The 57172-nt window shown below is 61.7% G+C and carries 52 protein-coding genes (2 of these 52 cut by a window edge); 29 read left to right on the top strand and 23 right to left on the bottom strand.

The window, feature by feature from the left end; translation table 11 throughout:
• From AB5I84_RS08560 to AB5I84_RS08540, 5 genes are all read left to right on the top strand, one after another.
• Window positions 1-1108: the 3' portion of a tryptophan--tRNA ligase gene (locus AB5I84_RS08560; protein ID WP_369455436.1), read on the top strand. The gene continues 107 nt to the left of window position 1, outside the view; 1108 of the gene's 1215 nt are visible here — the last part of the coding sequence; its start codon lies beyond the left edge, outside the window; it ends in the stop codon at window positions 1106-1108.
• Window positions 1109-1116: 8 nt separating this feature from the next.
• Window positions 1117-2133: a segregation and condensation protein A gene (locus AB5I84_RS08555; protein ID WP_439650197.1), complete on the top strand. Its 1017-nt coding sequence runs from the start codon at window positions 1117-1119 to the stop codon at window positions 2131-2133.
• A gap of 32 nt (window positions 2134-2165) precedes the next feature.
• Window positions 2166-2993, top strand: a complete 828-nt coding sequence (gene scpB / locus AB5I84_RS08550) for an SMC-Scp complex subunit ScpB (RefSeq protein ID WP_369455435.1) — start codon at window positions 2166-2168, stop codon at window positions 2991-2993.
• On the top strand, window positions 2986-3828 hold the full coding sequence (gene rluB, locus AB5I84_RS08545; RefSeq protein ID WP_369455434.1) for a 23S rRNA pseudouridine(2605) synthase RluB: 843 nt from the start codon (window positions 2986-2988) through the stop codon (window positions 3826-3828). The genes scpB and rluB overlap by 8 nt, the downstream gene beginning before the upstream one ends.
• A gap of 118 nt (window positions 3829-3946) precedes the next feature.
• Complete coding sequence (locus tag AB5I84_RS08540; RefSeq protein ID WP_369455433.1) at window positions 3947-4957, top strand: amidohydrolase family protein; 1011 nt, start codon at window positions 3947-3949, stop codon at window positions 4955-4957.
• Here AB5I84_RS08540 and folE read toward each other — a convergent pair.
• Both folE and AB5I84_RS08530 read right to left on the bottom strand, forming a co-directional pair.
• Entirely contained in the window at window positions 4954-5505 is a 552-nt protein-coding gene (gene folE, locus AB5I84_RS08535; protein ID WP_369455432.1) for a GTP cyclohydrolase I FolE, read from the bottom strand. The genes AB5I84_RS08540 and folE overlap by 4 nt on opposite strands.
• Window positions 5506-5625: 120 nt before the next feature.
• Window positions 5626-6753: an acyl-CoA dehydrogenase family protein gene (locus AB5I84_RS08530; RefSeq protein ID WP_369455431.1), complete on the bottom strand. Its 1128-nt coding sequence runs from the start codon at window positions 6751-6753 to the stop codon at window positions 5626-5628.
• A gap of 219 nt (window positions 6754-6972) precedes the next feature.
• Here AB5I84_RS08530 and AB5I84_RS08525 point away from each other — a divergent pair, with 219 nt between their 5' ends.
• Genes AB5I84_RS08525 through tusA form a run of 3 tightly spaced genes read left to right on the top strand, consistent with a single transcriptional unit; the run spans window position 6973 to window position 9157 of the window.
• Window positions 6973-7986: an AraC family transcriptional regulator gene (locus tag AB5I84_RS08525; RefSeq protein WP_369455430.1), complete on the top strand. Its 1014-nt coding sequence runs from the start codon at window positions 6973-6975 to the stop codon at window positions 7984-7986.
• Entirely contained in the window at window positions 7976-8866 is an 891-nt protein-coding gene (gene purU / locus AB5I84_RS08520) for a formyltetrahydrofolate deformylase (protein ID WP_439650196.1), read from the top strand. The genes AB5I84_RS08525 and purU overlap by 11 nt, the downstream gene beginning before the upstream one ends.
• Before the next feature lie 39 nt (window positions 8867-8905).
• Window positions 8906-9157 carry a sulfurtransferase TusA gene (gene tusA / locus AB5I84_RS08515; protein ID WP_369455429.1) on the top strand — a complete coding sequence of 84 codons (252 nt, stop codon included), beginning with the start codon at window positions 8906-8908 and terminating at the stop codon, window positions 9155-9157.
• Window positions 9158-9386: 229 nt separating this feature from the next.
• On the opposite strand, the gene AB5I84_RS08510 is transcribed toward tusA, so the two are convergent.
• The 4 genes from AB5I84_RS08510 to AB5I84_RS08495 form a co-directional block, all read right to left on the bottom strand.
• Window positions 9387-10076, bottom strand: coding sequence for a hypothetical protein (locus AB5I84_RS08510; protein ID WP_369455428.1), 690 nt, complete (start codon window positions 10074-10076; stop codon window positions 9387-9389).
• Between the two features lie 149 nt (window positions 10077-10225).
• The gene (locus AB5I84_RS08505) at window positions 10226-11239 is read right to left on the bottom strand and encodes a putative solute-binding protein (RefSeq protein ID WP_369455427.1); all 1014 of its coding nucleotides are present in this window, start codon (window positions 11237-11239) and stop codon (window positions 10226-10228) included.
• 149 nt (window positions 11240-11388) lie between these two features.
• Window positions 11389-12141 (bottom strand): 2,3-diphosphoglycerate-dependent phosphoglycerate mutase, encoded by a 753-nt coding sequence (gene gpmA / locus AB5I84_RS08500; protein WP_369455426.1) that lies wholly within the window; start codon window positions 12139-12141, stop codon window positions 11389-11391.
• A gap of 69 nt (window positions 12142-12210) precedes the next feature.
• Window positions 12211-13287, bottom strand: coding sequence for an SMP-30/gluconolactonase/LRE family protein (locus tag AB5I84_RS08495; protein ID WP_369455425.1), 1077 nt, complete (start codon window positions 13285-13287; stop codon window positions 12211-12213).
• A gap of 128 nt (window positions 13288-13415) precedes the next feature.
• Between AB5I84_RS08495 and rnd the strand changes: the two genes are divergently transcribed.
• Genes rnd through AB5I84_RS08480 form a run of 3 tightly spaced genes read left to right on the top strand, consistent with a single transcriptional unit; the run spans window position 13416 to window position 15218 of the window.
• Entirely contained in the window at window positions 13416-14498 is a 1083-nt protein-coding gene (gene rnd, locus AB5I84_RS08490; protein ID WP_369455424.1) for a ribonuclease D, read from the top strand.
• On the top strand, window positions 14495-14788 hold the full coding sequence (locus tag AB5I84_RS08485) for a YcgL domain-containing protein (RefSeq protein WP_369455423.1): 294 nt from the start codon (window positions 14495-14497) through the stop codon (window positions 14786-14788). The genes rnd and AB5I84_RS08485 overlap by 4 nt, the downstream gene beginning before the upstream one ends.
• Window positions 14769-15218, top strand: a complete 450-nt coding sequence (locus tag AB5I84_RS08480) for a YcgN family cysteine cluster protein (RefSeq protein ID WP_369455422.1) — start codon at window positions 14769-14771, stop codon at window positions 15216-15218. The genes AB5I84_RS08485 and AB5I84_RS08480 overlap by 20 nt, the downstream gene beginning before the upstream one ends.
• Window positions 15219-15315: 97 nt before the next feature.
• Here AB5I84_RS08480 and AB5I84_RS08475 read toward each other — a convergent pair whose 3' ends face one another.
• The gene (locus tag AB5I84_RS08475) at window positions 15316-17373 is read right to left on the bottom strand and encodes a TonB-dependent receptor domain-containing protein (protein ID WP_369455421.1); all 2058 of its coding nucleotides are present in this window, start codon (window positions 17371-17373) and stop codon (window positions 15316-15318) included.
• Window positions 17374-17564: 191 nt separating this feature from the next.
• Here AB5I84_RS08475 and AB5I84_RS08470 point away from each other — a divergent pair, with 191 nt between their 5' ends.
• From AB5I84_RS08470 to AB5I84_RS08460, 3 genes are read left to right on the top strand one after another with little or no spacing between them, the layout of a single operon-like run.
• Complete coding sequence (locus tag AB5I84_RS08470; protein WP_369455420.1) at window positions 17565-17888, top strand: hypothetical protein; 324 nt, start codon at window positions 17565-17567, stop codon at window positions 17886-17888.
• The gene (locus AB5I84_RS08465; protein WP_369455419.1) at window positions 17885-18352 is read left to right on the top strand and encodes an HIT family protein; all 468 of its coding nucleotides are present in this window, start codon (window positions 17885-17887) and stop codon (window positions 18350-18352) included. Before AB5I84_RS08470 ends, AB5I84_RS08465 begins: the two co-directional genes overlap by 4 nt.
• Window positions 18349-18873 carry a GNAT family N-acetyltransferase gene (locus tag AB5I84_RS08460; protein WP_369455418.1) on the top strand — a complete coding sequence of 175 codons (525 nt, stop codon included), beginning with the start codon at window positions 18349-18351 and terminating at the stop codon, window positions 18871-18873. The genes AB5I84_RS08465 and AB5I84_RS08460 overlap by 4 nt, the downstream gene beginning before the upstream one ends.
• Here AB5I84_RS08460 and AB5I84_RS08455 read toward each other — a convergent pair.
• The 4 genes from AB5I84_RS08455 to AB5I84_RS08440 form a co-directional block, all read right to left on the bottom strand.
• On the bottom strand, window positions 18857-21013 hold the full coding sequence (locus AB5I84_RS08455; RefSeq protein WP_369455417.1) for a TRAP transporter large permease subunit: 2157 nt from the start codon (window positions 21011-21013) through the stop codon (window positions 18857-18859). The two genes, AB5I84_RS08460 and AB5I84_RS08455, sit on opposite strands and share 17 nt — an antisense overlap.
• Window positions 21014-21209: 196 nt before the next feature.
• Window positions 21210-23375: a TRAP transporter large permease subunit gene (locus tag AB5I84_RS08450; protein ID WP_369455416.1), complete on the bottom strand. Its 2166-nt coding sequence runs from the start codon at window positions 23373-23375 to the stop codon at window positions 21210-21212.
• Window positions 23376-23561: 186 nt separating this feature from the next.
• A complete protein-coding gene (locus AB5I84_RS08445) occupies window positions 23562-24578 on the bottom strand; it encodes a putative solute-binding protein (protein WP_369455415.1) in 1017 nt (338 codons plus the stop codon).
• Between the two features lie 70 nt (window positions 24579-24648).
• Entirely contained in the window at window positions 24649-25671 is a 1023-nt protein-coding gene (locus AB5I84_RS08440) for a hypothetical protein (protein WP_369455414.1), read from the bottom strand.
• A 204-nt stretch (window positions 25672-25875) separates the two neighbouring features.
• Here AB5I84_RS08440 and AB5I84_RS08435 point away from each other — a divergent pair, with 204 nt between their 5' ends.
• Window positions 25876-27222: an ABC1 kinase family protein gene (locus AB5I84_RS08435; RefSeq protein WP_369455413.1), complete on the top strand. Its 1347-nt coding sequence runs from the start codon at window positions 25876-25878 to the stop codon at window positions 27220-27222.
• Window positions 27223-27246: 24 nt separating this feature from the next.
• On the opposite strand, the gene AB5I84_RS08430 is transcribed toward AB5I84_RS08435, so the two are convergent.
• The 6 genes from AB5I84_RS08430 to AB5I84_RS08405 all read right to left on the bottom strand — a co-directional run bounded on the left by AB5I84_RS08430 (window position 27247) and on the right by AB5I84_RS08405 (window position 33241).
• The gene (locus AB5I84_RS08430; RefSeq protein WP_369455412.1) at window positions 27247-28377 is read right to left on the bottom strand and encodes a putative solute-binding protein; all 1131 of its coding nucleotides are present in this window, start codon (window positions 28375-28377) and stop codon (window positions 27247-27249) included.
• A 52-nt stretch (window positions 28378-28429) separates the two neighbouring features.
• A complete protein-coding gene (locus AB5I84_RS08425) occupies window positions 28430-29617 on the bottom strand; it encodes a putative solute-binding protein (RefSeq protein ID WP_369455411.1) in 1188 nt (395 codons plus the stop codon).
• Between the two features lie 109 nt (window positions 29618-29726).
• Window positions 29727-30521 carry a YciK family oxidoreductase gene (locus tag AB5I84_RS08420; protein WP_369455410.1) on the bottom strand — a complete coding sequence of 265 codons (795 nt, stop codon included), beginning with the start codon at window positions 30519-30521 and terminating at the stop codon, window positions 29727-29729.
• A 2-nt stretch (window positions 30522-30523) separates the two neighbouring features.
• The gene (locus AB5I84_RS08415; protein ID WP_369455409.1) at window positions 30524-31186 is read right to left on the bottom strand and encodes an HAD-IA family hydrolase; all 663 of its coding nucleotides are present in this window, start codon (window positions 31184-31186) and stop codon (window positions 30524-30526) included.
• A complete protein-coding gene (ubiG, locus tag AB5I84_RS08410; protein ID WP_369455408.1) occupies window positions 31183-31923 on the bottom strand; it encodes a bifunctional 2-polyprenyl-6-hydroxyphenol methylase/3-demethylubiquinol 3-O-methyltransferase UbiG in 741 nt (246 codons plus the stop codon). Before ubiG ends, AB5I84_RS08415 begins: the two co-directional genes overlap by 4 nt.
• The gene (locus tag AB5I84_RS08405) at window positions 31916-33241 is read right to left on the bottom strand and encodes a TRZ/ATZ family hydrolase (RefSeq protein WP_369455407.1); all 1326 of its coding nucleotides are present in this window, start codon (window positions 33239-33241) and stop codon (window positions 31916-31918) included. Before AB5I84_RS08405 ends, ubiG begins: the two co-directional genes overlap by 8 nt.
• Window positions 33242-33588: 347 nt before the next feature.
• On the opposite strand from AB5I84_RS08405, the gene gyrA reads away from it, so the two are divergent.
• From gyrA to AB5I84_RS08355, 10 genes are all read left to right on the top strand, one after another.
• On the top strand, window positions 33589-36378 hold the full coding sequence (gyrA, locus tag AB5I84_RS08400) for a DNA gyrase subunit A (protein WP_369455406.1): 2790 nt from the start codon (window positions 33589-33591) through the stop codon (window positions 36376-36378).
• Between the two features lie 67 nt (window positions 36379-36445).
• On the top strand, window positions 36446-37525 hold the full coding sequence (serC, locus tag AB5I84_RS08395; RefSeq protein ID WP_369455405.1) for a 3-phosphoserine/phosphohydroxythreonine transaminase: 1080 nt from the start codon (window positions 36446-36448) through the stop codon (window positions 37523-37525).
• The gene (gene pheA, locus AB5I84_RS08390) at window positions 37518-38603 is read left to right on the top strand and encodes a prephenate dehydratase (RefSeq protein WP_369455404.1); all 1086 of its coding nucleotides are present in this window, start codon (window positions 37518-37520) and stop codon (window positions 38601-38603) included. The genes serC and pheA overlap by 8 nt, the downstream gene beginning before the upstream one ends.
• Before the next feature lie 118 nt (window positions 38604-38721).
• On the top strand, window positions 38722-39825 hold the full coding sequence (gene hisC / locus AB5I84_RS08385; RefSeq protein WP_369455403.1) for a histidinol-phosphate transaminase: 1104 nt from the start codon (window positions 38722-38724) through the stop codon (window positions 39823-39825).
• Window positions 39825-42107, top strand: a complete 2283-nt coding sequence (locus AB5I84_RS08380) for a bifunctional prephenate dehydrogenase/3-phosphoshikimate 1-carboxyvinyltransferase (protein ID WP_369455402.1) — start codon at window positions 39825-39827, stop codon at window positions 42105-42107. The genes hisC and AB5I84_RS08380 overlap by 1 nt, the downstream gene beginning before the upstream one ends.
• Window positions 42104-42778, top strand: a complete 675-nt coding sequence (gene cmk, locus AB5I84_RS08375; RefSeq protein WP_369455401.1) for a (d)CMP kinase — start codon at window positions 42104-42106, stop codon at window positions 42776-42778. Before AB5I84_RS08380 ends, cmk begins: the two co-directional genes overlap by 4 nt.
• 142 nt (window positions 42779-42920) lie before the next feature.
• Complete coding sequence (rpsA, locus tag AB5I84_RS08370) at window positions 42921-44597, top strand: 30S ribosomal protein S1 (protein ID WP_369455400.1); 1677 nt, start codon at window positions 42921-42923, stop codon at window positions 44595-44597.
• 66 nt (window positions 44598-44663) lie between these two features.
• The gene (gene ihfB, locus AB5I84_RS08365; RefSeq protein ID WP_369455399.1) at window positions 44664-45044 is read left to right on the top strand and encodes an integration host factor subunit beta; all 381 of its coding nucleotides are present in this window, start codon (window positions 44664-44666) and stop codon (window positions 45042-45044) included.
• A gap of 80 nt (window positions 45045-45124) precedes the next feature.
• Window positions 45125-45823: an orotidine-5'-phosphate decarboxylase gene (gene pyrF / locus AB5I84_RS08360; RefSeq protein ID WP_369455398.1), complete on the top strand. Its 699-nt coding sequence runs from the start codon at window positions 45125-45127 to the stop codon at window positions 45821-45823.
• Window positions 45824-45937: 114 nt separating this feature from the next.
• Entirely contained in the window at window positions 45938-46228 is a 291-nt protein-coding gene (locus AB5I84_RS08355; protein ID WP_369455397.1) for a ComEA family DNA-binding protein, read from the top strand.
• 63 nt (window positions 46229-46291) lie between these two features.
• On the opposite strand, the gene AB5I84_RS08350 is transcribed toward AB5I84_RS08355, so the two are convergent.
• Both AB5I84_RS08350 and AB5I84_RS08345 read right to left on the bottom strand, forming a co-directional pair.
• Window positions 46292-47317, bottom strand: coding sequence for an OmpA family protein (locus AB5I84_RS08350; protein ID WP_369455396.1), 1026 nt, complete (start codon window positions 47315-47317; stop codon window positions 46292-46294).
• Window positions 47318-47507: 190 nt separating this feature from the next.
• A complete protein-coding gene (locus AB5I84_RS08345; RefSeq protein WP_369455395.1) occupies window positions 47508-48221 on the bottom strand; it encodes a 16S rRNA (uracil(1498)-N(3))-methyltransferase in 714 nt (237 codons plus the stop codon).
• A 138-nt stretch (window positions 48222-48359) separates the two neighbouring features.
• Here AB5I84_RS08345 and AB5I84_RS08340 point away from each other — a divergent pair, with 138 nt between their 5' ends.
• The 3 genes from AB5I84_RS08340 (at window position 48360) to AB5I84_RS08330 (ending at window position 50699) form a co-directional block, all read left to right on the top strand.
• Complete coding sequence (locus AB5I84_RS08340; protein ID WP_369455394.1) at window positions 48360-49202, top strand: AAA family ATPase; 843 nt, start codon at window positions 48360-48362, stop codon at window positions 49200-49202.
• A gap of 2 nt (window positions 49203-49204) precedes the next feature.
• Window positions 49205-50383 carry a vWA domain-containing protein gene (locus tag AB5I84_RS08335; protein WP_369455393.1) on the top strand — a complete coding sequence of 393 codons (1179 nt, stop codon included), beginning with the start codon at window positions 49205-49207 and terminating at the stop codon, window positions 50381-50383.
• A 106-nt stretch (window positions 50384-50489) separates the two neighbouring features.
• Window positions 50490-50699, top strand: coding sequence for a DUF1328 family protein (locus AB5I84_RS08330; RefSeq protein WP_369455392.1), 210 nt, complete (start codon window positions 50490-50492; stop codon window positions 50697-50699).
• A 59-nt stretch (window positions 50700-50758) separates the two neighbouring features.
• Here AB5I84_RS08330 and AB5I84_RS08325 read toward each other — a convergent pair whose 3' ends face one another.
• The 4 genes from AB5I84_RS08325 to AB5I84_RS08310 form a co-directional block, all read right to left on the bottom strand.
• A complete protein-coding gene (locus AB5I84_RS08325) occupies window positions 50759-52492 on the bottom strand; it encodes a DUF1302 domain-containing protein (RefSeq protein ID WP_369455391.1) in 1734 nt (577 codons plus the stop codon).
• A gap of 354 nt (window positions 52493-52846) precedes the next feature.
• A complete protein-coding gene (locus AB5I84_RS08320; RefSeq protein WP_369455390.1) occupies window positions 52847-54049 on the bottom strand; it encodes an acetyl-CoA C-acyltransferase in 1203 nt (400 codons plus the stop codon).
• A gap of 58 nt (window positions 54050-54107) precedes the next feature.
• Entirely contained in the window at window positions 54108-55205 is a 1098-nt protein-coding gene (locus AB5I84_RS08315; protein WP_369455389.1) for an acyl-CoA dehydrogenase family protein, read from the bottom strand.
• A gap of 10 nt (window positions 55206-55215) precedes the next feature.
• Entirely contained in the window at window positions 55216-56403 is a 1188-nt protein-coding gene (locus tag AB5I84_RS08310; RefSeq protein WP_369455388.1) for an acyl-CoA dehydrogenase family protein, read from the bottom strand.
• A 127-nt stretch (window positions 56404-56530) separates the two neighbouring features.
• Here AB5I84_RS08310 and AB5I84_RS08305 point away from each other — a divergent pair, with 127 nt between their 5' ends.
• A protein-coding gene (locus AB5I84_RS08305; protein ID WP_369455387.1) for a TetR/AcrR family transcriptional regulator crosses the window boundary here: on the top strand, window positions 56531-57172 show its 5' portion. 72 nt of this gene lie beyond the right edge of the window; 642 of the gene's 714 nt are visible here — the first part of the coding sequence; it begins with the start codon at window positions 56531-56533; its stop codon lies beyond the right edge, outside the window.

Genomic DNA, 57172 nt, shown 5'->3' with positions numbered 1-57172 from the left:
GCATGAGTACGAGTGCTTCTTCTTTGTCGCTGACTGGCATGCGCTGACCACCGATTATGAATCGCCGGAAAATATCCAGCGCAACGTCTGGGACATGGTGATTGATTGGCTGGCGGCCGGGGTGAACCCGAACGCGGCCACGCTGTTTGTGCAGTCGCAGGTGCCGGAACACGCGGAGCTGCATCTGCTGATGTCGATGATGACCCCGCTCGGCTGGCTGGAGCGGGTGCCGACCTACAAGGACCAGATCGAGAAGCTGCGCGAGAAGGACCTGTCCACTTACGGCTTCCTTGGCTATCCGCTGTTGATGGCGTCCGACATCCTGATCTACCGCGCCGGCTATGTGCCGGTGGGGGCGGACCAGACCTCGCACGTGGAGATCACCCGCGAGCTGGCGCGCCGCTTCAACCATCTGTACGGCCGTGAGCCGGGCTTCGAAGAAGCGGTGGCCGGGGCGCTGCGCAAGATGGGCAAGAAGCAGGCGCGCATCTACCAAGACAACCGCCGTAAATTCCTTGAGCAGGGCGATGAAGATGCGCTGGCGGTGGCCCAAGCGTTGGTGCGCGAACAGGCCAACATCACGCTTGGCGATCGCGAGCGACTGCTGGGCGACCTTGAGGGTGGCGGCAAAGTGATTTTGCCGGAGCCGCAGGCACTGTTCACGCCGGCATCGAAAATGCCAGGTCTGGACGGCCAGAAGATGTCGAAGTCTTACGGCAACTTCATCAGCTTGCGCGAAGAACCGGATTCGATTGCTGACAAGCTCAAGCGCATGCCCACCGACCCGGCGCGGGTGCGCCGTACCGATCCCGGCAATCCGGAGCGCTGCCCGGTGTATCAGCTGCACGAGGTGTACACCGACGACCAAACGCGCGCGTGGGTGCGTGAAGGATGTACCTCTGCCAGCATCGGCTGCCTGGATTGTAAGAAGCCGGTGATCGACGCAGTGCAGGCCGAACTGGAGCCGATTCGCCGCCGTGCCGAAGAACACGAGCGTGATCCGGACTTGGTGCGCAGCATCGTCAAGGCCGGCAGCGAAGACGCCCGCGAGGCGGCCCGTGCCACCCTGGTGGAGGTTCGCTCCGCCATGGGTCTGCAGTACCGCTGAGCCGTGCCGTGAGCGACCTTCCGCAGCAGGAACTGGACGCTCTCCCGGCCGCCGAAGCGGCGGTGGCTGAGGCGCCGCGCCAAGGTGAAATGCCGTTCGGGCTGGTCTATGGCCAGGCCATCACCAAGCTGCCAGACGATTTGTACATTCCGCCCGACGCGCTGGAGGTGTTTCTCGAGGCGTTTGAAGGGCCGCTGGATTTACTGCTGTACCTGATCAAGCGCCAGAATCTGGACATCCTCGATGTGCCGGTGGCGCAGATCACCACCCAGTACATGGAATACGTCGAGCTGATGAAGTCGATGAACTTCGAGCTGGCGGCCGAGTACTTGGTGATGGCCGCGCTGCTGGGCGAGATCAAGTCGCGGATGCTGCTGCCGCGACCGAAGGCCGATGAGGACGACGAAGGCGAAGACCCGCGCGCAGAATTGATTCGCCGGTTGCAAGAATACGAACGCTTCAAGAAGGCGGCGGAGAACATTGACGCCTTGCCGCGCTTAGAGCGGGATATTTTCATCGCCGACGCGCGCCGACCAGAGTACAGTCGCGCGCGGCCGGAGCCGGATGTGGACCTGCGCGAATTGCTGTTGGCGTTCAAAGACGTGCTGCATCGTGCGGACCTGTTCGAGAGTCACACCATCTCGCGTGAGAAGCTGTCTACCCGCGAGCGCATGGGCATCGTGCTCGATACCCTGCGTGATCGTGAGTTTATGCCGTTTGTGGCACTGTTTCCGTTTGAGGAAGGGCGCGCCGGCGTGGTGGTGACCTTCTTGGCGGTGCTGGAGTTGGTCAAAAGTGGGCTGATCGAACTGATCCAGCACGATGCTTACAGTCCGATTCACGTCAAGGCACGCACTGTGGTGCTGGAGCCGGGCGACGATCACGACGAGGCGGCAGAACAGGATACCGGCGAGAGCGTGTACGAACCGGAGCCGGAACCAGAACAAGCCCCGCTGCTCATTGACGAGGAGCTGGAGCAGGAATTGGAACAGGGCCTGTGGCCCGAGGATGACGGCCTGATTTAAGGCCGTTCGGTTACTCAGCGAGGGAGGCCGCGGTGGAAGCGGAGCAGATCAAGCGCATTATCGAAGCCGCCATTTTTGCTGCTGACGCGCCGTTGGATCGCGATGCGCTGCTGATCCTGTTCGATGAGGCCGAGCGGCCGGACCGCACCACGCTGAGCAAGGCGTTGGAAGCATTGGCTGAAGACTACGCCGAGCGTGGCGTGGAATTGCGTGAAGTCAGCTCCGGCTTCCGCTTCCAGGTGCGCAAGGAAATGGGCCCGTGGGTCAGCCGCCTGTGGCAGGAAAAAGCGCCGCGTTACAGTCGCGCGATCCTCGAAACTTTGGCGCTGATGGCCTATCGGCAACCGATCACACGCGGTGAAATTGAAGACATCCGCGGCGTGGCGGTGAGCACCCAGATCGTCAAGACCCTGCTGGAGCGGGGCTGGGCGCGGGTGGTGGGTCACCGTGATGTACCGGGACGGCCGGCGATGTATGCCACCACCCGGCAGTTTCTGGATTATTTTGATTTGAAAAGCCTCGAGGATCTACCGCCACTGGCGGAGATCAAGGATCTGGACAAGCTCAACCAAGAGCTGCCACTGGACGATCGCCCTGACGGGATCGGTTCTGCTGAGGGTCTCGACGGCAATGACGGCGCTGCAGGGGAATCAGGAGAAGGGCCACAGAGCCTGTCCGGTTTCCCGGAACTGGAAGACGATGTCGACATCGACGAGTCCGATTTGCTGGACATGGACAAGGTAGACGCGCTGCTGGCGGATTTCGACGCCCAGTACCGTCGCAAGCCTTCGTCGCCGGAGGAGGCCATTGAAGCGGCAGGCATACCGCCCACCGCTGGAGCCGATCAAGAGCATGAGTGAAAAACTGCAGAAAGTCCTGGCCCGTACTGGGTTGGGCTCCCGTCGTGAGCTGGAAACCTGGATCAGCGCAGGACGGGTTTCCGTCAATGGCAAGATCGCGACCCTGGGTGACCGGGTCGAAGCAGAGGATGTAATTCGCGTGGATGGGCATATTGTCCGCACCCAGGACGCTGAAGAAGTAGAGCGTCGGGTGATCATGTACCACAAGCCGGCCGGGGAGGTGTGCTCACGCAACGACCCGGAAGGCCGACCGACCGTGTTCGACAACCTGCCGCGCCTCAAGGGCACCCGTTGGGTGCAGGTTGGGCGGTTGGACATCAACACCTCCGGTCTGTTGCTGTTCACTACCGATGGCGAATTGGCACATCGGCTGATGCACCCGTCCAATGGTTTCGTGCGCGAGTACGCGGTGCGAGTCCATGGTGAACTGACCGATGCCAAGCGCCAGGCGATGCTGGATGGCGTGGCGCTGGAAGACGGTCCGTCGAAGTTCCAGAGCATCACCGATGCCGGTGGCGCTGAGGAAGGCAGCAACCGTTGGTACCGGGTCTCCCTGGTGGGTGGTAAGTACCGCGAAGTGCGGCGTCTGTTTGCCTCCCAGGAGCTGGAAGTGGCGCGTCTGATCCGTATCCGTTTCGGTGACCTGACGCTGCCGCCGCAGCTGCGCACCGGCCGATGGATGGACCTCACTGCTGAGGACATGCAGAAGCTGGCGGAGAAAGTGGACCTGAAGGGCAAGCAGTACACCGGGCTTTACGGCCGGGCACGGCTGCGCACCCGTCGCGCCGAGGCGGCACCGCCGCGCAAGGCACGACGCGGGCCTTACCGCCGCTGACTGTCCACATCCATGGCCCGGCTTTGCCGGGCCATGTCGCATTTGGGCGGAATTTAACAGCAGCGCCGGCGGCGATGCCCTAGGGTTCAGCGTCGACCTGCTGTTGAAGGAGGACGCCATGACTCGCCTGACGGCGCTGCTGTTGCTGCTGATTGCAATACCGCTGGCTGCTGCCCGCCCGACCATTGACGCTCATTTGCATCACGTTAACTTCCTGCATGACAGCGATGGTTTGGAGACGCTGCTCGACGCCATGGACGCGGCCGATATCGAAGCGGCGGTGGTACTCGGCCTGCCGGTCACCAAAAAGTGGGAAGAAGACGCCCCACGTGAGCCGCGCTATTACATGGGCGATGAAGCGCCGGTGTATTACTACAGCGCCGCTGATCCGCTACTAATCGCTGCGCTTGATGCGTTGCCTGCCGCCCAGCAGCGGCGGCTGTACCCCTTCATGTCCGGCTTCAATCCCACGGACTTGAATGCGGTGGAACATGTGCGGCGCATGATCGAGGCGTACCCGAACCGCTGGCAGGGGATCGGTGAGATCCTCACCCGCCACGATGACCTGACCGCGCTGACCGACGGCGAGACCGCCCGCGCCAACCATCCGGCGTTGATCGCGGTATACCGGCTAGCGGCGCAGCACGATCTGCCGGTGCTGCTGCATAGCAATCTGACGTCCAAGCGTGAGCGCAGTTTCATTTACCTGTCGGAGCTGGAAGAGGCGCTGGCGGCGGCGCCGGATACCCGATTCATCTGGGCCCATGCCGGCACCAGCGCCGAGATCCACCGCCACCAAGGAGCGCTGCCGAAGTTGGGTGAGACGGTGGAGCAGTTGCTCAAACGCTATCCGAACCTATACGTGGACCTGTCCTGGACAGTGCTGGAGCCCTATCTGCTGGATCAGGAAGGGCGACCCGACCCGGACTGGGTGGCGCTGGTCAGCCGCTGGCCGCAACGTTTCGTGATCGGTTCCGATGTGGTGGGGCGGTTCGGTAATCTGGGCAACATCATGCACAGCTTCGAGCCGTTCTTGGCGGCGCTCCCGTCGGCGGTGGCCGATCGGGTGGCGCGCAAGAATGTGCAGGCACTGCTGCCGGGGCAGGCCGCAATGCCGTTGGACGATTAGCGAATCAGCGACATGAATTCTGCGCGCGTGGCGCTGGATTCACGGAAGGTGCCGAGCATCACCGAGGTGGTGGTGGCGGAGCGCTGCTTCTCCACACCGCGCATCATCATGCACAGGTGCTGGGCTTCGATCACCACGCCAACGCCACGGGCGTCGGTGATGTCTTGGATGGCCTGCGCCACTTGCAGTGTGAGGTTTTCCTGAATCTGCAGGCGGCGGGCGTAGACGTCCAGCACGCGGGCGAATTTTGATAACCCCAGCACTTTGCCGCGTGGCAGATAGGCAATGTGGCAGGTGCCGAAGAACGGCAGCATGTGGTGTTCGCACAGCGAGTAGAACTCGATGTTCTTCACCAACACCATTTCGTCATTGTCGGAGCTGAACACGGCACCATTGACCACGTCTTCGACGCGTTGATGCTGTCCTTGGGTGAGAAACTGCATGGCTTTTGCCACCCGCTTAGGGGTGTCGAGCAGCCCCTCGCGGCCGGGGTCTTCGCCGAGTTGGCTGAGCACACTGCGGTAAAGATCGGAAAGCGGTTCGGTCATGGGGCCACCTTGTGTCGGAGAGATGAAAACAAGGCAGTCAATGATACGGGAATCGCCAACAAAAGGGCGCTAAAAATGACGGCGGCATGGCCGCCGGGCAGGGCGCCCGGCGGTCATTGCTTACAGGCCCATGGCGCGGCCGATCACTTCCTTCATGATCTCGTTGGTGCCGGCGAAGATGCGCGTAATGCGCGCATCCTGATAGGCGCGGCAGATCGGGTACTCATCCATAAAGCCGTAGCCCCCGTGTAGTTGCACGCCTTCGTCCACCACTCGGTTGAGCAGGTCAGTGGTCCAGTACTTGGCCATGCAAGCTTCGTCCGGGGTGATGTCGCCGTTCATTAGCTTTGCCGCCAGGCTGTCGACGAAGGTCTGACCGATGGTGATCTCGGTTTTCATCTCCGCCATCTTGAAGCGGGTGTTTTGGAATTTGCCAATCGGGCGCCCGAACGCGGTGCGTTCTTGCACATAGCGCAGGGTTTCATCGAACGCAAACCACGAGGCGGCCACGGCGCCCACCGCGCACACCAGTCGCTCTTGGGCCAGCTTTTGCATCAGATAGGCAAAGCCCATGCCTGGCTGGCCGAGCACATTTTGCTTCGGCACCTTGACGTCTTCGAAGAACAACTCGGCGGTGTCCTGCGCTTTCATGCCCATTTTTTTCAGGTTGCGGCCGCGGCTGAAGCCCTCCATGCCACGCTCCACCAGCACCAACGTGATCCCTTCCGGCGCTTTGCCGGCAACGATCACCAGATCGCTGAGAATGCCGTTAGAGATGAACGTCTTGGAGCCGTTGAGCACGTAATGATCGCCGCGGTCGTCAAGCGTGGTTTTGATGGCTTGCAGATCAGAGCCGGTGCCGGGTTCGGTCATGGCGATGGCAAGGATGGTCTTGCCGCTCACCACACCCGGCAGGAAGCGGGCTTTTTGTTCGGCGGTGCCGTAGCTGTGCAGGTAGGGCGCAATAATGTCGTTGTGCAGACTGAGCGCAAAACCGGAGGCGCCGGCACGGGCCAGCTCCTCAATCATGATTTGTGAATAGCGGAAGTCAGTGAGGCCGAGGCCGCCGTACTCTTCCTCGACGAACGGTGCCAGGAAACCCTGGCTGCCGGCTTTCTCCCACACTTCGCGATCAACGATGCCGGCTTCGATCCAGCGCTCTTGGTGCGGCTTGACCTCCTGCTGACAGAACTGGCGGAAGCTGTCGCGAAAGATGTCATGTTCTTGTTGGTAGTGAGTGCGCTTCATCCTGAGCTCCATTAGATTATGGGCGCTTGGCGTCCCGGGAGGACCTGCCAGCCATTATTGGAAACAGGGTGAAACAGGCTCAATGGCGCAAAGTGCCAACGGCTCTGACATTTATTATCATGTGCCGCGCTGCGCCGGCGCTGTTGCCGTGCAGCGGTGCTGTATAGCAGTCCATCGGGGAACAGCAAGCGGCGCAGGCCGAGCAAGGTTGTCGTACGCATGATCAATCGGAAGACCATTGCCATCGATCGGGTGATCCGGGTGCTGCAGGCTGCGGCCCGGGGCGGTGCCTCGATCCCGCAGTTGCTGGAAGCGGCCGACATTCCGCGCCGGGTGTTGGATGATCCGGCGGCGCGCATCGAGCAGGCGGCGTTTATCCGCCTGATGATGGAGGTGATGCGCCAGACCCAAGATGAATTCCTCGGCTTCGGTCAGGGGCGTAAGTCCAAACCAGGCACGTTCAGCATGATGGCCCACGCGGTGATCAACTGCCCGACCTTGGGCCATGCCATCGAGCGCGGCACGCGCTTTTATGATCTGTTTGATCTCGATGTGCGGGTGAGTCTGGAACAGCAGGGCGAGCACGCTTGGCTGCAAGTGGATGCCAGCCCGCGGTTGGATTTCCGCGAAGTGATTGTGGACGCTTGGCTGTTCCTGTCGCTGCGCTTCATGAGTTGGCTGGTGGGCAAGGGCCTGCAGGCCCAGCGGGTGGAGTTCGATTTTTCCCGCCATGCGCCAGAAGGTGAATTCCGTTCCACCTTCACCGCACCGGTGGAGTTCGACCAGCCGCACAACCGCATGGTGTTTGCGGCGGAATGCTTGGAGCTGCCGCTGGTGCAGAACCAGTTGTCGCTGTCTCGCTTCCTGCGCGATTCGCTCGCTCAGTTGATGGACGACAATGTGCATAATGTTGGCTTGCCAGCGCAGATTCGCACCATTATTTCTAATGAATACGGCAACAGTTTTCCGGATTTTTCCGAGATCTGTGAGAAGCTCAACATGACGCCGCAAACCTTGCGCCGGCGTTTGAAAGACGGCAATACCAGCTACCAGGAAATCAAGGATTCGATCCGCAAAGATGCGTCCGTGTATTACCTGTCAAAAGCAGAGTTGTCGATTGACGAGATCGCCTTGCTGATGGGCTTCAGCGAAGCCAGCTCATTCCACCGTGCATTCAAGAAATGGACCGGCAAGACGCCGTCCGTGTATCGGAGAGAACACTTTGAACATTAATCCGGGTTCCGTGCACGCTGATGAAAACGTGGCACGGTTGCTGATCACTTGCGCTGACCAGCCGGGCATCATCAGTGCGGTGAGTACCTTCCTGTACCACCACGGCGCCAACATCACTGATTTCGATCAGCATACCTCCGACCTGCGTGACGGCCGTTTCTTCCTGCGGCTGGAGTTCCAACTGCCGGGCCTGCAGCAGAACTTGGACAGCCTGCGCACTACTTTCTCGGAGCGCGTTGCGGCGCAGTACCGCATGGAATGGAGCCTGACGCCGTCGTCGGAGAAGAAGCGCATGGCGTTAATGGTGTCGCGTCATGACCACGTATTGATGGAGCTGCTGTGGCGCACCATGCGTGGCGATCTGCCGGCGGTGATCCCGATGGTGATCAGCAACCATGATGACCTGCGTGGTGAAGTGGAGCGCTTCGGCATCCCGTACCACCATATTCCGGTGCAGGGTGACGACAAAGCGGCGGCAGAAAAGAAAGCGTTGGAGCTGCTCGACGGCCAAGCCGACTTGGTGGTGTTGGCGCGTTACATGCAGATCCTGAGCCCGGATTTCGTTGCTGCTTATCCGCAGCGCATCATCAACATCCACCACTCGTTCCTGCCGGCCTTTGTCGGCGCCAACCCGTACCAGCGGGCCTGGGAGCGTGGTGTGAAGCTGATCGGTGCCACCAGCCACTACGTCACTGAAGATCTCGACCAGGGGCCGATCATCGAGCAGAACGTGGCGCGGGTGTCTCACCGCAATAGCGCTGAGGACCTCAAGCGCCTCGGGCAGGATGTGGAGCGTGAAGTGCTACTGCGTGCGGTGCGCTGCCATTTGGAAGACCGGGTGATCGTGCATGGCAACAAGACCATTGTGTTCGTCAAATGAATTGCGGCGGGCCAGCGCCCGCTTGGTGAGCGTTGACTGATGAGTGCTGATTCGATACCCGCTGCCGACCACCAACTGGACGCCCGCGGCTTACTGTGCCCGGAACCGGTGATGCTGCTGCACAGTAAGGTGCGCGACATGGCGCCGGGGGAGGTCTTGGAGGTGGTGGCCACAGATCCGTCCACCGAGCGGGATATTCCCAAGTTCTGCCAATTCCTCGGCCATACGCTGGAATATCGCGACCAAGATGGCGCGCTATACCGTTATTGGGTGCGCAAGAAAGGCGGCTGAAAACAAAAGCGCTCGTCGTGACATCCTGTCAGTTCGAGCGCTGAGAAGTGGCGGTGAGCGCCGGGTGAAATAGATTAGCCGTTAGGCGATATGCGCATATCCTAATAGCTCTTTGGTCAAAGAAGAAGCGCCATTCACACGATGGCAACCATAGCAAGCCGCTATGGTTGCCATCACTTCATTTTTACCCTTTTAAATCATTCGCTTGGCGTCTTTGTAACAGATTGGTTTATTCGCTGCAGAGCATCGCCACCGCTGCCAGTGCCTCCGGGTCCTGGTCTTTGATGCGATTGGCAATCCCGTGCTGGAAGAAGTAGCGGAATGACGGGTCGCTGTCTGCCCGTACCAAGCACGGATCGTGGGGCAGAATGGGCGTGCGGGTCACTTGGTCCTCATCTGCGATCATCGGGTGGATGCCGCTCTCGTCCAGTTCCCACGCCACCACCTCAGCCAATTGCAGGGTGTGCAGATTGTCTTCGGAGAACACGGCGTGAGTGCCGATGGTGTCGGGGATCTGCTGGTGGATGTCAGCGCCGAATACGCTGCGGGCCGCTTCCAGCTCGCGCACCTTGTGTTCCGGTGCCTCGGTGAAGAAATAATCGCTGTCTGGCAGCCGGTAGCCGACCCATTCAGCTTCCATAGGCCGGGTCAGTTCCGGGGCGCTGGTGAGCTGTGTCAGCCACGGCACTAACGCCACCACCTCCCCATCGCTTTTCAGCGCCCACGCAAGCGCTCGCAGTGAGAAGAGCTGGTCTGGGAACCGGTGATTGGAGTAGAGAATCTCGATGCCGTCGTGTTCTGGTGACAGGCGCAGGTAGTGGGGTGATTGAGGCTGGCGGCGTTGGCGGCGTTCGTCGAGCGACACCACTTTGGCCGGGGACGGGGAACCCTGAGAAGCTTTCGTATGCACATTGGGCATGATGACCCTCCTTGCTGCAGCTGTCTGTCGTCAGGCCTTTTCAAGCTAGCCTGAGCGCGGTTGCGCTGCAACCACTGGCGCCGGGCGGCACCGCAAGGAGGAACAATTTTACTGCAGCGGCGCCGGACACTTGCCCGGCGCCGTCGTGCTTACTCCACCGGGTCAGTGCATTCGCTGCGGGCGCCGTCGACGCGGCAGCGGATGCGGTGCAGCAGGCTCATCATGTCAGCATCGTAGTGCCCGGTGTTGCGCAGTTGCACGCGGGCTTCCTGCATCATGATCTCGTATTCCTGCTTGTCCGCAGCGGGAATGTCCTGGAACCACTTTGGATCAACGCGTTCGGCTTCCTTCGACAACTGCTGCTGGATGCGGGCCAGGTTGTTGAAGAAGTATTCGCGTGATTTCTGCGCGATCTCCGGTGAGAACTTGTCGCTGCGGCCGACCAGCTGCAGCGTGATCTGCATTAGCGGGTAGTTGATGATGGCGCCGTTGGGTGCCAAACCGCGGTACAGCTCCAGCGCGCCGTAGGCTACCAACGGTGAGGCAATCACGTCGACCTGGCCATTATTAAAGCGCGAGGAGAAGTTGGTGATGTCGGAGGCCACCGGTGTGGCGCCAACCTGGGCCACCAGTTGTGCTTGGGTCGGGTCGTACTCCAGCACCGCTACTTTCTTGCCAGCGGCCTTGGCCAGCGTGTTGATGTTGCGGTCGTTAACGAAGATGTAAGCGGCACCGGCCGGGGCGACGCCCATGACGGTATAAGGCCCCTGGATCATGCGTGCAGCAGACTGCGGATGCGACAGCACCTGCATGGCGGTGCGGAAATGGGCGTCATCGGGGATGCTGCCAATGGAGTCGAGGCTGCCGGTGTACTTGTTGAACTGGCGCGCGCGGATGCCGGTCATCAGCGTGGCGTCACATTGGTTGGACTTCAGTTCTTCGGCGGCAATGCCTTCGTTGGTGTGCGGCAGCAGTTCTACTTCCAGGCCCCAGCTGACCGCTTCCAGCTGCCATTCACGCATGGCTTGCATGGCGGGCCCGGCGTTGCCGGCGATGTCCCACACGCAGACTTTAAGTTTTGGTGCCGCGATGGCGGGGGTGGAGAGCAATGGGGCGGCCAGCGCGAGGCCGGCAGACAGCAACAGGAAACGCGCAGCGTTCATGGTGAATTCCTTATCAGCGTTATTGTTTTGCAGTGCAGTGTAAGACGGCGGCGCTGCCACCGCGTTGTCTGTATCGACCGGCAGCAAGGGAGAAAGTGCCACCGGGGTGGTGGCAAGGGCGGGGCCACGGACGTGACCCCGCCGAGGCATCAGGCTTTGCCCTGATTGGCTACCGCTGCGGCAGCGGCTTCTGCTGCGTCAGCATCGCCCAAGTAGTAGGCGTCGCGGACCGGCTTCAGGTTGTCATCCAGCTCGTACACCAACGGGATGCCGGTGGGAATGTTGAGCTTGAGGATGTCTTCGTCGGAGATACCGTCCAGGTGCTTGACCAGCGAACGCAGGCTGTTGCCGTGGGCAACGATCAGCACTTGCTTGCCGGCGCGGATCTTGGGCGCGATCTCTTCTTCGAAGTAAGGCACGAAGCGGGCCACCGTGTCTTTCAGGCTTTCTGACAGGGGGATCTGTTCCGATGTCAGGTTGTCACGATAGACGCGCTGGTTACCGGCCCAACGCTCGTCGGACAGCTCCAGTGCCGGCGGCGGGATGTCGTAGCTGCGACGCCAGATCAGCACCTGCTCGTCGCCGTATTCGGCGGCGGTCTCGGCCTTGTTCAGGCCCTGCAGGGCACCGTAGTGGCGCTCGTTCAGGCGCCAGTTGCGGATGACCGGGATCCACATCTGATCCATGCCGTCGAGGATGGTCCACAGCGTGCGGATGGCGCGCTTGAGCACCGAGGTATAGGCGACGTCGAACTCGAAGCCGGCGTCCTTCAGCAGCTCCGCAGCGCGGGCGGCTTCGGCACGGCCCTGTTCGGTCAGGTCCACGTCCTTCCAGCCGGTGAAGCGGTTTTCTTGGTTCCATTGGCTTTGGCCGTGGCGGACCAATACCAGTTTGGTGGTCATAGCGAAGTCCTGTGACAGTCAAAAAAGCGCGCGTAGGGTAGCAGAAGCCAACCGCACTGTCGCCGGCCCTCAGGGCGCCGGCGACAGTCGCCAACGCCCGATGGCGCTGCCATGCAGCGCACCGAGATACAGGGCGCCGTCGTACTCCACCACCGAAGTGAGGCCGGACACTTGGCGGCCCTGCGGGTCCATCGGTGCATCCACCAGCCGGCCGTCATTGTCCAGTGCCACCACTAGGGCAAATGGCTCGATTGCTGGCTGCAACGCAGCCGGGAGCCTGGCGATCAAATTACGCATCCACGGCAGATGACCGACTTGGTCCAGCACCGCATTACGGCGGCTTGGCAGCGCCACCCAGTAGCCATCGCCATTCGGGCGGGTGGAAATGTTGTCGGGGAAGCCGGGCAGATTGTCGCTGAACACCTCGTGCTGGCCCGCTCGTTCGCCACGTAGCCAGTAGCGCAGTACCCGGTAACGGTAGGTTTCGTTGACCAGCAAAAAGTCTTGCTCCGGTGACAGCGTGACCCCGTTAGCGAAATAGAGCCCGTCCATCAGCACTTGGACGTCACCATTGACCGGGTCGAAGCGCAGGACGCGGCCGTAGGGACGGCCGACCATCAGGTCGGTCTTGAATTCGGCGAGGCCGAAGCGGGTAGAGGCATCGCTGATATAGATAATGCCGTCACGGTCGACCACCACATCGTCAGCGAAGTTCAGCGGCGCGCCACCGACCTCGGCCAGCAGCGTCTGCACCGAACCGTTAGCGGACACCGACAGCACACCTTTGTAGGCGTCGGCCACGATCAGTTGGCCGTCCGGGGCGAAGGCCAATCCCAGTGGGCGGCCGCCGGTGCGGGCGAAGGTGCTGGTATCGCCCTGACGGTCGATGCGCATGATGCGGCCGTCCTCGGTGCCGGTGAAGAGGTTGCCGTCGGCGTCTACCACCACGTCTTCCGGGCCGGCCAACACGCCGTCACCGAGACGGGCGGTATCGGCCAAGCGCTGGTTTTCGGCCAGTACGCCGGTCAATGGCTGGGCCGGTGGCGCCTGCCAGCCGACCGCGTCCAGATCGCCGGGGCGCATCATCCACAATAGGACAGCGGCCAGCAGTGCGACCAGCAGTAACAGGATTTTCAGCAGTCTCATCGGGGCTCCTCGAACGGGCAGGGCATGGACTAAACCGCCATGGTAGCACCCTGTTGGCTTGGCTCCAGTGCGTCGGCGCACGCAGGTCTCTATAATGCCCGGTCGACAACCGACCGGAATTGCACCCCATGACCTATCTGTGGATCGAGACCAGCGAGCAACTGGCACAGCATCTGGGCAAGCTGCCCGCGGCCGCGCCGTTGTACCTGGACACCGAGTTCATGCGCGAGCGCACCTTTTGGCCGCAGCTGGCGCTGGTGCAACTGAACGTGGACGGGCGCATCTATCTGATCGATGCGCCGGCGCTGAAAGGTGATGCACTGCTGACCGAACTGCTGACCCAACACCCGTTGGTGATGCACGGCTGCTCCGAAGATCTCGAGGCGATCCGGGTATTCACCGGCGTCTTGCCATGTGAAATCCGCGATACCCAGGTGGCTGCTGCGCTGTGTGGCGCTAGCCTGCAATTGAGCTATCAGCGATTGGTGGCGGACACCTTCGAGGTGGAGCTGCCCAAAGACGCTACCCGCACCGATTGGCTGCGCCGGCCGCTCAGCATCCGCCAGCTCGATTACGCCCGTGACGACGTGGTATGGCTGCCACAGCTGGCCGAAGGCCTGACCGAGCGCCTGTCTGATCTGCGCCGGCTGGCGTGGTGGCAAGAAGAATGCCAGGCGATGCTGGATGCAGTGCCTTCGGCGACCCCTCTGCCGGACGCGTGGAAACAAGTGAAGGGCGCCGGAGGAATCACCGGCGTGCCGCTGGCGCATCTGGAAGCGGTGGCGGCCTGGCGCGATCGCGAAGCGCGCAGCCGCGACTTGCCGCGCAGCTTCTTGCTCAAGGACCCGGTGCTGCTGGCACTGTGCCAGAGCGCACCGACTTCGCTGGCACAATTGGAGCCATTGGGAGTGCACCCGTCAGTGGTGCGTCGCGATGGCCATACACTGCTGGCACTGCTGCGCGACAGCGCTGCCAACACGCCGCCCCCGGCGCTGCCGGGACCCCCGGAGCCGGAAGAGCGGGCGCGGGTAAAACGCCTGCGCGCCGCCGCCGAAGAAATGGCACAGAAACTGGATCTTGAAACCGATGTGCTGGTGCGCCGCCGCTGGCTGGAATCACTGGCACGCAATCCCGACCAGTTGCCCTCGCGCCTGACCGGCTGGCGACGAGAGTGGGTCGGGGAGGCACTGCAGAAGGTAGCCGCAGAATGACCCCAATGCCGTTGATGTGCTCAATCTACAAAAGCAGCAAGCAGGACGAGATGTACCTGTACGTGAACAAAAAACTGGGCCTGGAAGTGGTGCCGGAAGCGCTGTTGGCGCGTTTCGGCACGCCCAAGCTGGTGCTAGACCTGATGATGAAACCTGGCCGTACATTGGCGCGGGTGGACGCCGAGAAAGTGCGCGAAGCACTCAATGGCCAAGGTTGGTACTTGCAACTGCCGCCGCCGGCGGACGACGACCTCTACCTGTCACAACGGCATGCCCTCCGTGCTCCGTGAGCGGTTCTGGGAGCGCTTCGCGCTGTCCGAGCTGACGCCGCCGGAATGGGAAGCGCTTTGTGACGGTTGTGGCCGCTGTTGTGTGATCAAGCTGCTAGACGACAACACCGAGCAATTGCACTACACCTCGTTGGCGTGCCGGTTGCTGGATGCCGGTAGCGCCCGCTGCCGTGATTACGGCGACCGCTTCCGCCAGGTGCCGGGCTGTGTGGCGGTGACACCAGAGATCGCTGGCCAAGACTGGTTGCCGGCCACCTGCGCTTACCGGCGGCTGGCGCGTAGCCAGCGGTTGCCGGACTGGCACCCGTTGCTAACCGGCGATCCGGCCTCAGTGGAAGCAGCCGGTTATTCGGTGAAGGGCAAGGTCACCAGCGAGCAGAGTGTTCATGAAGACGACTATGAGGACTATGTGGTGCGCTGGTTAGGGTAACTGTGGCGGCCAGCGCCGATGGTTTGTCGTTGATGGATAAAATACTCAGCCAATAAAAAAGCCCCGCATGGCGGGGCTTTTTTATTGGGCGGACGAATCAGAAATCCACCGTCAACCCGATATTGTAGCGGCGGCCATCGAGCACGACGTCATAGTCGCTATTGGTGACGGTGCGGTTGCCGATGTTGTAAACGCCGGCACGGGTGCGCAGGCGCTCGCTCAGCTGCAGGTTCATGCCGACATCAACGAAGCTGTAGCCCGGCGTGCCGTTCGACATGCTGGTGCGGCTCAGGTAGTCAGAGGTGCGACCACGGTGGTTAACCTGGCTCCACAAACTGAAATTGTCGGTGGTTTGCCATTCAACACCCGCGTTAAACATATGACGGGGCATTTTGTTGAGCGGGTTGCCTTTTTGTGGGCCGCTCTTTTGCTCCGACTCGGTGAAGGTGTAGCTGGCGCTGACCAGTACGTCAGGAATTACTTGGTAGGCGAGGGTGGCCTCCACGCCCTGCATTTCCGCTTTGTCCACGTTCTTACGATCGCTCACGAACCAGTAATTCACGCCCTGGTAGTCACACAGCCAAGTGTTGGGATCGCTCTGGTCGGCATTGGGGTCCAGCTCGGTGGAAGAGCAGACGCGGTCTTCGAGAATCTTGTCCTTGAACTGGGTGTGGAACAGCATTGCGCTCAGGTTCAAGCCCCAGGCCGGTTCGTTGAAGACGAAGCCTGCTTCGTAGTTGATGCTCTTTTCCGCTTCCAGATCCGGATTGCCCTTAATCACCGCGCCGGGTGCAGCCAGATTGCGACCACCGGTGGTGCCGGCAAAGTCTTCCGACGATTCACGCAGGGAAGGGGCTTTGTAGCCGGTGGATACGCCGCCCTTCAGCGTCCACTGGTCGGTGGCGTGAAATACGGCGTAGAGACGCGGGGAGACATGGCCGCCGTACTGCTCGTCATGGTTGTAACGCATGCCACCGGTCAATGCGAAGCGGTCGGTCAGGCGCCACTCATCCTCGGCAAACACGGCGTATTGCCAACGGTCCAGTGTGATCGGCAAGTTGTTGTAGTTGGTGACGCGGTCTTCTAGCTCTTCTTTGCGGTACTCGACCCCGGCGGTCACGGTGTGGTTATCGATGAAGTAGCTGGCGTGGGTGTGGGCGATCAGTGTGTTGTAGAAGATACCGCGTGCGTACTGGCCGCCGCGGGTAGGGTTCTGCGAATCCTCATACTTCACGTACGAGTCGGTCACCACGTTGTTGTAGCGACCGGCGTGGGCAAGGGTGAATACATCCTTGTCGCCACGGTTGTAGCTGTCCACGGTGCTGGAGACGCCGAGGTTATGGGTGCGCTCTTGGCGGGTGAAGTCGTAGGCGAAGGAGAAATCGTTCGCCTCATCCGGGGTCAGGTTCAGCCGCAGACCAAGCTGACGGCGTTTGAACTCCGGGTCACTGGAGCCGCTTTTTTGGCCGCCGATGAAGGTGCTTTCATCGTTACCTTGCAACGCCCCCGTCAATTGGAGTGACAGCAGGTCTTGAATCACCGGCCCGGCCATATAGACGTTGGTCTGCCAGCCGTCTTCATTGACGCGGTTGGCGGGACCGGGCTTGTCATAGCCCATCGACAGGGTGCCGCCCCACTCAGCCGGCGAGCGACGGGTGATGATGTTGATGATGCCGCCCATGGCATCCGAGCCGTACAGTGACGACATCGGACCGCGGATCACTTCGATGCGCTCGATCATCGACAGCGGCGGCAGGAAGTTAACTTGGGTGCCACCGTCCATGCCGTTGGGGCTGAACGCATCGCTGCCTTGTACTGGACGGCCATCCACCAAGTATAGGGTGTAGGCGGAGCTCATGCCGCGCATCGACACATCCTGATAGGCGCTGCCGCCGGTCACATACACACCGGGTACGTTCTTCAGGGCATCGGTGACGTCTTTATAGGACTGCTTTTCCAGCTCTTCACGGGTAATCACGGAGATGCTGGCAGGCGCATCTTCCACGTGCTGTTCGAAGCCGGATGCAGAAATGACGGTGACAGTTTTTAGGTCAACAACATCGTCTGTGTTGGTGGCGGTCTGGGCCAGAGCCAAGCTGCTGGATGCCAATGCGATGGCGCCGCACAGCAGGCGGGGGGTAAACAGGGGTCGCATTACAGGTCCTCATCGCGAACAAAAATGTGCGCAAGGTGCGCAGGTCCAAGCGTGTGAACAGTAATTAAGTTGATAATCATTATCAATACGAATTTTTGACAGATGCGCTATTTGTGGCCGCGCGCCTATAATCTTGGCCGGCATACCGGCACCAATCAGGGCCAGGGTGTGGCAGACAGGAGGAATAACGGGTGACAGAACAGGGATACATGGTGGCGTGGCTGGCCTATCTCGGCGCAGCCTTCGTGGTACTGGTGGTCATGACCTTGGTCGCCCAGCGTTGGCACCGATGGGTCAAATATCCGTTTATCGCCATCCTCGTCGGTATCCTCTTTACGCCGTGGCCGGTGGCTGCTGACAGCGACAACCTCGGGCCAGCGTGGATCATCACGCTGTTTGAAGCCTTGATTCAGAAAGAAGCCAACCCGCTGCGTGCCGGTGCTCCGCTGTTGGCGGCGGTGGTACTGTGCCTAGTGGTGGCTACGGTGCAATTTGCCATCCGTCGTCGTCGATGAGTGAGTGCCTGTTCTGCCGTATCTTGGCCGGTGACACCGCGGCCAGTGTGGTGCATGAGGACGACCAAGCGCTGGTGATGCTGGATCTGTATCCAGTACGCCCCGGGCATGTGCTGATTATTCCCAAGCAGCATGTGGCGCGGGTGGAGGAGCTGTCGGCCGCCCAGCTCGGGCACTTGGTGAACCTGGCCCAGCGGCTGATTCGCGCCGAGCGCGCCGTGGCGGACAGCACCGGCGGCAGCGCGCCAAAGGGCCACAATCTGCTGATCAACGACGGCGCGGCCGCCGGCCAACATGTTCCCCACCTGCATTTACATGTGATTCCCCGCGAGGGCCCGGGTGACCGGCCGGCGTTGGCGCTGGCGTGGCTGACGCGGCTGTTCGGTCAGGTACGGCGCAGTGCCCGCCGCGAACGGCTGGACCGCATGGCCGGTCTGCTGCGCGAACATTTCCCTTCTGCATGAACGCATTGGTGCGCCGCGGCGTGGCGGCAGATATTCCGCTGTTGCAACAGATCGAGTGCAGTGCTGCGCAGCGTTTTGCGCAGCTGCCCGGCCTCGGCTGGCTGGCCGACGGCGAACCCTACGATGCCGACCAGCACCAACGCTTGATGGCGCTCGGTACCCACTGGGTGGTGGAGCACCAAGGTCAGCCGGTGGGTTTTCTCGCCGCGGAGCGCTTCGGTACCGACTTGCACGTGTGGGAGTTGGATGTGGCATTGCCACACCAAGGCCGCGGCCGGGGCCGGGCATTGTTGTCTGCGGCCCAGCAGTATGCTGCAGCCAGCGGCGTGCAGCGGCTGACGCTGACTACCTTCCGCGAGGTGCCGTGGAATGCGCCGTTTTACCGGCGCTTTGGGTTCCGGGAATGGGCGGCGGCGGAATGGCCGCCGCGGCTGCAGCAGGTGATGGCCCGGGAGCGGGCGTTAGGCCTCACTCCCGAGGAGCGCTGCGTGATGCAGTGCCCGGTTACTCCAGCGGAATAACGCTGTAGCTGGACTGCACTTTCTGGAACAGCCAATCATGCAGGCCGTCTGAGGCCAGTGGCAGGAACGCCACCACCAGCAGCGCGGTGAGCAGTACCGAGATCGGCAACAGGTACTTTTCATAGCGTACCCAGAACGGACCGCTGCTGATCTTGGCGCGCTCGACTTCTTCATCACCCACCACTTGGCGGGTCAGCAGGTGGTTAAGTGCCACCGGCGGCGTTAGGTAACCCAGCTCAAAAGAAATCAGCGCCATCATCCAGAAGTGCAGCGGTGCAATGCCGTTGCTGAAGGCGATCTGGGCAATGGTGGCGTTGACCAGAATGACCGCGCCATAGGGATCCATGATCATGCCGATACCGACCATGATCACTACCAGCACCGCCATGGTCACCCACACCGACGGCATCTGCGTCGGCAGTGCTTCCATCAGGCCACTGCGCTCGATGATGCCGCCGACACTCACCGACAACGCCATCAACATCAGCAATGCACCGATATGGGCAGTGGTTTCATTGGTGGCAAAGCGCACCGATTGCTCGAAGCTGCCGGCGCGCAGATGGCCTTCCTGCTCCGCTTCCAGTCGGTGCTGGAGGCGTTTGTTTTTCGGCGTCAGCAGGAACTCGTACAGCAAGATGGCCAACATCACGATGGGCAGGATGATCGGTGCCGAGAATTCATCCAGACGGCGATCAAGCACGTGCTTGAAGAACAGCACCACGGCGGCAATCAGCAGGACGTAGGGCAACAGCGGCAGCATCCGCTTCAGGCTTTGCGGGAGCGCCTCGGCAAAGGGTGCGATGCGGGCCGGCTCCCGCCGCGCGAACTGCGAGAACAGGAAGAACAAGCAGGCGGTTAGGATGAACAGTTTGATCCCGGAGCCGTACAGCTCGGAAGTAGTCACCGAGTTATTGAGCGCAGCGATGATCACCACCAAGAGGCAAGGGCGCAGCACCACGCCCATGGAGCCGGACATGGCGGTGGTGGCCAGCGCCATCTGCGGCCGCGCGCCGGCGCGGATCAGCTCGCTGTAGATTACGGCACCGGCAGCGATCACGAAAATACCAGAGGCGCCGGTGTAGGCGGTGGGTACCGCGGTGACGATGAGTACCACGAAGCACAGCAGTTCCGGAGACATTTTCCAGGGGCGGAACAGGTCGAACACCAGGTGTGCCAAGCGGGTCTGCTTGAGCATCATGCCGATCCAAATGTACAGCGCCAGATTCAGGAACATGTTCGACATTTCCATCATCATGCCGAGGTAGACGCTGATGCCGTGGTAATAGCCGCCGATCATGAACTGGCTGCCGGCGCTGAGGCACATGAAGCTGTACAGCGGAATGGTGAGCAGCGCTTTGCCGGTGGAACCGCCGCGCTCCAATGTCTGCGGCGGCCGCGCCAGTTGCCATAGATTGCACAGCGCGAGGAAGCCGAATCCAGCAATCCAAAACGCATGCAGGTAGAAGTGATTGATCTGAATGCCGTCTGCCTGTGCGATCAGTTCCTGTTGGCGGTACACGAATGCCGACAGCGTCAGCATGCTGTTGGCCAACAGCTGGGCGCCGGTGGACACGTAGTGGTCCTTCAACGTACGCACCGGGCGCAAGCTGATGTGATGGCGGGCGAGGGTAGTGGTGGCAGCGCAGATCAACAGCAGCAGACACAGCAGCAAGCGTTTGTAGCTGCCCAGCTCGGTAACCCCGAAGGCGATGCCAGCCTCCAGCGTGCGGAACGCCTTTACGCCCGGGGTGATGCGCGCCTGCACCCGCTCGTAGGTGTCCCAGCGGCCGCGGCACACCTCTTGGGAGCGTTCCAGCGAACGGCGGATGGCCTGTTCGTCTACATCGACACCGAGCATGGCGGCGAGCGGGTCATGCTCGGCGTTGCGCAGGCGCTCCTGCACGGTGCGCGCCACCTCTGTTTCCAGATCACGGTCGCGCTCGCACACCGGTTCCGACTGGGTGGCGCGCAGCAGGAAATACTCTTCCCAGGTGCGCTCGCCGACCTTCAGTAGCTGTGAATGGATGATCTCGCCGGAGGCCAGGAAAATCGCCAGCAGCAGGATCAGCATGGAGGGGAACGAGGAAAGCCATTCGGCAACGGTGCGGTTGGCCACCCGGAAGGTGGAGGAGTCAGCCATGAAATCATCCCTGTTTGTTGTTATGGGCTGCGCAGTGACAAGGCGGCAGCCGGCCACCAGTGTAGCGCTGCTGGAAGTCTTGACCTACCGATCAAAGGGGCCGAAAAGGTGCTTTTCGAAATGTGCAGGGTTGCCAAGGCGGACAGCAGAAACGCAAAACGGGCCCGAAGGCCCGTTTTGCAGTGCAGCAGCGTGATCAGTCGAGAGACATCATCACTTGGTTGGCACTGGCGGCTTGCTTTTGGAACAGCCAATCGTGCAGCGAATCGGACGCCAGCGGTGCGAAGGCCACCAGCATTAGCGCCGTGAACATCACCGCCACCGGCAAGGTGAACTTCTCGTAACGTTGCCAGAACGTGCCTTCCGTCAGCGCCGCTCTGGCGACTTCGTCGTCGCCGACCACCTGCCTGGTGAGCAGATGGTTGAGCGCCACCGGTGGTGACAGGTAGCCCAGCTCGAACGAAATCAACGCCATCATCCAGAAGTGGAGCGGGGCAATGCCATTGTTGAAGGCGACCTGGGCAATGGTGGCGTTCACCAGAATCACCGCGCCGTAGGGGTCCATGAACATGCCGATCGACACCAGCACGATGACTAGGATGCCCATCGTCACCCACACCGAGGAGAAGGTGGCCGGCAATGCTTCCATGATGCCGGAGCGCTCCACCACGCCGCCGACGCTGACCGACAGCGCCATCAGCATCAGCAGCGCACCGATGTGGGCGGTGGTTTCGTTGGTCGCCGTACGCAGCGCGTGCTCCAAATTGCGCGGGCGGTGGTGGCCATCGGCTTCGGCTTCAATGCGGTTTTTCTCGCGCTTGTTTTTGCCGAGCAGCAGGTATTCGTAGATCAGCACCGCCAGCAGTACCACCGGCAGAATGATCGGCGCCGAGAACTCATCCAGGCGGCGGTCCAGCACGAAGCGGAAGAACAGCACCACGCTGGCGATCACAATGGCGTAGGGCACCAGCGGCAGCAGCAGGCGCGCCGATTGCGGCACCGCTTCGCTGAACGGGGCAATGCGAGCCGGCTCGCGACGGGCGAACTGGGAGAAGATGAAGAACAAGAACGCGGTCAGGAAGAACAGCTTGATACCTGAGCCAAACAGCTCGTTGGTGGTCACCGAGTTGTTCAGTGCGGCGATGATCACGACCAACAGACACGGACGCAGTACCACGCCCATGGAGCCGGACATGGCGGTGGTGGCCAGTGCCAGCTGCGGGCGGGTGCCAGAGCGGATCAGTTCGTTATAAATCACCGCACCGGCGGCGATCACGAAGATGCCGGAAGCGCCGGTGTAGGCGGTCGGTACCGCGGTCACCAGCAACACCACGAAGCACAGCAGTTCCGGGGACATCTTCCACGGGCGGAACACGTTGAACACCAGCTGCGCCATGCGCGTCTGCTTCAGCATCATGCCGATCCAGATGTACAGGGCCAGGTTCAGGAACATGTTGGACAGTTCCATCATCATGCCGAGGTACACGCTCATGCCGTGGTAGTAACCACCGATGATGAACTGGATGCCTGCGCTCAAGCACATGTAGCTGTACAGCGGCACCGTCAGCAGGCCTTTGGCCCAGCTGCCGCCGGGTTGCAGATCATTCGGTGCTGGGCGGATCAACTGCATCAGGTTGCACAGCGCCAGGAAGCTGAAGCCGGCAATCCAAAACGCGTGCAGGTAGAAGTGGCTGATCTGGATGCCTTGAGCGGCCGCATGCACTTCCTGCTGGCGATAGACCACGGCTGAGAATGTCAGCAGCAGGTTGGCTGCCAACTGCACCATGCTCGACATGCGGAAGTCGTTGACGGTGCGGATCCCGCGCAGGGAAATATGGTGGCGAGTAAGGGTGGTGGTGGCAGCACAGATCAGCAACAGCAGGCACAGCAACAGGCGCTTATAGCCGCCCAGCTCGGTGACGGCCATGGCGACGGTGGTTTCCACTGCAGCAAACGCCTGTACACCCGGCGTCTGGCGTGCGGCCACGCGCTCATAGCGGGCCCAGCGGTCCTGACACACTGCTACCGAGCGCTCCAGCGATTTGCGGATCGCATCGCGGTCAATGCTGGCGCCGAGCAGCCCGGCGAGCGGGTCATCTGCGGCTTCAGCTTCGCGTTGCTGCACCGTGCGCTCGACCTCTAGATCGAGATCGCGGTCGCGTTCACAGGTGGGTTCCACCGAGGCGGAACGCAGCAGGAAATATTCTTCCCAGGTGGATTCGCCCACTTTCAGTAACTGCGAGTGGATGATTTCACCGGAGGATAAAAAGATGGTGAGTAATAGGATCAGGATGGTGGGCAGCGAAGACAGCCACTCACCGGGAGAGCGGTTGAGAAACGTGTGGCGCGAGGACGTTTGCATGGTTCACCCAGTTATTCTTGTAGATGCCCGCCAAAAAGGCCGCGGAGCAAAATGACCAATCGCAACGTAAGCAGGGTGAAAGTGGTCGAAACCCTGCTACGGACCTTTCTAACGAACGGTTGAACGTGCTGGCATGCGAAAAGCGGAGCCCGGACAGGCTCCGCTTTGATCACAACTCGGTTGGCATCACTCGCGCTGGTCAGAACACTCAGCACGGGACGCATCCATGCGACAGCGGATGTTGCGCAGCAGGGACATCATGTCCTTGTTGTAAACGCCGGCGCGGGTCAATTCGATCCGGGCGTCGCGCATCATTTCGTCGTAGCGCTCGGCATCACCCTCAGAAACCGGGATCCACCATTTCTTGTCAATCTCGCTGTAGGAGTTGTTGATCACACGCATGGCACGATCGAACACCGTAGAGGAGAAGTACTGACGCGACCATGCAGCAAAGTCATCGTTGAACTTGTCTTGTCGGCCAATGACCTGAGTGGTGAGCTGGCCCAGCACGTACTGCACGATACCGCCGTTCGGCTCCATGCCTTTGTAGAGCTCCAGCGCGCTGTAGGCCATCACCGGTGCGAAGGAAATATCCACGCTGCCGTTGTTGAAGCGGCCGGAGAAGTTGGTGATATCAGACATCACCGGCGACATACCGACGCTGGCGGCCATCTTGGCTTGGGCTTCGTCGTACTCCATCACCGAAATCGATTTGCCGGCGAGGGCGTTGACGTTGTTGATGCTTTTGTCTTTCACGAACAGGTAGGCCGCGCCCATCGGCGCCACGCCCATGACCTGGAAGTTGCCGGATTTCAGGTGCGGCACGATGCGCTCGTTGTTGCTGCCGATCACTTGGATGATGGCGCGCATGGCGTCGTAGCTGGGCACCGCGCCGATGGAATCGAGGCTGCCGGTGTAGTTATTGAACTGGCGACCGCGCAGGCCGGTGATGGCGGCGGCGTCGCACTGGCCCGCTTTCAGGTCTTCAGCGGCGATGTTCTCGTCGGTGTAAGCCTTCAAAGTCAGGTCATAACCATGATCGAGCGCCGCGGTGCGGTAGTCTTTCATGATGTTATAGATGTCGCCGGAGGTGCCGATGATGTCGAACACGCACATGGTGCGCTTCTCGTTGGCAACGGCGGAGCCGCTGACAGCCAGCAGCAAGGACGAAGCAACGGCGAGGACGGTTTTGTTGTAGCGCATGGGGGGAGTCTCCGTGTACTGCATTCAAACGAGCCGGCAGTGGGGGCTGCCGGCTCCACCCGGTAAAAAATTACAAAAGATCGTCGATGTTAAAGCTGTTGTTCTGTTTCGGCGTTTCGTCCCAGAAGGTGCCGAGGCCACCGAACGGCGTGCGCTTGCCGGTGGCTTCGGTCCACATGCGATCGGAAATGCCTTTGACCAGTTGGAACGCAATGGCATCGATCAGCGCGTAGTCAGGGTTGAGGTCCTGATCGTTATTGGCGAAATCACGAATTGCCTTACGCACGCGGTCGGTGTCGCCGGTGCTATAGGCAGAGATGGTGGCCAGCGCGCTCGGCAGACGTACGCCGGCTTCAAAGCCGAGGCGGGTGGAGCGGTCCAGCTCAGCCCAGGTGTCGCCGTTGTCCGGCTTCAGCATCGGCAGGATGTTCCAGAGCGCGGCACGCAGGCCCATCGGTGCGCCCCACCATTTCTCGTTGTCGAGACAGGACATGGCGCGCTCGGCTTTGGCGGCCACATCACGCGGTACGCCGACGGCGGTGTCAGCGGTGGCATCGGCCAGCAGCGACTGTACGCCGGCAACCATGCCGATCATGTACACCAGTTCGTCAAAGTCTTTGCGCAGACGCGGGCAGCTGCCGTTGTCAGCTTCGCCGTATTGGCCGACGGCGCGGTTGTAAGCTTCCTGCATGCGGCGGGCGCTGACTTCAGCCAGTTCTTTCTGGCGTGCGCGGGCATCTTGGGCTTCGGCGACGCGGCCTTCCTTCATGGCGCGCATGTAGCGCAACTCTTCTTCCAGCGCGCGCTCTTCGGTGCAGATAGCGGCAGTGGTGTAGACCAGAGTGGCGAGTTTGTCAGGATGGGAGCCCACGGATTCGAATGATAGCAGCAGCGGGGTGAGTGATTCGCCAGTGGCGCAGACCATGCCGGTGTCGCTGTAGCTCATCAGGTAGGGCACCATTTCTTTGCTGCCGTAACTGACCAGTACATCACCGGTGGTCTTGTAGACCATGCCACACCCGGATACGGCAGCCACACCGGCGCCGAGAAGGGATGCGCGGAACAGCGCGCGCAACCGAACGGAAAACGTCATCGTGATCTCCTTGAAATTATTGTTATTCCGCCCCTGGAGCGAAACTCGTCGAACACTACCCAAGGGCGAAAATTGGCACAAGCGTCGATTACAAAAAGCAGGGCAGCGATTACAAATCCGGTAGCGACTGATTAATGTTCATTGCGACGGGTGCAAGCCCGTCCCAGTATCATCGTGCAGCTCACCTTCAGGACGGCTTCAAGAATGTCGAAATATACCGGCAATGGACTCCCCCGTGTACGCATCTCCCGCCGCCGTAGCGGTATCGGATTGGCTGGAGATACCGTGCGTGGCGGCTTGAGGGTCATGCAAACGCTCAATGTGCTGGCCCGCACCGGTGCCGGCTGGTTGTCCGGCCGGCGACCGCCGACGCCGGTGTTGCTGCGCGAGACATTCGAATCGCTCGGCACCACCTACATCAAACTCGGGCAGTTGATCGCCAGCTCGCCGTCGCTGTTTCCCGCAGATTATGTGGAAGAGTTCCAGAAATGCCTGGACCGGACCCCGGTGCTGCCGTTCCCCGTTATTCGCCGCACCATCGAGTCGGAATTGGGACGTTCGCTGGAATCGCTGTACGCCTGGGTTGATACGCAACCGCTGGCATCGGCGTCCATTGCCCAGGTGCACGCGGCGCGACTACACAGCGGCGAAGACGTAGTGATCAAGGTGCAGAAGCCCGGTGTCGAGCATGTGCTGGTGACCGACTTCAACTTCCTTTATATGGCCGCGCGGGTGGTGGAGCTGATCACGCCGGGGCTGTCACGCACAGCCATCGCTGGCGTCATCGATGAGTTGCAGTCGGCGATGTTGGAAGAGTGCGACTTCCATAAGGAAGCTGACAACCTGGAGCGTTTCAACGAATTCCTCGCCGCCACCGGTAATGACCGTGCCGTGGCGCCGAAGCCCTATCGTGAGTTCAGCGCGCGCCGGGTGCTGACCATGGAGCGCTTTCACGGTGTGCCGCTGACTGATCTGGAAGTGCTCAAAGCGCACACCGATGATCCGACCGGCACGCTGGTGATTGCGCTTAATACTTGGTTCTCGTCGTTAATGCTGTGCGATTTCTTTCATGCCGATGTGCACGCCGGCAACCTGATGCTGCTGGAAGACGGCCGCGTCGGCTTCATCGATTTCGGTATTGTCGGGCACATGCGGCCGGAAGTGTGGCAGGCGATGTCGCAGTTGTTCGAGGGCATCAGCCAAGGTGATTCGCAGCAGACGGCGGAAGCCATGGCCAGTATCGGCATGACCCGCGAGAAAGTGGATGTGGCGGCGTTGGCCCGTGACATCGACGCGTTCCAGTCGCGTTTAACGCACCTGGATCCGGCCGCAGTGCTGGAAGGCGGCCGCAATGACCGCGAGGTGAACAAGGTGCTGATGGATCTGGTGCGCATTGGCGAGCAGCACGGCATCCGCTTCCCGCGTGAGTTTGCGCTGCTGCTCAAGCAGTTCCTGTATTTCGACCGATACATTCAGGTGCTGGCGCCGGAGATGGATCTGTTCGGCGACGCGCGCCTGGATGTGTGGGGTACGCTGGACCGCCTCCACTGAGGAGGCGGGGTTGGCGTTACCGGGTCATTCCACCGGTTGCGCACATTCGGAGCGAGTCGGCTCCAGATGGCAGCGCAGCCGCCGCTGGATGGTAAGCATCTCGGCGTTGTAGTAGCCCTCGTCGCGCAGTTGGATGCGGGCATCCTGCATCAGCGTCTCATAGCCTTGCTTGTCGGCGTCGGGGATCGAGATCCACCAGTGCGCCGGCACTTTCGCCGCTTCTGCGCGCAGTCGCACCATGATGTCTTCGTACCCGGAGAAGAACGCCTCGCGCACCAACTGTGCCACTTCCGGAGGGAAGCGGTTGGTGCGGCCGATCAGCTGCACGCTGATTTGCGCCAGTGGGTAGTCAATGATGCCGCCGTCCTTGCCCAGTCCTTTATAGAGTTCGAGGATTTCGTAGGCAATCAGCGGCGCTGGCAGCACATCCACCGAGCCGTTATTGAATTTGGTCGGCGCACTGAGTAGGTCTGAGCCCACCGGGGTGGCGCCGATTTGCGCCACCATGCGTGCCTGCACTGGGTCGTACTCCAGCACCGGCACGCGTTTGCCGGCCGCTTTCGCCAGGCTGTTGATGCGTTTGTCGTTGACGAAGATATAAGCGCCGCCGCCGGGAGCGATGCCCATCACCACGTAGTCCTGGCTGGTCAGTCGATCCGCCAAACGCACGTCGGTGAGTAGTTCCAACAACCGGTGCATGTGCTCATCGGTGGGCAAGCCGCCGACTGAATCAATGGTGCCGGAGAAATTATTGAACAGCCGTGCCCGCAAACCGCTCATCAGTGCCGCGTCGCAGCGGCCGGCCTTGAGCTCTTCCACCATCACGCCTTCATTGGTGTAAACCACCATGTCCACGTCGACGCCGTAGCGCATCAGCTCGGCGCGTTGGTCGCGGGCGGCGGTATAGATCGGCCCAGCGCGGCCGGCGATGTCCCAAATGCAAACGGTGCGCTGCATCGGCGCCTGATCGGAAAACGAGAACAATTTTTTTAGCGCCGCGATGCGTTGTTCCGGGGGCAGCAGCTTGTTGTAGATCTGCTCGCGCAGCTGTTGTTGGGTAGCCGCCGGCAGATCGGCGTAGTGCCAATCTGAGGTGGCGGCGGCAGCGAGCGGCCACAGCAGGGCAAGACAGCACAGCACAATGCGCAGCGGCATGGAGGTCTCCAAAGGTTGTGGCAGCGGACGCCGACCTGGCGCCCGCAGGGAATCATTCGCGCGGATTGGCGCACTCGGAACGATCCGGCTCGATGCGGCAGCGGATGCGCATTTGCAGATGCAGCATGTCCGGGTGGTAGTAGCCCAGATTGCGCAGCTCGATACGTGCGTCCTGCATCATGGTTTCGTAGCCATCACGCTCTTGATCCGGAATCGCCACCATCCAGCGTTTGGGGATGCGCGCTTCTTCTTTGTTGATGAACTCCATGATGTCGTCATAGCGCTCAAGGATAGCTTCGCGCACCAGCTGGGCGATCTCGTTGGGGAATTTGGAGCGGTGGCCGATCAATTGCAGGCTGATTTGTGCCAGCGGCAGGTCGATGATGCCGCCGTTCGGCTCCAGGCCCTTGTATAGCTCCAGTAGCTCGTAGGCCAGCAGCGGCACCACCAACACATCAACCACGCCATTGTTGAACATGCCCGGTGCGCGAGTGATGTCGGTGGACACCGGCGTGGCGCCGATGCCGGAGACCATGCGCGCCTGCATTGGGTCGAAATCGAGCACGGCCACTTTCTTGCCGGCGGCCTTGTTCAGCGCATTGATCTCACGGTCGTTGACGAAGATGTAGGCGCCGCCAGCGGGGAATACACCGAGCACCACATATTCACCCTGCACCATGCGGCCAGCGTTGCTGGGGTGCGCGGCCACCGTCAGCAGCGTCTTCATGTGCTCGGCGGAGGGCACTGCACCGACTGCGTCGATGGTGCCGGAAAAGGTATTGAACAGCCGCGCGCGCATGCCGCTCATCAGCGCGGCATCGCAATGGCCGGCTTTGAACTCGTCCACCATGACGCCTTCATTGGTGAACGGCACCATCTCCAGGTTGACCCCGTATTGCATGATGCGGGCGCGTTCGGCCTCGGCGTGAGTAAAGATCGGGCCGTTGCGGCCGGCCAGATCCCAGATGCAAATCTTGAAACTGGTGCGTTGCTCTGCCGGCAGATCAGACAGGCCAGACAAGCGGCCGATGGCTTTCAAACGCTCTTCCACCGACAGCGTGCCGGACAGGCTGATTTCGCGCATCAGCTCGATCAGTTCGGGAGTGAGTTCGACGCCGGGCGCCAGCCGCTGCAAGGTGGCGCGCTGTTCGGCGGAAAGGGCGGCAGCGGCATCGGCCAGCGCACTCGGCGCCAAGGCGCCGAGCAGCAGTGCCGCTAGCAGGGACTTTATTATTTTCATAGCAGTCACGTCCTGTGTAAGGGGCGCTGCCATGGTGGCCTAGGGCGGCGACTTGCTGCTATGACCTGAGCGCTGGCGCGGCCGTGCCAGCGGGCCAGTGCGGCGACGGTCAGCCGCGCGGCGGTTGGGCGTCGAATGCCTGGCCGGTGATGCCGACGCTAGCGGCGCCAAGCAGGTACATGTACACCGGCAGGATTTGTTCCGGGGTGCGCAGCGTTTGTGGATCTTCGCCGGGGTAGGCGAGGGCGCGCATGCGGGTACGGGTGCCGCCCGGGTTGAGGCTGTTGACGCGTACCTGGGTGGTGTTTTCCAACTCGTCAGCCAGCACCTGCATGAGGCCCTCGGTGGCAAACTTGCTCACCGCATAGGCGCCCCAGAAGGCGCGGCCTTGACGGCCGACGCTGGAGGATGTGAACACCACCGACGCATGGTCGGCGGCGCGCAGCAGCGGCAACAGCGCCCGCGTCAGGTAGAACGCGGCATTGACGTTCACTTGCATCACCGTATCCCAGGTGCCGTAGCCGTAGGTGTCCAGCGGAGTCAGGTCGCCGAGCACTGAGGCGTTGTGCAGCAGACCGTCGAGGTGACCGAACTCATCCATCAATAGGCCGGCCAGCTCTTCGAAGTTGGCCGCGGTGGTGACTTCCAAGTTGGCCGGCACCATGGCCGGCTTGGCGCCACCCTCGGCAAGGATTTGGTCGTAGACCTGCTCCAGCTTTTCCTGGGTGCGGCCGAGCAGGATCACGGTGGCGCCGGCTTTGCCAAGTGCCAGTGCCGCGGCGCGGCCGATGCCGTCACCGGCACCGGTGACCATGATGATGCGGCCGGCAAAACTGCCTGGTTCCCACTGGTATTGCCAGGCATCGGCCTGCAACTGCTCAAACTGCGGGTGGACGGCTGGCATGGTCAAACTCCTTCAAGCGCGAGCAGCGCCAACAGCTGCTCGGGGGTGTCGATGTAATGATCGGCGTGCCAGTGCTGTGGATCGTCGTCGGCACTGATGTAACCGTAGCGGGCGCCGACGGTGACCATGCCGGCGCGGCGGCCGGCTTCGATATCGCGCAGGTGATCGCCGACGTAAACACAGTGTTGTGGTGCCAGGCCGAGTTGTGCGGCGGCCAGCAGCAGCCCTTCCGGGTCTGGCTTGCGTTCGCGCACATGGTCCGGGCAAATCACCGGCCCGGTGCGTTCAGCTAGGCCAAGGCCGGCCAGTACCGGGGTGGTGAAGCGTTCCGGTTTGTTGGTGACGATGCCCCACGGCATGTGCTGGGCATCCAGCTGCGCCAGCACCTGGTCCATGCCACTGAACAGACAAGTGTCCTCAGCCAGGTGATCGGCATAGCGATCGAGAAAGCGCTTCAGCTGGTCGTCAAATCCAGGTTCGCCGGGCCCGATGCCGAAGCCCAGCCGTACCATGGCGCGGGCGCCATTGGACACTTCGCTGCGGATCAGGGCTTCCGGCAGGGTGGGGCGGCCATCTTCCGCCAGCAGCCGGTTGAGCACGCTGACAAAGTCCGGCGCGGTGTCGATCAAGGTGCCATCAAGGTCGAACAGAACCGCCTTGATCACGATGCCTCCGGCCGCACCGCATGCATCATGTAGTTCACGCCAACATCGCGGTTGAGCGCGGCGCGGTAGCTGAACGGGTTGTAGCTCATGCCGACGGTGTCGCACACCTGCAAGCCGGATTCGCGCGCCCAGCCGGCCATTTCCGACGGCTTGATCAGCTTGGCGTATTCATGGGTGCCGCGCGGCAGCAGCCGCAGTACATATTCGGCACCGACAATTGCCATCATGAACGCGCGTGGATTGCGGTTGATGGACGAGAAGAACACTTGGCCGCCGGGCTTCACCAGCGCCGCGCAGGCGCGGATCACCGAGGCCGGATCAGGTACGTGCTCCAGCATTTCCAGGCAGGTCACCACGTCGTACTGGCCGGCGCGTTCAGCGGCGATTTGCTCGGCCGGAATGCACAGGTATTCCACCTCGACGCCGGATTGTTCGGCGTGCAAGCGGGCCACCGCCAGTGGCGCCTCGCCAAGGTCGATGCCCGTGACTTCGGCGCCGCGGCGGGCCATGCCTTCTGCCAGCAGGCCGCCACCGCAGCCGATGTCGATCACTTTCTTGCCGGGCAGATTGACGCGCTCATCAATGTAGTTGAGGCGCAGCGGATTGATGTCGTGCAGCGGCCGAAATTCAGAGTTGGGGTCCCACCACTGTTCCGCCAAGGCAGCGAATTTGGCGATTTCATTGGGGTCGACGTTGGTCGCTGCAGTCACTTGTGCGGTCACGGCTTGTTCAGTCACGGATAGTCTCCTGCCATTGGGCCACGTCGCGCAGGATGCCGGACGCGTTCAGCGTCAGCAGCTCGCGGTCTGCCATCAAACAGCGGCCGGCCACCCACATGTGGGTGACCTGGTCGCGGCCGGCGGCGTAAACCACCTGCGCAATGGGATCGTACACCGGTTGCGTTTCAATGCGGTTGAGGTCGATGGCGATGATGTCGGCCTGTTTGCCTGGCAGCAGCGAGCCGATGCGGTCACCTTGACCGAGCGCGCGGGCACCGTTGAGGGTGGCCATCGCCAGCACGGTGTCGGCGGGCAAGGCATCGGCGCGGCCGGTGAAGCCCTTGGCGATCAGCGCCGCGGTGCGCATCTCGCCGATCATGTCGGCATCGTTATTGCTGGCGGCGCCATCGGTGCCGAGTGCCACGTTGACCCCGGCAGCCAGCAGTTGGTCCACCGGGCAGAAGCCGCTGGCCAGCTTGAGGTTGGATTCCGGGCAGTGGATGACGTGGGTGCCGGTTTCGGCCAAGCGAGCAATTTCGTCGTCGGTGAGCTGAGTCATGTGCACCGCCATCAGCCGCTTAGTCAGCAAATTGAGGCGGTCGATGCGGTCCAGCGGCCGGGCGCCGACGGTATCCAGTGAACTGTCCACTTCGGCGGCGGTTTCATGCAGGTGAATCATCACCGGCAGATTCAGTTCTTCCGCCAACGCGGCAATGCGCGCCAGCGGGGTGTCGGACACGGTGTAGGGCGCGTGCGGGCCGATGCCCACTGAAATCAGCGGCTCATGTTCCCACTTGGCGGCCAACTGGGTGGCGGCGCGCAGGTAGTCTTCTGGGCCGCTGCACATGGCAGACGGAAAATCCAGCACTGGGCAAAATAGGTTGGCGCGCAGGCCGGCTTCGGCCGCCACTTTCGCGGTGGCGTCGGGGAAGAAATACATGTCGGCAAAGCAGGTAGTGCCGCTGCGGATCATTTCTGCCGCCGCGAGGCGGCTGCCGTCGAGCACGAATTGCTCGCTCACCACCCGGCTTTCGGCCGGCCAAATGTGCTCTTGCAGCCAGGTCATCAGCGGCAGGTCATCAGCGAGGCCACGGAACAGGTGCATCGCCATGTGGGTGTGGGCATTGACGAAGCCGGGCATCAGCAGGTGGCCGTCGAGGCGCATGATCTCACCGCCTTTGTAGCGGCGGCCGGCCTCGGTGATCGGCAGAATGTCGACGATGCGGGTGCCGGCAATGACGATGGCGTGGTCTTTGAGCAGGCGGTCCGGGCCTTCGATGGGCGCGATCCAAGGGGCTTGCAGAATCAGGTCAGCGTGGGCTGGCACGTGGGGCATGAAGAATCCTCGAAAAGTCCGGGCCGTCGGGCGCGGCGAGTATAGCAGGGGCAGCTGTCCGGTCGCAGCCTCGGCCGCTGACCGCCGAGCGGGTGTCTGAACGGCGCCGCCGCCCGCTGGCAACTGTGGCAGACATATATAGGCCGCAGCGGCACCATCCAGCGGCGGGCACATAGCTGCGCCGAGCGCCGCTGTGCTATCATCCCCGACTTTCCAGCGCACCCCTTTGTCAGGGGAGACCCCTGGCCTCCGGCGCCGTTGTGGCGCCTGCAGCGAGGCCAGAGCGAGAGTTGACGCCATCGCGGCCCTGCGGTGGGTGCGTTCCCAGGGGACTAGAAAGGATCACCATGACGGATCTCGCCAGAGAAGTGACCCCGGTCAATATCGAAGATGAGCTCAAGCAGTCGTACCTCGACTATGCCATGAGCGTCATCGTCGGCCGCGCGCTGCCGGATGTGCGCGACGGCCTCAAGCCGGTGCATCGCCGGGTGTTGTTTGCCATGCACGAACTCGGCAACGACTGGAACAAACCCTACAAGAAATCAGCCCGTGTCGTGGGTGACGTGATCGGTAAGTATCACCCGCACGGCGACTCCGCTGTGTACGACACCATCGTGCGCATGGCGCAGCCGTTCTCGCTGCGCTACATGCAGGTGGATGGCCAGGGCAACTTCGGTTCCGTGGACGGCGACTCCGCCGCCGCCATGCGTTACACCGAAGTGCGTATGGCCAAGATTTCCCACGAAATCCTTGCCGACCTCGACAAGGAGACGGTGGATTACGTCGATAACTACGACGGCACCGAGAAAATTCCGGCGGTGATGCCGACGCGGGTACCGAACCTGCTGATCAACGGCTCCTCCGGGATTGCGGTCGGCATGGCCACCAACATTCCGCCGCACAACCTCACCGAGGTGGTGAACGGCTGTCTGGCGCTGATCGACAACAGCGAACTGACCATTGATGAGCTGATGGAGCACATCAGCGGCCCGGACTTCCCGACCGCAGGCATCATCAATGGCCGCGCTGGCATCGTGCAGGCGTACCGCACCGGCCGTGGCCGGGTGTATATCCGTGCCCGTGCCCACATCGAAGACATGGAGCGCGGCAGCAAGCAGGCGATCATCATCACCGAGCTGCCTTACCAGCTGAACAAAGCACGCTTGATCGAGCGGATCGCTGAGCTGGTGAAGGAAAAGAAAATCGAAGGCATCACCGAGCTGCGTGACGAGTCCGACAAGGACGGCATGCGCGTGGTGATTGAGCTGCGTCGTGGCGAAAACGCCGACGTGGTACTGAACAACCTCTATTCCCAGACCCAGCTGGAATCAGTGTTCGGCATCAACATGGTGGCGTTGGTCGACGGTCAGCCGCGCCTGCTGAACCTGAAAGACATGCTGGAAGCCTTCATCCGTCACCGCCGCGAGGTGGTGACCCGCCGTACCGTGTACGAACTGCGCAAAGCGCGCGAACGCGGCCACGTGCTGGAAGGTCTGGCGGTGGCGCTGGCTAACATTGATGCGGTGATTGAGCTGATCAAGCAGTCGCCGTCGTCCGCCGAGGCTCGCGAAGCGCTGCAAGAGCGCGGCTGGTTGCCGGGTGAAGTGGTGACCATGCTTGAGCGCGCCGGTGGCCCGGACGCCTGCCGCCCGGACGGCGTCGCCGACGGCCTCGGCCTGCGCGACGGCCAGTACTGGCTATCACCGGAGCAGGCGCAGGCGATTCTAGAGTTGCGTCTACACCGCCTTACCGGGTTGGAGCAGGAAAAGTTGGTGGGCGACTACCAAGAACTGCTCAATCGCATTATCGAACTGAGTCTGATCCTGTCCGACGGCGAGCGCCTGATGGAAGTGATCCGCGAAGAGTTGAACGCGGTGCGCGAGGAATACGGCGATGAGCGCCGTACTGAGATCCAGGCTTCCCGCGCCGACTTCTCAATGGAAGACCTGATTGCCGAAGAAACCGTGGTGGTGACGTTGTCCCGCAGCGGTTACGCCAAAGCGCAGCCGATCGACACCTACCGCGCCCAGCGTCGCGGCGGTCGCGGTAAGGCGGCCACCGCGGTGAAAGATGAAGACGATATCGAACATCTGTTGGTGGCCGGCACCCACGACACACTGCTGTGCTTCACCAACCTCGGCAAGGTGTATTGGCTGCGCGTGTTCGAGCTGCCGCAGGGCGGCCGCGGTGCGCGCGGGCGCCCGATCGTGAACCTGATCCCGGCGTTGCAGGAAGAAGAGCGGATTACTGCCATTCTGCGGCTTGATCCGGACATGGTGCGCCAACAGTCGGCACAGCCGGACGACGAGGAAGAGACCGACGACACCAACGTGGCCGAACTGCCGGAAGCGGTAGAAGAGGGCGTTGAGGACGTCGAAACCACCGATGCGGTACCGGGGCCGTTCATTGTTATGGCGACCACCACCGGTACCGTCAAACGTACGCCGCTGGCGGCGTTTGCGCGGCCACGCAGCAATGGTCTGATCGCGGTGCGTCTGCTCGACAACGAACACTTGGTGAACGTGGAAATCACCCAAGGTGATGAAGACGTGATCCTGGTGGCCTCGAACGGCAAAGTGGTGCGCTTCCGCCAGACCGCAGTGCGGGTCATGGGCCGTACGGCGCGCGGTGTGCGCGGCATGCGTCTGGCGCAGGGCGAGGACATCATCGCACTGATCGTGCCGCAAGAGGGTGGCCAGCTGCTGACCGCGTCCGAGCACGGCTTCGGCAAACGCACGCTGGTGGAGGAGTTCCCCACCAAGGGCCGTGGTACGCAAGGTGTGATCGGCATGGTGGTCAACGACCGCAACGGCAAGCTGGTGGGTGCTACCCAGGTGTTCGGCGGCGAAGACCTGATGCTGATCTCCAATCAGGGCACGCTGGTGCGTACGCGGGTGGATGAAGTCAGCCAGCTGAGCCGGAACACCCAGGGGGTAATGTTGATCCGTCTTGGCGAGCAAGAGCGCCTGGTCGGTATCGAGCGCATTCCCGAGCTCGACGGTGACGACGAAGAAGAACTGGACGAGAACCTGGAAACCGCAGCAGATGCGGCGGTCGAGGGTGAGGGCAGTGAGCCAACGCCGGATGCGGCGGCTGACCCGGCGACGGACGACGCCGATAGCGAACCCAATCCGTAACTGATGCAGGCGCCGCACCGCGGCGCCGATTTTCTGGCCCAGCCGCGGCACTGCCGCTGAGGAAAGCATGACACGTCGTTACAACTTTTGTGCGGGTCCGGCCGCTCTGCCGGATGAGGTGCTCAAACAGGCCGCCAGCGAAATGCTGGACTATAACGGCCGTGGCCTCTCGGTAATGGAAATGAGCCACCGCTCCAAGGAGTACGTGGCGATTGCCGAAACCGCCGAGCAGGATCTGCGCGACCTGCTCGATATCAGTGACGATTACGCAGTGCTGTTCCTGCAGGGCGGGGCCAGCCAACAGTTCGCCATGGTGCCGATGAACCTGATGGGCGAAAACGGCGTGGCCGATTATGTCAATACCGGGGAATGGTCCAGCCGCGGCATCAAGGAAGCGCGCCGCTACGGTCGCGTCAATGTGGCCGCCAGTACTGAGGATGTGCGTTTCACCACGGTGCCGGCGCAGGACAGCTGGCAGCTGACGCCGGGTGCCTCCTACGTGCATTACACCCCCAACGAGACCATTGGCGGGCTGGAGTACGACTTCATTCCGCAGGTGGATGCGCCGCTGGTGGCGGACTATTCCTCCAGCATCCTGTCGCGGCCGCTGGACGTGTCGCGCTTTGGCCTGATTTACGCCGGTGCGCAGAAGAACATCGGCCCGGCCGGCATCTGTGTGGTGATTGTGCGCAAAGACCTGCTCGGCCGCGCTGGGCCGCACGTGCCAACCATGCTCGATTACAAGGTGCAGGCCGATAACGGCTCGATGTACAACACGCCGCCGACCTACGCTTGGTACCTGTCCGGGCTGGTGTTTAAGTGGCTCAAGCAGCAGGGCGGCATGCCCGCCATGGAAGCCCTGAACCTGCGCAAGGCGGGCAAGCTGTACGACTACATCGACGGTTCCGGCTTCTACAGCAACCCGGTAGAAAAGCGTTACCGCAGTATCATGAACGTCCCGTTCGTGCTGGCGGACGCGGCGCTGGACAAGACGTTCCTGGCCGAAGCCGATCAAGCTGGCCTGCTCAACTTGGCCGGACATCGTTCGGTGGGCGGCATGCGCGCCAGCATCTACAACGCGGTGCCGGAAGCGGCGGTGGATGCCCTGATCGCGTTCATGAAGGACTTTGTACAACGTCATGGCTGAGTTGACCCTGGACCAACTGCGGGCCCGCATTGATGCGGTGGATGACCAGCTCAAGACGCTGCTGAATGCCCGTGCGCAGCTGGCCCAGCAGGTTGCCGAGGCCAAGCTCAGTGAAGGCGGTGAAGTGGTGTTTTACCGCCCCGAGCGTGAGGCCCAGGTGCTGCGTCGGGTGCAGGAGGGCAATCCGGGACCGCTGGATGGCGAAACGCTGGCCAAACTGTTCCGTGAAATCATGTCTGCCTGCTTGGCGCTGGAAGAGCGCTTGAAAGTTGCGTTCCTTGGCCCTGAAGGCACCTTCACCCAGCAGGCGGCGCTGAAGCACTTCGGCCATGCGGTGCAAGCGTTGCCGTTCGGCACTATTGATGAAGTGTTTCGCGAAGTGGAATCCGGTAACGCCCGTTACGGCGTCGTGCCAGTGGAAAACTCCACCGAGGGTGTGGTTAATCACACCCTCGACAGCTTCGTCACGTCGCCGTTGAAAATCTGTGGCGAGGTGGAGCTGCGCATCCATCACCATCTGTTGATTGGTCCGCACACCCAGGAATCGCGCATTACCCGCGTCTATTCCCACCAGCAAACGTTGGCCCAGTGCCGTCAGTGGCTGGATGCGCACATGCCGGGTGTCGAGCGGGTGGCGGTGAGTTCCAACGCCAAGGCTGCCCGGCATTTGAAAGACGAGTGGAACGCCGCAGCCATTGCTGGCCAGGTGGCGGCGGACATGTACGGGCTGACCGTGCGCCACGCCAATATCGAAGATCAGCCGGACAATACCACCCGATTCCTGATCATCGGCAGGCAGCACACGCCGGCCTCCGGGGTCGATAAGACCTCGCTGCTGGTGCGCACCAAGAACCTGCCGGGCGCGTTGTTTGGCGTGCTGAAGCCGTTCCGCGATGCCGGTGTCGACCTCACCCGGGTGGAGTCGCGGCCGTCGCGGCAAGGGACTTGGAGCTACGTGTTCTTCATGGACTTCGAAGGCCATCAAGACGATCCAGCGGTGGCGCAAGTGCTACGCGTGCTGGAGCAGGAAGCGCTGGAAGTACGGGTGTTGGGGTCTTATCCCAAGGCGGTGATCTGACCGCGCTGCGGCACCGCAAGACGACCGCAGACAGCCGCCTTACGGGCGGCTGTTCGCTGTCACGGCACAGGCATAAGACGCGGCGCGGAGTGTCCTCCGTGCGCGGGAGCGACGCATCATGAACGGCAACGATTTCCTCGCGCTGGCCAATGCCGGCGTGCAGCAGCTGCAGCCCTACCAGCCCGGCAAACCGATCGACGAGCTGGAGCGCGAGCTGGGTATTTCCCACATCATCAAACTGGCCAGCAACGAGAGCCCAGTGGGCAGCAGTCCGATGGCGATGGCGGCGGTGCGCGCGGCGTTGGACCAGCTGCACCGCTACCCCGACGGCTCCGGCCACGGCCTGAAAAGCGCGTTGGCGCAGCGGCTGGGGCTGTCGGTGGCGCAAGTCACACTGGGCAACGGCTCCAATGACATCCTCGAACTGGTGGCACGGGCTTACCTGAGCGCGGGTGACGAAGCGATCTACAGCGAGCACGGTTTTGCCATCTACCCGATCATCACGCTGGCCAGCGGCGGCGTGCCGGTGAAAGTGCCGGCGCGCAATTACGGCCACGATCTGCAAGCCATGGCGGCAGCGGTGACCGAGCGGACGCGGGTGATCTTCGTCGCCAACCCCAACAACCCTACCGGCACTTGGTTCCCGCGTGCCGAGCTGGATGCGTTCCTGGCCGCAGTGCCGGAGCGGGTGCTGGTGGTGCTCGACGAAGCCTATTTTGAATACGTGGAAGACCCCAATTTCGCCAACGGTGCCGACTACTTGGCGCAGCACGCCAATCTGTTGGTGGCGCGTACGTTCTCGAAGATCTATGGCCTGTCCGGGCTGCGCGTCGGCTATGGCCTGTCCGGCACCGCGGTGGCAGATGTGCTCAACCGCGTGCGCCAGCCATTCAACGTCAACAGCCTTGGACTGGTGGCGGCGGAAGCGGCGCTGGATGACTTGGAGTTTCTCGAGCACGCCCGCGACATCAATACCGCTGGCTTGGTGCAGGTGGCGGAAGGCCTGCAGCAACTAGGGTTGGAATACATCCCTTCGGTGTGCAACTTCATCGCGTTCAACTGCGGCCGTGAAGCCATGCCGGTGTACCAGGCGCTGCTGCGCGAAGGCGTCATTGTGCGTCCGATCGCCGGGTACGACTTGCCCAACCACCTGCGCGTGACCATCGGCACCCCGGAAGAGAACGAGCGTTTTCTGGAAAGTCTGCAACGGGTGCTGGGTTGATGGCGGCTGCGCCGATGTTTGACCGCATCGCCATCGTCGGCCTGGGCCTGATTGGTGGCTCGCTGGCGGCGGCAGTGCGCGAGCGCGGTCTGGCGCGCGAGGTGGTGGCCGGTGTGCGTTCTGCACGCACACTGGAAACCGCGCTGGCGGCGGGGGTGGTGGACGCTGGCAGTCAAGATCTGGCGGAGGCGGTGGCTGGTGCTGACTTGGTGTTTGTGGCGGTGCCGGTGGCTGCGATGGCGGCCACCTTCGCGGCGATGGCGCCGGGCTTGAGTCCCCATGCGCTGATCACTGATGGCGGCAGCGTTAAGGGCTCCGTGATTGCGGCGGCACGGCAGGGGTTGGGCGCACACATGCGCCGTTTCGTGCCTGGCCATCCGATTGCCGGCAAAGAAAAAAGCGGTGTCGAAGCCGCCGATCCGCTGTTGTACCAGTCGCACCGGGTGATTCTGACACCGGAGCCGGACACTAACGCTGCTGCCACCGCCAAAGTGTGCGCTCTGTGGACCGCTGTGGGCGCCGAAGTGCTGACTATGAGCGCGCAGGAGCACGATCAGGTACTGGCGGAAACCAGTCACTTGCCGCACCTGTTAGCGTTTTCGCTGGTCGACACGCTGTCGCGCCAAGGGCATTCCCACGACATCTTCCGTTATGCCGCCGGCGGCTTTCGCGACTTTACCCGCATCGCCTCCAGCGACCCGGTGATGTGGCATGACATCTTCCAAGAAAATCGCGACGCGGTGCTGACCGCGCTGGACCGCTATGTGGCCGATCTGGCCGATGTGCGCAGCGCCGTGGCGGCCGGCGACAGCGATGCGCTACTTGGTTTGATGACTCGGGCCAATACTGCCCGAGCTTGGTTCCTGGCCCGCCAGGGCCGCACTTCTTTTACTCACGCGCAGGGCGCACTGGACGAGGACGCCATGACTCAGCAACAGCAAGCGGCTGCGGGCGAGCGCAGCAAACCGGAATTCCGTCTGCAACCCGGTGGCGCGCTCACCGGTAGCGTGCGGGTGGCCGGTGACAAATCAATTTCCCACCGCGTGATCATGCTTGGGGCGCTGGCCGATGGTGTGACCACCGCCGAGGGTTTTCTCGAAGGTGAGGATGCGCTGGCTACCATCCAGGCGTTCCGCGACATGGGCGTGGTGATCGAAGGGCCGCAGAACGGCCGCGTGCGTGTGCACGGCGTCGGCCTGCACGGTCTGAAAGCGCCGGCGCGCAGCCTCTACCTCGGTAACTCCGGCACCACCATGCGGCTGCTGATGGGCTTGCTGGCCGGGCAGGCGTTCGATACGGAACTGACCGGTGACGAGTCGTTGACCAAGCGACCGATGGAACGGGTGGCGAAACCGCTGCGTGATATGGGCGCGGTCATCAACACCAGCGGCAGCGGCACCCCGCCAGTGTTGATCAGCGGCGGTCAGCCACTGAAAGGGCTTCATTACGACATGCCGATGGCCTCGGCGCAGGTCAAATCCGCGCTACTGCTGGCGGGACTGTACGCAGAAGGACGTACCTCGGTGACCGAGCCGGCGCCGACCCGTGATCACTCTGAGCGCATGCTGGCTGGCTTTGGCTATCCGGTGGAGCGTGACGGTGCCACCGTGGCGGTGCAGGGCGGTGGTCGCCTGACGGGCTGCGATCTGGAAGTGCCGGCGGATATTTCTTCGGCGGCATTCTTCCTGGTGGGCGCGTCTATCGCACCGGGCTCGGATTTGCTGCTGCCGCATGTGGGCATGAACCCGACCCGCACCGGGGTGATCGACATCCTGCGTCTGATGGGGGCGGATATCGAAGTGCTCAATCCGCGCGACAGTGGCGGCGAGCCGGTGGCCGATCTGCGCGTGCGCAGTGCGCGCCTGAAAGGCATCGAGATTCCTGCTGAGCTGGTGCCGCTGGCGATCGATGAATTCCCGGCGCTGTTCATTGCGGCGGCCTGTGCCGAAGGCGACACCGTACTGCACGGCGCCGAGGAGCTGCGAGTGAAGGAGTCCGACCGCATTCAGGTGATGGCAGACGGCATGCAGACGCTGGGCGTCTCGCTGGAAACCTATCCGGATGGCATCCGCATTAGTGGTCGCCCGGACGGTGCCGCGTTCGGCAGTGGTGATATCCAAACCCATCATGACCATCGCATCGCCATGAGCTTCTCAATGGCGGCCTTGCGCGCCAGCGGTGAAATCCGCATCCACGATTGCTCCAACGTGGCGACCTCGTTCCCGGGCTTTGCGCGGTTGTCGGCCGCTGCTGGCCTCAATCTGACGGTGCTGGAGCCATGAGTGTGCCGGTACTGACCATCGATGGGCCGGTGTCCTCGGGCAAAGGCACCATCGCCCGCCGGGTGGCGGCGGAGCTAGGCTGGCAACTGCTCGATTCTGGTGCCATTTACCGGGCGCTGGGTCTTTATGCCCGCGCCCAGGGCGTAGCGCTAAACGATGAGACAGCGCTGGTGCCGCTGGCCGAGCGATTGCCTGTACGGTTCTGCGAGCAGGGCGGCGACACGGCGGTGTGGCTCGACGGGGCCGACGTCAGCCGTGAATTGCGTGATGAAAAGACCGGCGAACTGGCCTCGCAAGTGGCGGTGTTGCCGGCGGTGCGGGCGGCGCTGTTGGCACGCCAACAGGGCTTTGCTGAGGCGCCGGGATTGGTGGCGGACGGGCGCGATATGGGCACGGTAGTGTTCCCTGATGCGCCGCTGAAAATCTACCTCACTGCCAGCGCTGAAGAGCGCGCGCGCCGGCGTCATAACCAGTTGAGCGAAAAGGGCTTTGGTGCTAACCTCGCCACCCTTATCGAGGATATCCGCGCCCGAGACGAGCGTGACATGCAGCGAGCGGTGGCCCCGCTCAAACCCGCTGCTGATGCGCTGACCATCGACAGTACCCACCTGGGCATTGCCGAAGTCGTGTCCCGGATCCTCGAAGCAGCCGCCACACGCCGCCTGGTGTGACGCGGACTGAGCACGGCCCGGTCGTGCTGCGGTGATTGCCTGTGGATCGCCAACGGTAAACCAGAATGGTTCACCGGCAATCAGATATCAGCTGCCCATGTCTTCTGGTTGGCATGGCTCCATACCCCATACAGGTACTCACATGTCTGAAAGTTTTGCCGAACTTTTTGAAGCCAGTCTGCAGGATCTCGACGTTGCACGTGGCTCCATCATCACCGGTACCATCGTTGCTATCGACAGCGATTGGATCACCGTCAACGCGGGCCTCAAATCCGAAGGCATCATCCCGCGTGAAGAATTCCTGAACGAATCCGGCGAGCTCGAAGTAGCCGTAGGCGACGAAGTTGAAGTTGCCGTGGATGCGATCGACGACGGCATGGGCTTCACCCGCCTGTCCCGCGAAAAAGCCAAGCGTGCAGAGATCTGGACTGACCTCGAAGCGGCATTCGAGAAAGACGAAATCATCAAGGGCCAGATCAGCGGCAAGGTCAAAGGCGGCTTCACCGTCGATATCGGCCTTATCCGTGCGTTCCTGCCGGGCTCTCTGGTGGACATCCGTCCGGTGCGCGACGTGGCCCACCTGGAAGGCAAGGACCTGGACTTCAAAGTCATCAAGCTGGATCCGAAGCGCAACAACGTTGTGGTATCCCGCCGCGCGGTGATGGAAGCCGAGCATTCCGCAGAGCGCGAGCAACTGCTCGAGTCCCTGCAGGAAGGCATGGAAGTCAAAGGGATCGTCAAGAACCTCACCGACTACGGTGCGTTCGTTGACCTGGGCGGTATCGACGGCCTGCTGCACATCACCGACATGGCTTGGAAGCGCATCAAGCATCCGAGCGAAATCGTTGAAGTCGGTCAGGAAATCGACGTCAAGGTGCTGAAGTTCGACCGCGAAAAAATGCGTGTGTCGCTGGGCCTCAAGCAGCTGGGCGAAGATCCTTGGCACGATATCGTGGGCAAGTACCCGGAAGGTGCCCGCGTGAAGGCGAAGGTCACCAACCTGACCGATTACGGCTGCTTCGCCGAAATCGAAGAGGGTGTGGAAGGTCTGGTTCACGTCTCCGAAATGGATTGGACCAACAAGAACATCCACCCGTCCAAGGTAGTGTCCATTGGTGACGAAGTCGAAGTGATGATTCTCGACATCGACCAAGAGCGCCGTCGTATTTCCCTGGGTATCAAACAGTGCCTGTCCAACCCGTGGGAAGCGTTTGAAACCAACTTCAACAAGGGCGACCGCATCTCCGGCAAGATCAAGTCGATCACCGATTTCGGTATCTTCATTGGTCTGGACGGTGGCATCGACGGCCTGGTGCACCTGTCCGACATCTCTTGGGAAGAGACTGGCGAAGAAGCCGTTCGCAAGTTCGCCAAGGGTGACGAGCTGGATACCGTAATTCTTTCCGTGGACGCTGAGCGTGAAAGAATTTCCCTTGGAATCAAGCAGTTGACAGACGATCCGTTTGCTCAGTATGTTTCTGCGAACGAGAAAAACAGCATCGTTAAAGGCGTTGTGAAGTCAGTGGACGCGAAAGCGGCCGTGATTGAGCTGGCAGACAACGTTGAAGGCGTGCTGAAGGCTAGCGAGATCAGCCGCGACCGCATCGAAGACGCCTCTCAGGTTCTGAAAGTCGGCGAAGAAGTGGAAGCGAAGATCACCACCGTGGATCGCAAGAACCGGGTGATCACCCTGTCCATCCGTGCCAAGGATCTTGCCGACGAGCGCGAAGCCCTGGACGATCTGAGCAGCCGCCAGGACGTTGCACCGAAAACCATCGGCGACCTGATCAAGGCGCAAATGGAAGGCAACGACCAGTAATCGTGTCCTCCCCGGGCCGCAGCGTGCTGCGGCCCGTGGGCTGGATGCCCGCGGGAACAAGAGGTTATGGCACTTACCAAATCGGAATTGATCATCCGCCTGTCCCTGCACCAGCTGCAGCTGCCGCCTAAGGATGTGGAGCTGGCAGTGAAATCGATTCTGGATGCCATGGCCGATGCGCTGGCCAGTGGCGAACGGATTGAGATTCGTGGTTTCGGCAGTTTTTCCCTGCACTTCCGCCGCCCCCGTGTGGGCCGCAATCCCAAGACCGGTGAATCGGTCGAACTCGAAGGGCGCTATGTGCCCCACTTCAAGCCTGGTAAAGAATTGCGCGAACGCGTGAATCAAGCCAAGGTCGATTTCCCTGATCAAGCTGCCGGTGAGGGCGCGCTGACGCCGCTGTCCGAGCTGCTGGATGCCTTCGAACTCTATCGCGACGACGACTGAGCCCTACGCTTCGCAAGCTGTCGCTCGGCTGCTATGCTGCGCCCGCCCGCCGTAAGGCATCGCCGTTGATGGAGCGCGCCATGAGCCAGTCCCCGATTATTGTTGCCCTCGATTTTGATCAGCCGCAGGCCGCCTTGGCGTTGGCGGATCAGCTCGATCCGCAGACGGTGCGTGTGAAGGTGGGCAAAGAGTTGTTCACTCGCAGCGGTCCGGTGGTGGTGGAACAGCTGGTGGACAAGGGCTTTCAGGTGTTCCTCGATCTCAAATTCCACGACATCCCTAACACCGTTGCTGGCGCGGTGCGCAGTGCCGCAGCGCTGGGGGTGTGGATGGTCAATGTGCACGCCAGTGGTGGTCGACGCATGATGGAGGCTGCTGTGGCGGCGTTGGCTGACGTGCCGCAGCGGCCGCTGCTAACCGCGGTAACTGTGCTCACCAGTATGGGCGCCGAGGAGCTGCGGGAGCTGGGTGTCAGTGCTTCGCCGGCTGAACAAGTGGTGCGTTTGGCGGCTCTGGCTCAACAGTGTGGTGTTGATGGCGTGGTGTGCTCTGCGCAAGAGGCGCCGCTACTGCGCGAGCGTTGTGGGGCTGGCTTCCGTCTGGTGACGCCAGGCATTCGGCCCGCCAATGCGCAGCAGGATGACCAGACCCGGGTGGTGACTCCGCGCGATGCGTTGGCGCTCGGCGTCAATGACATGGTGATCGGCCGGCCCATCACCCAAGCCCCCGATCCGGTGGCGGCAGTGGCAGAAATTCTGCAGCAGCTCGCAGCCGTTTAAGTTTGGTTCTGACGCATTCTGGCGCTGTTAACGGGCGCTATCTTACGTCTTCCCCAGCAGTCACCGCGCTGTCATCTCTCGATACTGGCTCCTGTTCAAACACAGGAGACCAGCATGAACCAACGCAGTCGCGCGCTCATGGGCGCACTTTTTCTGGCCGTGGCCAGCCTCAATCCGGTGTGGGCGGAAGGTGTGCCTCCTGCCGGCCCGGTTGTGGACATTAATCACGCGTCAGCAGATGAATTGGCGGAAGCCTTGTCCGGTGTGGGGCAGGCCAAAGCAGAGGCGATCATTCGTGAGCGCGAGCAGGGTGGCCCGTTCGCTGATGCCGATGATCTGCGGCGGGTGAAGGGGGTAGGGCCGGCGCTGGTTGAGCGAAACCGGACGCGTATTAGAACTCAGTGACCGGAATCGAAAAAAACAAAACGGCGCCCGAGGGCGCCGTTTTGGTGTGGAGCAAGCGTTGTATTAACGACGCTCTTCCACCGTGCCGGTGATGATGGCTTCAACGCGGCGGTTCTTCGCGCGGCCGTCACGGGTGTTGTTGTCCGCGATCGGCTCAGCTTCGCCCTTGCCGATGACTTTGATACGGCTGGCGTCAACACCTTCGCTCTCAAGCAGCTTGCGAGCAGACTCGGCACGGCGCTCGGACAAGTACTTGTTGTACTCAGCCGGGCCGATGGAGCAGGTGTGGCCTTCCAAGGTCACGGTGGTGGACGGGTTGTCGCGCAGGAAGCGGGCGGCGGACACCAGGTCTGCACGGTTGCTGGCGCTCAGGGTGGCGTCATCGAAACCGAAGGTGGCAGTGTGGGTTTCGCTAACATTGCGGCGAACCACTTGCGGCTCTGGCTTCGGCTGCGGCTTCGGCTCTTCAACAACTTGAACCGGCTCCGGCGGGATGTAGCTGGTGTCAACGACTTCGTCTTGGGCATCACGAACGCCGAACAGGACGTTCAGACCAGCGTAGGCCTGACCGTGCCAGCGGTCGTTGTCGATGCTGTACGGGGCGCGAGCACCCAGATCCAGCACCAAGTTGCGGGCCAGGCGGGTTTGCAGGCCCAGTTCCGGCGCGGTCACGGTTTCACGGTGTTTTTTGCTGCCGGAAACGTCGTGCTCAACCCACATTTCACCAGCGGCCAGACCCAGGTACGGCTCGAAGCGGGACTGATTGGCGAAGTGGTAGCGGAAGCTGGCCAGCGGCAGGGACACGTCGTAGTCGTCGCCGGTCGGGTTGGAGCGTTTGTCGCTGTCGCCTTGGGTGAAGGACAGCTCCATGGAGAAGTGACGGCTCATGCGCCAGCCGATCTGACCGCCGTACATGGCGTGGTCGTCCAGACGGTCGCCGTTATGGCCGAACATTTTGTCGTCATACCACATGCGGGCGCCTTGGGCACCGATGTAACCAGCGCGCTCCAGCGGCTGTGCAGTGGCGATGGTGGCTGCGCCCAAAGTGGAAGCAGCAATAACGCAGGCAGAAAGAAGTTTGATGCGCATAAATATGGTCCTATTCCGGTCCGTGGGAATGCGCGGCCATTGTCTGTGAGGGGGAGCGAAGGGGTAAATACATGACGTGAAAATAAAATGAAAAATTACAATGCATTAGCGCATTGTCATGAATGGAATATAAAAATTTACAATGAATTGAAATGATTTGTGACGCGGCGCAAAACAAAAAAATCAGCGGCTAAATCGGCAGCAGTCGACCCACCAATGCCGGCAGGGCTGTCTCCACCCGCAGAATGCGTGGGCCGAAGCTATGTACCGCAAAACCGCAGTCCTGCAAAGCGTTGACCTCATAGGCGGTCCAACCGCCTTCCGGGCCTATCGCCAGGCAGATCGGATCGGATACTGACGCCGGCAGGGGGGGGGCCTCACCGGGATGTGCTAGTAAGGCACGGTGTCCGGCAATCACGCCCGGCAAAATGTCTTCCACAAAAGGTTTGAAGCGTCGCGCCAGATGCAGTTGCGGCAGCTGGGTGTCGCCACTTTGTTCGAGTCCGAGGAGCAACTTGCTGTGAAGCAGTTCGCTCTTCAGTTCCGGTGTGCTCCAGAAGCTTTTTTCAACTTTGTAGCTGTTGATCAAATGCAGTTCCTTGATGCCCAGGCTGGTGGCATCAATCAGCAGCCGTTTCAGCATTTTTGGGCGCGGCAGCGCGAGCACCAATTTTAGTGCCGGGGGCGGTGGCGGAGCGCCAGTCGGGGTAAAGCGTATTTGTAAGCTGGTGCCATCATCGACTGTCACTTCTGCGCGGCCAAGCGGACCGTTCAGTAGGCCAGCCCGCAAGCTGTCGCCCACAGTCAGTCCGAGCACGCGGCGGATATGTTCCGCCTGGCGTGCGTGCACCAGATACAGGTCGTTCCGGTAATGTTGGTGGGGTTCGAGCAGCAGCACATTCATGGGGCGGCAGTATCCCATAGCAGTGCGTTTGCCACACGCAGGTTTTGGTCTGGAAGGCATGGAAGAGCGGTGCTATTGGCCTTGCCATCCGGAGGGCCGTTGCTAGAGTAAGCGGTCTTGCTATCGCGGAGATCCAGAATGCAGTTTCACGGTACAGATCGCTATGTGGCGACGGATGATTTGAAGATGGCGGTGAACGCGGCCATCGCATTGCAGCGCCCGCTGTTGATCAAGGGTGAGCCGGGTACTGGCAAGACGTTGCTGGCCGAGCAAGTGGCTGATTCCCTGGGGCTGCGGCTGATCCAGTGGAACATCAAGTCCACCACCAAGGCCCAGCAGGGGCTGTACGAATACGACGCGGTATCGCGCCTGCGCGACTCCCAGTTGGGGGCGGAGGGCGTTGAAGATGTGGCCAACTACATCAAGAAAGGCAAGTTGTGGGAGGCGTTTGAGGCAGAAGATCAGGTCGTGCTGCTGATCGACGAAATTGACAAAGCCGATATCGAGTTCCCCAACGACCTACTGCAAGAACTCGACCGCATGGAGTTCTATGTTTACGAGACGCAGGCGCTGGTGAAAGCCGCTCGTCGCCCGATCGTGATCATTACTTCGAACAACGAGAAGGAGCTGCCGGACGCCTTCTTGCGCCGTTGCTTCTTCCACTACATTAACTTCCCCGACGCTGAAACCATGATGCGTATTGTCGATGTCCACTACCCGGACATCAAGCGCGATTTGGTGCAGGAGGCAATGGAAATTTTCTTCGACTTGCGCAAGGTGCCGGGCCTGAAGAAAAAGCCGTCCACCTCAGAGCTGATTGATTGGCTCAAGCTGCTGCTTGCCGATGATATTCCCGGCGATGTGCTGCGTAATCGTGATACCAAGAAGGCCATTCCGCCGCTGTATGGGGCGCTCATCAAGAACGAGGCCGATGTCCAGTTGCTGGAGCGGCTGGCGTTCATGAATCGCCGAGAAAGCTGATTATGTTGATCGGTTTTTTTGAGACGCTGCGTCGATATCGCGTGCCGGTTACGGTGCGCGAATTGCTCGATCTTACCGGTGCGCTGCAGCACCGGTTGGCGTTTGCCGATGTGGAAGCGTTCTACCAGCTATCACGGGCAGTGATGGTCAAAGATGAACGCTTTTACGACCGCTTTGACCAGGCATTCGCCAACTATTTCGAAGGGCTGGAAAGCATCGACCCGGACTGGCTCAAGGCAGCGATCCCGGAAGACTGGCTGCGTCAGCAGATCGAAAACACCCTTAGCCCGGAAGAGCTCGATGCCATGCGCAAGCGTGGCAGCCTCGAGGAGCTGATGGAGGAGTTCCGCAAACGTCTGGAAGAGCAGAAAGAACGCCACCAGGGCGGCAACAAGTGGGTCGGTACTGGCGGCACGTCACCGTTTGGTGGCTATGGCGCCAGTCCGGAAGGCATCCGCTTAGTTGGGCCGTCGCGCAATCGTCGTGCCACCAAAGTGTGGGAGAAGCGCGAGTTCCGCAATCTGGATGATTCGGTGGAGCTGGGTGTGCGCAACATCAAGCTGGCGCTGCGCCGGCTGCGCAAGTTTGCCCGCACCGGCAAGGCAGAAGAGCTGGATCTGGATGACACCATCCGCTCCACCGCCCGCAATGCTGGGCTGCTGGATATCCGCCTGCGTCCGGAGGAAGAAAACCGCGTCAAGGTGCTGCTGTTTTTTGATGTGGGCGGCTCAATGGACCCGCACATCAAGGTGTGTGAGGAGCTGTTCTCGGCTGCACGCACTGAGTTCAAGCACATGGAGTACTTCTACTTCCACAACTTCATCTATGAGGCGGTGTGGAAGGACAATCGCCGGCGCTGGGATGAGCGGGTCAATACCTGGGACCTGCTGCACAAGTACTCCTCTGACTACCGGGTGATTTTCATTGGTGATGCCGCCATGAGCCCTTACGAAATCAACTCGGTAGGTGGCAGTGTGGAGCATTGGAATGAAGAGCCTGGAGCGGTATGGATGCAGCGCCTTACCGACACCTTCGACAAGGTGATCTGGTTGAACCCCGAGCCGCGCCGCAGTTGGGACAGCACCACCTCTAACGTCTGGACTCGGCAATTGTTGGACCAGCGCATGTACCCGTTGACCATGCAGGGTATTGAGGACGCGATCCGCTACCTTAGCCGTTGAGACCGCCGCCCCGATTGGGGCGGTGTTGTTTTACACCCTTTTGGCATCTTTGCCGCGCCGCCACGGTCTTCTATAAGCACGTGCAGCCGCCGGACAAGGAGCCAGAATGACCCCGCCCGATGACACCCCCGATACCCGCAGCGACCCGGATAGCCCCTTGGCTGCCTGGGTGAGCGTAACGTTGATCATTGCGATTGCGTCGGCGGTGGCAGCGTTCAGCGGCGTGGCGGGTAGTTTTGCCTGGTTGGCCAAATTGCTGTGTGTGATTGCCTTAGTGTTACTGGGGGCGAGCTTGCTGTTGCGGCAGCTGCGCTGAGAGGGAGGGGCGGACGTCCTTGTCCGAACGGGCATCAAGATGCCCTGCGGTGCGCAAAATCAGAATTGGATTCCGGTGCTCAAGTTGACGTGGTCGCGGTCGCGCCAGACGCTGTAGCGGCTGTCGCTGAAGCGCACGTAGCCGAGCTTGACGTGGGCCTGCTTGTAACCGAACTCCAGATTCACCGCCATGGTGCGCTGGTTCTCTTGAAGCGCGTCGTCACTGGCGTAACCCTTCACCCCGTGGGTGAACACCACAGACGGCGACAGTGAGACCGGACCGAGCAGATCGCGGTAGGTGGTGCGCGCGCTGAGGCGGTAACCCCAGGTGAAGTCGGTTACGTAGCCTTTTTCAGAGTCATCCGGCGCCACGCCAAAGTTGGTATGGCGACGGAAGCGGATGTCGCTGCTGTCTGGCAGGGTCGGGATGTACTCCGCTGCCAGCTCTGCACTCAGCATCACCTGCGGGGCGCCGAACAGGTTGGCCACCGGGCGGCTGAAGCTCAGCTCAGCACGGCTGACCTCCTGTTCCATGTAGCCTGGTACTTTCTCGCCCGCTTGGTAGCGGTTGGTATGCGAGCTGGCCGGCGTGGACACACCCATTGCCGCCGAGGTCAGATCGGAGGTGTTGATCTGCAGCGGGAAGTTGGGGATGTGGCTCAGGTTCACCGCCACCTGAGTAGCACCGAATGCCTTGGAGCCGGTCAGGCCGAACAGTTTGATGTTGTCCGGGAACATGAAGTAGTACTCGGTATCCATGCGGTCGCCGCCAACCGGGGCCTTCACCATTGAGTAGATCGGCAAGCGGTGGTGGTAGTTCACGTAGTAGGCCCCGACCTTGGCGCCGGCCGCTTCCCAGTCGTAGTCAAACTTGAGCCCGTACTGGTTGTGGTGCGACGGCTTCTCGTCGCGCTGCCGGTGCAGGTAGCGGCCGCTGGCCATCACATCTTCTGCCGGCATCACCACGCTGGACAGGAAGGTGCCATCACAGCCGATGGCGGTGTTGTCCAGGTTGGAGAAGAAGGTGCCGCAGGCATCAACAATGGTTTCGCGGAATTCTAGCTGGTAGAAGGCGCGCGCTTGTAGCGCATCGGTGAACTTGTAATCCAGATGGATCATGTTCGACGGCCGCACCAATTCTTGCATGATGAAGCCCGGGCGGCGCAGCGCCGGCAGGTTGTAGGCGTTGATCGATGCCAGCGTGGCGCGCGTGAACATGCTACGGCCCCAGCCCACCGTCTGGCGGCCGACTTTCACTTCCAACGGCTGCTGGTTCAACGTGTAGCGGCCAGACACCCAGACGTCTAGCAGATCGATGCCTTTGAAGCGTGCTTCACGGGCAAAGTTACTGTCGTTCAGGCGGCTGTTGGGGCGGTAGCGGTTGCCGTAGTGGCCGTGTGGCACGGTGTCGTGGTCGAGGGTGTAGTCATACCACGCGGTGCTGCGGGCGAAGAAGGTGTAGTTGTTGCGTGTCAGCGACAGGTCGCCAGTCAGCTTGGCAACGCTGCTGACCAGCTCGCCGGCGCCGAAGTTCTGGTTGCCGTCATCCGCGTTGGCGGAGCGCGGCGTGCCGCCGGGCGTGTCGCCGACGAACAACAGATTTTTGTCGGCATTCTGCACCCGCATGGTGGCGCCGACGCTGCCCTGGAGATTCCATTTCCCCTGTACCGATTCACCCAGCTCGAAGGTGCCGCCAGCGTGTGCCAGCGGTGCCGAGGCCAAGCCCAGAGCGACGGCGCCGAGGGCACAGCGGCGACGCAGAAGAGTAGGGCGGATCTTGTTGTCGTTATGCATTCTTGTTGTCTCCGGAAGTCGGTCCGACCCTAGCTCGGGCGGGATCCGAAGTGGGGATGGTGACTTAAAACGGACATCTATTTCGCAAATGTCGAGGCGAGATTTCTACATACCAGCGGGTATGTGGTCAACCGGTCACACTTTGCCGAAAAGCTCATTTTGCTCGTTTTATAAGCGCTTTTAGGGGGTTGTGCGGTGATATTTTGATCGCTTTTCGGTGGCAGCTAGGGCCGAGGGTTCAGAAGAGGGGGGTGAAAGAGGGATGTTTGGGTGGAAGGGAAACACGGTGTTACCGCGAGTAACACCGTGCTGGCATCATTCTGCGGAACAGGAGTCCGCAGAAATATAGTTGCTTCAGAACACTTCGAACAGGCCCGCAGCACCCATGCCGCCACCGATGCACATGGACACCACCACATACTTGGCGCCACGGCGCTTGCCTTCGATCAGCGCGTGGCCGGTCATGCGGGCACCGGACATGCCGTAGGGGTGGCCGACCGAGATGGCGCCGCCGTTAACGTTGAACAACGCCGGGTCGATGCCCAGCTTGTCGCGGCAGTAGAGCGCTTGACTGGCAAATGCTTCGTTCAGTTCCCACAGGCCGATGTCGTCAATTTTCAGACCGAAGTTCTTCAGCAGTTTCGGAATCGCGAACACCGGGCCGATGCCCATTTCGTCCGGATCACAGCCGGCCACCGCCATGCCGCGGTAGGCGCCCAGCGGCTCCAAGTTGCTGCGTTCGGCTTCTTTGCCGTCCATTAGCACACAGGCGCTGGCGCCGTCAGACAGCTGCGAGGCGTTGCCGGCGGTGATGAAGCGGCCTTCCTGCACTTGCAGGCCGTTGGCAAACACCGGCTTCAGGCCCTGCAGGTCTTCTAGGCGGGTGCCCGGGCGGTTGCCTTCGTCGCGGGTGAGGGTGACTTCCTCGTCGGAGATGGCGCCGGTGGCTTTGTCCTGCACTTTCTTGATGGTGGTCAGCGGCACGATCTCATCGTCGAACTTGCCGGCTTCTTGGGCGGCGGCGGTACGCAGTTGCGACTGGTAGGCGTACTCGTCCTGCGCTTCGCGGGAAATCTGGTAACGGTCAGCGACAATTTCGGCGGTTTCCAGCATCGACATGTAGATCGACGGCATTTCACGCTTCAGCCACGGATCGGTGATGCGGTAGCTGTTGCGGTGCTCGTTTTGCACCAGTGAGATCGACTCCAGACCGCCACCGACAGTGACCAGCATGTTGTCGCTGATGATCTGCTTGGCCGCCGTCGCGATGGCCATCAGGCCGGACGAGCACTGGCGGTCCAGCGTCATGCCGCTGACGCTGGTGGGCAGGCCGGCGCGCAGAGCCGCCTGGCGTGCCACGTTCATGCCGGAGCTGCCTTGTTGCAGGGCGGCGCCGAGGATCACATCGTCAATTTCGGCACCCTCAATGCCGGCGCGGGCGACCGCATGAGCGATGGCGTGGCCGCCCAGAGTTTGGGCTGGCGTGTCGTTGAAGGCGCCACGGTAGGCTTTGCCGATCGGGGTGCGTGCCGTGGACAGGATCACCGCTTCTTTCATGGAATGCTCTCTTGTTGGTCTTGGGTAATGGGTGCCGCGGCGTGGCCGCGGCGTGGCGTCAGTACTGCTTGAGTTGGGCGAAGCGATCGAGGCAGAACGCGGTGTCGCCGAAGCTTTCTTCCGCCGCCCGTGCTCGCTTCATGTAAAAGCCAATGTCGAACTCATCGGTCATGCCGATGCCGCCGTGCATCTGCACCGCTTCTGCCGCCGCCAGTCGCGCCACTTGGTTGGCCTTGGCTTTGGCGGCGCAGGACAGCGCTTGCGCATCGGCGTCGCCGGCGTCCAGCGCGGCCAGTGCCGCCTGCGCCAAGGCAGCGCTCATGTGCGCGTCCGCGTACCACTGCGCGGCGCGATGTTGCAGCGCCTGGAAACTGCCAATGTGGCGCTCGAACTGGCGGCGTTCCTTCAGGTACGCCAGCGTGATCTCAAAGCTGCCGAGCGCGATGCCGGCCAGCTCGGCGGCCAGCACCGCGCGGCAGCCGGTGAGCGCAGCCTGCAGAGCGCCGGCACCGTCAGCCAGCGGTTCCGCCGGCGCGTTGTCCAGCGTCAGCAGCGCGGCGTTGCGGCTGTCCACCATGCGGGTGCGCTCCAGTGTCACGCCGCCGGCGCAAGGGTCGACTAGGAACAGCGCTGCGCCGTGCTCGGTTTGTGCCGCCACCAGCAGTAGATCGGCGATGTGGCCGTCCAATACCAGCGTTTTGCTGCCATTCAAACGCCAGCCTTGGCTGTCCTGTTGGGCGAGGGTGCGGTAGGGGCCTTGATGGTGTTTGGCGCCTTCATCGATCGCCAGTGCGCACAGCAGTTCGCCGGCGGCCAACCGCGGCAGCCACCATTCCTGTTGGGCACTGGTGCCGCCGTGGCTGAGCGCGACGGCAGCACCGACCACCGTAGGCAGGAACGGGGTGAGTGACAGGTTGCGGCCGATTTGTTCGGCGATCAGGCCGGCGCCGCGGTAACCGAAATCGAGTCCGCCGAAGCGCTCAGGCACCAGCAGTCCGGTCCAGCCGGCATCGATCATGGCTTGCCACAACGGGGCGTCGTAACCGAGCTCGTCATCATTGTCGCGCAGGGCGCGCAAGTGGCTGACCGGGCCCTGCTCGCGCAGTAGGCGTTCAGCGTAGTCGTGCAACAGGCGGTGTTCATCAGTGAATGTCATGGCAGCGTCCTCAGGCGTCCGGCAGGTCGAGCAGGCGTTTGGCAGCAATGTTGAGCATCACCTCGGAGGTGCCGCCTTCGATCGAGTTGCCCTTTGAGCGCAGCCACTCTCGGGCCAATTGCCCACCGCGGGTGCGCGCGCTGTCCCATTCCAGACCGATGGTGCCCATGGCATCCATCATCAGCTCGTAGCGCCGTTTGTTGAGTTCGGTGCCGACATACTTCAGCAGTGAGGAGCGGGCGCCGATGCCTTGACCTTGTTCGGCACCGGCGCGCAGCTGCGCGACCCAAGCGCGGAACGCAAGGCTGTCCACATCCAGTGCGGCGATCTGGTGGCGCAGCAACGGCGCATTCAGTCGGCCGCTGTCATCACGGCCGAGCTGGTCAGCGGCCAGCGTGCCCAGTGCCTGTCCACGCAAAATGCCCGGCGGTTCGCCGCCGATCATGTCGCGCTCATGAGTGAGCAGGTATTTAGCGATGTCCCAGCCACGGTGCAGGGTGCCGACCAGGTTCGCCAGCGGCACCTGCACGTCATCAAAGAAGGTCTCGCAGAACGGCGATTCGCCAGAGATCAGTTCGATTGGACGGGTAGTGATGCCTGCGCTGGCCATGTCGAACAGCAGAAACGAAATACCGTTGTGCTTGCTGGCGTCGGCATCGGTGCGCACCAAGCAAAAGATCCAATCCGCCAAGTTGGCGTAGGAGGTCCAGATTTTCTGACCGTTAACGATGAAGTGGTCATCTTTGAGTTGGGCGCGGGTTTGCAGGGAAGCCAAGTCAGAGCCGGCGCCGGGCTCAGAGTAACCTTGGCACCAGCGGATTTCACCGCGCGCGATGCGCGGCAGGTGCTCGCGCTTCTGTTGTTCACTGCCGAACTTCAACAGCGCTGGGCCCAACATCCAGAAACCGAAGTTGCTGACCGGCACCCGGGCGTTGATACGCGCCATTTCTTCACGCAGGATGGCGTCTTGTTCGGCGCTCAGCCCGGCGCCACCGTACTCCGGTGCCCATTGCGGCGCAGTCCAGCCTTTGGCGGCCATGCGCTCCATCCACAAACGTTGATCGTCGCAGGAGAACTGCCATTGGCGGCCTCCCCAGCAATGGTCTTCAGGGCGAGAGACGGGCTCGCGCATGGCCATGGGGCAGTTTGCCTCCAGCCAGGCACGTGTCTCAGTGCGGAATTGCTCCAGCGCGGACACGACGGACTCCTTATTTTTGGAATGTTGTTTTATTTAATCGTCATACTCACTGGTATGTCCAGTGTTGCGAGCGCCAACCGAGGCGGTTGGCAGACTTGCTGAACACAACAACAAACAGGAGCAGAGGATGCCCACCCCGACCCCCTGCGCGGTGACCCCGCAGGCTGCCTTGTTGGCAGCGGCCGCCGAATGCTTCATGGAGCGCGGTTACCAGGCCACCAGCATCGACGACATTGCCCGCCGCCTCGGCGCCACTAAGGGCAAGGTCTACCACTATTTTGATTCCAAGGCTGACATCTTCTTCGCCATCCATGCCCACGCCATGGATGCGCTGTTCGAGGTGATTGCGCCGCTGCGCCAGGCGCCGGTCTCAGCCGGCGAGCGGCTCTACCAAATGGCCTGCGCCCATGTGCGTACCTTGATCCGCACTCAGCCGTTCCAGCGCGCAGTGGCGGAAGGTGTGCACATGCATTTGCGCAATACCGCCTCTGAGGCGGAGCAGGACCAAATCGCCGCGCTGCAGCGTCGACGCGATGCTTATGAGGCGCAGTTTTTGGCGGTGTTGGAAGAGGGCATCGAAGAAGGTGAGCTGTACAGCGACCAGCCGGGGCTGGCGTTGAAGCCGATGTTTGGTGCGCTCAACGCCACCATTAATTGGTACCGCGCGCGCCCGGATCAACCGGACGCCGCGTTGGACTTGCTCGCCGACCGGGTGGCCGGCATGGCGCTGGCCGGGCTGTGGATCCCGACCGCGCTGCGCCCTAATGGT

This window comes from Alcanivorax sp. REN37, from assembly GCF_041102775.1.
Classification (GTDB): domain Bacteria; phylum Pseudomonadota; class Gammaproteobacteria; order Pseudomonadales; family Alcanivoracaceae; genus Isoalcanivorax; species Isoalcanivorax beigongshangi.
This window is presented reverse-complemented; position numbering and strand designations above follow the sequence as displayed.

Coding starts and splice junctions, on each gene's coding strand:
- folE (WP_369455432.1), bottom strand. CDS start 5,505: ATGACCGAACCGCTTTCCGATCTTTACCGCAGTGTGCTCAGCCAACTC.
- AB5I84_RS08315 (WP_369455389.1), bottom strand. CDS start 55,205: ATGACATTCACTGATGAACACCGCCTGTTGCACGACTACGCTGAACGC.
- gpmA (WP_369455426.1), bottom strand. CDS start 12,141: ATGACCACCAAACTGGTATTGGTCCGCCACGGCCAAAGCCAATGGAAC.
- AB5I84_RS08440 (WP_369455414.1), bottom strand. CDS start 25,671: ATGACGTTTTCCGTTCGGTTGCGCGCGCTGTTCCGCGCATCCCTTCTC.
- gyrA (WP_369455406.1), top strand. CDS start 33,589: ATGACGGATCTCGCCAGAGAAGTGACCCCGGTCAATATCGAAGATGAG.
- AB5I84_RS08495 (WP_369455425.1), bottom strand. CDS start 13,287: ATGAGACTGCTGAAAATCCTGTTACTGCTGGTCGCACTGCTGGCCGCT.
- AB5I84_RS08330 (WP_369455392.1), top strand. CDS start 50,490: ATGACCCCGCCCGATGACACCCCCGATACCCGCAGCGACCCGGATAGC.
- AB5I84_RS08325 (WP_369455391.1), bottom strand. CDS start 52,492: ATGCATAACGACAACAAGATCCGCCCTACTCTTCTGCGTCGCCGCTGT.
- AB5I84_RS08425 (WP_369455411.1), bottom strand. CDS start 29,617: ATGAAAATAATAAAGTCCCTGCTAGCGGCACTGCTGCTCGGCGCCTTG.
- AB5I84_RS08335 (WP_369455393.1), top strand. CDS start 49,205: ATGTTGATCGGTTTTTTTGAGACGCTGCGTCGATATCGCGTGCCGGTT.
- AB5I84_RS08345 (WP_369455395.1), bottom strand. CDS start 48,221: ATGAATGTGCTGCTGCTCGAACCCCACCAACATTACCGGAACGACCTG.
- AB5I84_RS08445 (WP_369455415.1), bottom strand. CDS start 24,578: ATGCGCTACAACAAAACCGTCCTCGCCGTTGCTTCGTCCTTGCTGCTG.
- AB5I84_RS08510 (WP_369455428.1), bottom strand. CDS start 10,076: ATGCCCAATGTGCATACGAAAGCTTCTCAGGGTTCCCCGTCCCCGGCC.
- AB5I84_RS08475 (WP_369455421.1), bottom strand. CDS start 17,373: ATGCGACCCCTGTTTACCCCCCGCCTGCTGTGCGGCGCCATCGCATTG.
- AB5I84_RS08320 (WP_369455390.1), bottom strand. CDS start 54,049: ATGAAAGAAGCGGTGATCCTGTCCACGGCACGCACCCCGATCGGCAAA.
- AB5I84_RS08485 (WP_369455423.1), top strand. CDS start 14,495: ATGACCCCAATGCCGTTGATGTGCTCAATCTACAAAAGCAGCAAGCAG.
- AB5I84_RS08480 (WP_369455422.1), top strand. CDS start 14,769: ATGCCCTCCGTGCTCCGTGAGCGGTTCTGGGAGCGCTTCGCGCTGTCC.
- cmk (WP_369455401.1), top strand. CDS start 42,104: ATGAGTGTGCCGGTACTGACCATCGATGGGCCGGTGTCCTCGGGCAAA.
- serC (WP_369455405.1), top strand. CDS start 36,446: ATGACACGTCGTTACAACTTTTGTGCGGGTCCGGCCGCTCTGCCGGAT.
- pyrF (WP_369455398.1), top strand. CDS start 45,125: ATGAGCCAGTCCCCGATTATTGTTGCCCTCGATTTTGATCAGCCGCAG.
- AB5I84_RS08530 (WP_369455431.1), bottom strand. CDS start 6,753: ATGAAGCGCACTCACTACCAACAAGAACATGACATCTTTCGCGACAGC.
- rpsA (WP_369455400.1), top strand. CDS start 42,921: ATGTCTGAAAGTTTTGCCGAACTTTTTGAAGCCAGTCTGCAGGATCTC.
- AB5I84_RS08525 (WP_369455430.1), top strand. CDS start 6,973: ATGATCAATCGGAAGACCATTGCCATCGATCGGGTGATCCGGGTGCTG.
- AB5I84_RS08355 (WP_369455397.1), top strand. CDS start 45,938: ATGAACCAACGCAGTCGCGCGCTCATGGGCGCACTTTTTCTGGCCGTG.
- AB5I84_RS08465 (WP_369455419.1), top strand. CDS start 17,885: ATGAGTGAGTGCCTGTTCTGCCGTATCTTGGCCGGTGACACCGCGGCC.
- AB5I84_RS08435 (WP_369455413.1), top strand. CDS start 25,876: ATGTCGAAATATACCGGCAATGGACTCCCCCGTGTACGCATCTCCCGC.
- AB5I84_RS08350 (WP_369455396.1), bottom strand. CDS start 47,317: ATGCGCATCAAACTTCTTTCTGCCTGCGTTATTGCTGCTTCCACTTTG.
- AB5I84_RS08505 (WP_369455427.1), bottom strand. CDS start 11,239: ATGAACGCTGCGCGTTTCCTGTTGCTGTCTGCCGGCCTCGCGCTGGCC.
- AB5I84_RS08430 (WP_369455412.1), bottom strand. CDS start 28,377: ATGCCGCTGCGCATTGTGCTGTGCTGTCTTGCCCTGCTGTGGCCGCTC.
- rluB (WP_369455434.1), top strand. CDS start 2,986: ATGAGTGAAAAACTGCAGAAAGTCCTGGCCCGTACTGGGTTGGGCTCC.
- AB5I84_RS08450 (WP_369455416.1), bottom strand. CDS start 23,375: ATGCAAACGTCCTCGCGCCACACGTTTCTCAACCGCTCTCCCGGTGAG.
- AB5I84_RS08405 (WP_369455407.1), bottom strand. CDS start 33,241: ATGCCCCACGTGCCAGCCCACGCTGACCTGATTCTGCAAGCCCCTTGG.
- pheA (WP_369455404.1), top strand. CDS start 37,518: ATGGCTGAGTTGACCCTGGACCAACTGCGGGCCCGCATTGATGCGGTG.
- AB5I84_RS08540 (WP_369455433.1), top strand. CDS start 3,947: ATGACTCGCCTGACGGCGCTGCTGTTGCTGCTGATTGCAATACCGCTG.
- AB5I84_RS08420 (WP_369455410.1), bottom strand. CDS start 30,521: ATGCCAGCCGTCCACCCGCAGTTTGAGCAGTTGCAGGCCGATGCCTGG.
- AB5I84_RS08340 (WP_369455394.1), top strand. CDS start 48,360: ATGCAGTTTCACGGTACAGATCGCTATGTGGCGACGGATGATTTGAAG.
- rnd (WP_369455424.1), top strand. CDS start 13,416: ATGACCTATCTGTGGATCGAGACCAGCGAGCAACTGGCACAGCATCTG.
- AB5I84_RS08455 (WP_369455417.1), bottom strand. CDS start 21,013: ATGGCTGACTCCTCCACCTTCCGGGTGGCCAACCGCACCGTTGCCGAA.
- AB5I84_RS08460 (WP_369455418.1), top strand. CDS start 18,349: ATGAACGCATTGGTGCGCCGCGGCGTGGCGGCAGATATTCCGCTGTTG.
- AB5I84_RS08380 (WP_369455402.1), top strand. CDS start 39,825: ATGGCGGCTGCGCCGATGTTTGACCGCATCGCCATCGTCGGCCTGGGC.
- tusA (WP_369455429.1), top strand. CDS start 8,906: ATGAGTGCTGATTCGATACCCGCTGCCGACCACCAACTGGACGCCCGC.
- hisC (WP_369455403.1), top strand. CDS start 38,722: ATGAACGGCAACGATTTCCTCGCGCTGGCCAATGCCGGCGTGCAGCAG.
- ihfB (WP_369455399.1), top strand. CDS start 44,664: ATGGCACTTACCAAATCGGAATTGATCATCCGCCTGTCCCTGCACCAG.